Annotated in this window: 53 protein-coding genes (1 of these 53 cut by a window edge); 19 read left to right on the top strand and 34 right to left on the bottom strand. The window is 61.6% G+C overall.

The annotated features are described in order from the left end of the window. Positions 1 to 169, top strand: a 169-nt coding sequence (locus AWX27_RS25160; RefSeq protein WP_154640391.1) for an autotransporter outer membrane beta-barrel domain-containing protein, incomplete at its 5' end; no start/stop codon positions are given. A 456-nt stretch (positions 170 to 625) separates the two neighbouring features. Further along, the gene (locus AWX27_RS18945; RefSeq protein ID WP_038873866.1) at positions 626 to 1,477 is read left to right on the top strand and encodes a helix-turn-helix domain-containing protein; all 852 of its coding nucleotides are present in this window, start codon (positions 626 to 628) and stop codon (positions 1,475 to 1,477) included. On the opposite strand, the gene AWX27_RS18950 is transcribed toward AWX27_RS18945, so the two are convergent. The 4 genes from AWX27_RS18950 to AWX27_RS18965 form a co-directional block, all read right to left on the bottom strand. Beyond that, positions 1,467 to 3,251, bottom strand: coding sequence for an ATP-binding response regulator (locus AWX27_RS18950; RefSeq protein ID WP_060424410.1), 1,785 nt, complete (start codon positions 3,249 to 3,251; stop codon positions 1,467 to 1,469). The genes AWX27_RS18945 and AWX27_RS18950 overlap by 11 nt on opposite strands. Then, positions 3,248 to 3,742 (bottom strand): putative pterin-binding protein, encoded by a 495-nt coding sequence (locus AWX27_RS18955; RefSeq protein ID WP_033636391.1) that lies wholly within the window; start codon positions 3,740 to 3,742, stop codon positions 3,248 to 3,250. The genes AWX27_RS18950 and AWX27_RS18955 overlap by 4 nt, the downstream gene beginning before the upstream one ends. A 156-nt stretch (positions 3,743 to 3,898) precedes the next feature. Next, positions 3,899 to 5,251, bottom strand: a complete 1,353-nt coding sequence (gene gorA / locus AWX27_RS18960; protein WP_025304617.1) for a glutathione-disulfide reductase — start codon at positions 5,249 to 5,251, stop codon at positions 3,899 to 3,901. Positions 5,252 to 5,381: 130 nt separating this feature from the next. After that, a complete protein-coding gene (locus tag AWX27_RS18965; protein ID WP_004931012.1) occupies positions 5,382 to 6,224 on the bottom strand; it encodes a 23S rRNA (adenine(2030)-N(6))-methyltransferase RlmJ in 843 nt (280 codons plus the stop codon). A 135-nt stretch (positions 6,225 to 6,359) separates the two neighbouring features. On the opposite strand from AWX27_RS18965, the gene AWX27_RS18970 reads away from it, so the two are divergent. From AWX27_RS18970 to rsmJ, 4 genes are all read left to right on the top strand, one after another. Beyond that, the gene (locus AWX27_RS18970) at positions 6,360 to 6,764 is read left to right on the top strand and encodes an ASCH domain-containing protein (RefSeq protein WP_060424412.1); all 405 of its coding nucleotides are present in this window, start codon (positions 6,360 to 6,362) and stop codon (positions 6,762 to 6,764) included. A 16-nt stretch (positions 6,765 to 6,780) separates the two neighbouring features. Then, positions 6,781 to 7,242: an HIT family protein gene (locus AWX27_RS18975; protein WP_060424415.1), complete on the top strand. Its 462-nt coding sequence runs from the start codon at positions 6,781 to 6,783 to the stop codon at positions 7,240 to 7,242. A gap of 118 nt (positions 7,243 to 7,360) precedes the next feature. Then, the gene (gene prlC / locus AWX27_RS18980) at positions 7,361 to 9,403 is read left to right on the top strand and encodes an oligopeptidase A (protein ID WP_060424417.1); all 2,043 of its coding nucleotides are present in this window, start codon (positions 7,361 to 7,363) and stop codon (positions 9,401 to 9,403) included. An 8-nt stretch (positions 9,404 to 9,411) separates the two neighbouring features. Then, positions 9,412 to 10,158, top strand: coding sequence for a 16S rRNA (guanine(1516)-N(2))-methyltransferase RsmJ (gene rsmJ, locus AWX27_RS18985; RefSeq protein ID WP_060424419.1), 747 nt, complete (start codon positions 9,412 to 9,414; stop codon positions 10,156 to 10,158). Between the two features lie 28 nt (positions 10,159 to 10,186). Here the strand turns inward: rsmJ and AWX27_RS18990 are convergent, their stop codons facing one another. The 10 genes from AWX27_RS18990 to AWX27_RS19035 form a co-directional block, all read right to left on the bottom strand. Continuing rightward, entirely contained in the window at positions 10,187 to 10,786 is a 600-nt protein-coding gene (locus AWX27_RS18990) for a KpsF/GutQ family sugar-phosphate isomerase (protein ID WP_060424423.1), read from the bottom strand. After that, on the bottom strand, positions 10,786 to 12,423 hold the full coding sequence (locus tag AWX27_RS18995) for an FGGY-family carbohydrate kinase (RefSeq protein ID WP_038873847.1): 1,638 nt from the start codon (positions 12,421 to 12,423) through the stop codon (positions 10,786 to 10,788). Before AWX27_RS18995 ends, AWX27_RS18990 begins: the two co-directional genes overlap by 1 nt. A 10-nt stretch (positions 12,424 to 12,433) precedes the next feature. After that, complete coding sequence (locus tag AWX27_RS19000) at positions 12,434 to 13,387, bottom strand: ABC transporter permease (protein ID WP_060424425.1); 954 nt, start codon at positions 13,385 to 13,387, stop codon at positions 12,434 to 12,436. Between the two features lies 1 nt (position 13,388). After that, a complete protein-coding gene (locus AWX27_RS19005; RefSeq protein WP_047729644.1) occupies positions 13,389 to 14,378 on the bottom strand; it encodes an ABC transporter permease in 990 nt (329 codons plus the stop codon). Then, positions 14,371 to 15,870: a sugar ABC transporter ATP-binding protein gene (locus tag AWX27_RS19010; protein WP_060424428.1), complete on the bottom strand. Its 1,500-nt coding sequence runs from the start codon at positions 15,868 to 15,870 to the stop codon at positions 14,371 to 14,373. The genes AWX27_RS19005 and AWX27_RS19010 overlap by 8 nt, the downstream gene beginning before the upstream one ends. Positions 15,871 to 15,975: 105 nt before the next feature. Further along, positions 15,976 to 16,962 carry an autoinducer 2 ABC transporter substrate-binding protein gene (locus AWX27_RS19015; protein WP_060424430.1) on the bottom strand — a complete coding sequence of 329 codons (987 nt, stop codon included), beginning with the start codon at positions 16,960 to 16,962 and terminating at the stop codon, positions 15,976 to 15,978. Between the two features lie 329 nt (positions 16,963 to 17,291). Then, positions 17,292 to 18,635, bottom strand: a complete 1,344-nt coding sequence (gene gdhA, locus AWX27_RS19020; protein WP_033649380.1) for an NADP-specific glutamate dehydrogenase — start codon at positions 18,633 to 18,635, stop codon at positions 17,292 to 17,294. Positions 18,636 to 18,834: 199 nt separating this feature from the next. Further along, positions 18,835 to 19,272, bottom strand: coding sequence for a universal stress protein UspA (gene uspA / locus AWX27_RS19025; protein ID WP_004930988.1), 438 nt, complete (start codon positions 19,270 to 19,272; stop codon positions 18,835 to 18,837). A gap of 267 nt (positions 19,273 to 19,539) precedes the next feature. Beyond that, entirely contained in the window at positions 19,540 to 20,448 is a 909-nt protein-coding gene (locus tag AWX27_RS19030) for a LysR family transcriptional regulator (protein WP_060424432.1), read from the bottom strand. Between the two features lie 103 nt (positions 20,449 to 20,551). Beyond that, positions 20,552 to 21,325 (bottom strand): SDR family oxidoreductase, encoded by a 774-nt coding sequence (locus tag AWX27_RS19035; RefSeq protein ID WP_049202881.1) that lies wholly within the window; start codon positions 21,323 to 21,325, stop codon positions 20,552 to 20,554. A gap of 421 nt (positions 21,326 to 21,746) precedes the next feature. On the opposite strand from AWX27_RS19035, the gene uspB reads away from it, so the two are divergent. Then, the gene (gene uspB / locus AWX27_RS19040; RefSeq protein WP_016930435.1) at positions 21,747 to 22,082 is read left to right on the top strand and encodes a universal stress protein UspB; all 336 of its coding nucleotides are present in this window, start codon (positions 21,747 to 21,749) and stop codon (positions 22,080 to 22,082) included. 73 nt (positions 22,083 to 22,155) lie between these two features. Here the strand turns inward: uspB and pitA are convergent, their stop codons facing one another. Further along, positions 22,156 to 23,658 (bottom strand): inorganic phosphate transporter PitA, encoded by a 1,503-nt coding sequence (gene pitA, locus AWX27_RS19045; protein WP_033636373.1) that lies wholly within the window; start codon positions 23,656 to 23,658, stop codon positions 22,156 to 22,158. A 300-nt stretch (positions 23,659 to 23,958) separates the two neighbouring features. On the opposite strand from pitA, the gene AWX27_RS19050 reads away from it, so the two are divergent. Further along, positions 23,959 to 25,158 (top strand): BaiN/RdsA family NAD(P)/FAD-dependent oxidoreductase, encoded by a 1,200-nt coding sequence (locus AWX27_RS19050; protein WP_060424435.1) that lies wholly within the window; start codon positions 23,959 to 23,961, stop codon positions 25,156 to 25,158. Between the two features lie 28 nt (positions 25,159 to 25,186). Here the strand turns inward: AWX27_RS19050 and add are convergent, their stop codons facing one another. Together add and AWX27_RS19060 are read right to left on the bottom strand one after the other, a co-directional pair. Next, positions 25,187 to 26,149 (bottom strand): adenosine deaminase, encoded by a 963-nt coding sequence (gene add / locus AWX27_RS19055; protein ID WP_230200992.1) that lies wholly within the window; start codon positions 26,147 to 26,149, stop codon positions 25,187 to 25,189. Between the two features lie 39 nt (positions 26,150 to 26,188). Beyond that, complete coding sequence (locus AWX27_RS19060; RefSeq protein WP_060424438.1) at positions 26,189 to 27,130, bottom strand: nucleoside hydrolase; 942 nt, start codon at positions 27,128 to 27,130, stop codon at positions 26,189 to 26,191. 161 nt (positions 27,131 to 27,291) lie between these two features. Between AWX27_RS19060 and AWX27_RS19065 the strand changes: the two genes are divergently transcribed. Continuing rightward, complete coding sequence (locus tag AWX27_RS19065) at positions 27,292 to 27,975, top strand: Crp/Fnr family transcriptional regulator (RefSeq protein ID WP_060424439.1); 684 nt, start codon at positions 27,292 to 27,294, stop codon at positions 27,973 to 27,975. On the opposite strand, the gene AWX27_RS19070 is transcribed toward AWX27_RS19065, so the two are convergent. The 4 genes from AWX27_RS19070 to AWX27_RS19085 all read right to left on the bottom strand — a co-directional run bounded on the left by AWX27_RS19070 (position 27,972) and on the right by AWX27_RS19085 (position 34,852). Further along, the gene (locus AWX27_RS19070; RefSeq protein WP_060424441.1) at positions 27,972 to 28,385 is read right to left on the bottom strand and encodes a VOC family protein; all 414 of its coding nucleotides are present in this window, start codon (positions 28,383 to 28,385) and stop codon (positions 27,972 to 27,974) included. The two genes, AWX27_RS19065 and AWX27_RS19070, sit on opposite strands and share 4 nt — an antisense overlap. Positions 28,386 to 28,479: 94 nt before the next feature. After that, the gene (locus AWX27_RS19075; RefSeq protein WP_060424443.1) at positions 28,480 to 30,660 is read right to left on the bottom strand and encodes a virulence factor SrfC family protein; all 2,181 of its coding nucleotides are present in this window, start codon (positions 30,658 to 30,660) and stop codon (positions 28,480 to 28,482) included. Then, positions 30,657 to 33,602: a virulence factor SrfB gene (locus tag AWX27_RS19080; protein WP_060424595.1), complete on the bottom strand. Its 2,946-nt coding sequence runs from the start codon at positions 33,600 to 33,602 to the stop codon at positions 30,657 to 30,659. Before AWX27_RS19080 ends, AWX27_RS19075 begins: the two co-directional genes overlap by 4 nt. After that, positions 33,602 to 34,852 (bottom strand): SrfA family protein, encoded by a 1,251-nt coding sequence (locus AWX27_RS19085; RefSeq protein WP_060424446.1) that lies wholly within the window; start codon positions 34,850 to 34,852, stop codon positions 33,602 to 33,604. Before AWX27_RS19085 ends, AWX27_RS19080 begins: the two co-directional genes overlap by 1 nt. A 372-nt stretch (positions 34,853 to 35,224) precedes the next feature. On the opposite strand from AWX27_RS19085, the gene AWX27_RS19090 reads away from it, so the two are divergent. After that, on the top strand, positions 35,225 to 36,064 hold the full coding sequence (locus tag AWX27_RS19090; protein ID WP_087762451.1) for a DMT family transporter: 840 nt from the start codon (positions 35,225 to 35,227) through the stop codon (positions 36,062 to 36,064). Here AWX27_RS19090 and AWX27_RS19095 read toward each other — a convergent pair. The 9 genes from AWX27_RS19095 to AWX27_RS19135 form a co-directional block, all read right to left on the bottom strand. Beyond that, a complete protein-coding gene (locus AWX27_RS19095; RefSeq protein WP_060424451.1) occupies positions 36,061 to 37,554 on the bottom strand; it encodes a MocR-like pyridoxine biosynthesis transcription factor PdxR in 1,494 nt (497 codons plus the stop codon). The two genes, AWX27_RS19090 and AWX27_RS19095, sit on opposite strands and share 4 nt — an antisense overlap. Before the next feature lie 79 nt (positions 37,555 to 37,633). Beyond that, positions 37,634 to 38,257, bottom strand: coding sequence for a helix-turn-helix transcriptional regulator (locus AWX27_RS19100; RefSeq protein ID WP_060424452.1), 624 nt, complete (start codon positions 38,255 to 38,257; stop codon positions 37,634 to 37,636). A 108-nt stretch (positions 38,258 to 38,365) separates the two neighbouring features. Continuing rightward, a complete protein-coding gene (locus AWX27_RS19105; protein WP_038871490.1) occupies positions 38,366 to 38,905 on the bottom strand; it encodes a fimbrial protein in 540 nt (179 codons plus the stop codon). A gap of 17 nt (positions 38,906 to 38,922) precedes the next feature. Then, entirely contained in the window at positions 38,923 to 39,927 is a 1,005-nt protein-coding gene (locus AWX27_RS19110) for a fimbrial protein (RefSeq protein ID WP_060424454.1), read from the bottom strand. A gap of 14 nt (positions 39,928 to 39,941) precedes the next feature. Further along, positions 39,942 to 40,553 carry a fimbrial protein gene (locus AWX27_RS19115; RefSeq protein WP_047729654.1) on the bottom strand — a complete coding sequence of 204 codons (612 nt, stop codon included), beginning with the start codon at positions 40,551 to 40,553 and terminating at the stop codon, positions 39,942 to 39,944. An 11-nt stretch (positions 40,554 to 40,564) separates the two neighbouring features. Next, on the bottom strand, positions 40,565 to 41,311 hold the full coding sequence (locus AWX27_RS19120) for a fimbrial biogenesis chaperone (protein ID WP_047729655.1): 747 nt from the start codon (positions 41,309 to 41,311) through the stop codon (positions 40,565 to 40,567). Positions 41,312 to 41,335: 24 nt separating this feature from the next. Next, positions 41,336 to 43,837: a fimbria/pilus outer membrane usher protein gene (locus AWX27_RS19125; RefSeq protein ID WP_154618200.1), complete on the bottom strand. Its 2,502-nt coding sequence runs from the start codon at positions 43,835 to 43,837 to the stop codon at positions 41,336 to 41,338. A gap of 71 nt (positions 43,838 to 43,908) precedes the next feature. After that, a complete protein-coding gene (locus AWX27_RS19130) occupies positions 43,909 to 44,460 on the bottom strand; it encodes a fimbrial protein (RefSeq protein ID WP_060424458.1) in 552 nt (183 codons plus the stop codon). Between the two features lie 91 nt (positions 44,461 to 44,551). Next, entirely contained in the window at positions 44,552 to 45,082 is a 531-nt protein-coding gene (locus AWX27_RS19135; protein WP_060424460.1) for a fimbrial protein, read from the bottom strand. Between the two features lie 757 nt (positions 45,083 to 45,839). Here AWX27_RS19135 and AWX27_RS19140 point away from each other — a divergent pair. From AWX27_RS19140 to fetB, 5 genes are all read left to right on the top strand, one after another. Next, positions 45,840 to 46,253 (top strand): hypothetical protein, encoded by a 414-nt coding sequence (locus tag AWX27_RS19140; protein WP_038871468.1) that lies wholly within the window; start codon positions 45,840 to 45,842, stop codon positions 46,251 to 46,253. Between the two features lie 29 nt (positions 46,254 to 46,282). After that, a complete protein-coding gene (locus AWX27_RS19145) occupies positions 46,283 to 47,389 on the top strand; it encodes an FKBP-type peptidyl-prolyl cis-trans isomerase N-terminal domain-containing protein (RefSeq protein WP_195892970.1) in 1,107 nt (368 codons plus the stop codon). Positions 47,390 to 47,427: 38 nt separating this feature from the next. After that, positions 47,428 to 47,715, top strand: coding sequence for a FaeA/PapI family transcriptional regulator (locus AWX27_RS19150; protein WP_060424465.1), 288 nt, complete (start codon positions 47,428 to 47,430; stop codon positions 47,713 to 47,715). Positions 47,716 to 47,905: 190 nt separating this feature from the next. Further along, positions 47,906 to 48,583, top strand: coding sequence for an iron efflux ABC transporter ATP-binding subunit FetA (gene fetA, locus AWX27_RS19155; RefSeq protein WP_047729658.1), 678 nt, complete (start codon positions 47,906 to 47,908; stop codon positions 48,581 to 48,583). Further along, positions 48,570 to 49,343: an iron efflux ABC transporter permease subunit FetB gene (gene fetB / locus AWX27_RS19160; protein WP_049202855.1), complete on the top strand. Its 774-nt coding sequence runs from the start codon at positions 48,570 to 48,572 to the stop codon at positions 49,341 to 49,343. Before fetA ends, fetB begins: the two co-directional genes overlap by 14 nt. A gap of 36 nt (positions 49,344 to 49,379) precedes the next feature. Here the strand turns inward: fetB and AWX27_RS19165 are convergent, their stop codons facing one another. After that, positions 49,380 to 50,216, bottom strand: a complete 837-nt coding sequence (locus tag AWX27_RS19165) for a TIM barrel protein (RefSeq protein WP_060424467.1) — start codon at positions 50,214 to 50,216, stop codon at positions 49,380 to 49,382. 32 nt (positions 50,217 to 50,248) lie between these two features. Beyond that, the gene (locus AWX27_RS19170; RefSeq protein WP_049202853.1) at positions 50,249 to 51,691 is read right to left on the bottom strand and encodes a sugar porter family MFS transporter; all 1,443 of its coding nucleotides are present in this window, start codon (positions 51,689 to 51,691) and stop codon (positions 50,249 to 50,251) included. Between the two features lie 556 nt (positions 51,692 to 52,247). Here AWX27_RS19170 and AWX27_RS19175 point away from each other — a divergent pair. The 4 genes from AWX27_RS19175 to AWX27_RS19190 all read left to right on the top strand — a co-directional run bounded on the left by AWX27_RS19175 (position 52,248) and on the right by AWX27_RS19190 (position 55,449). After that, positions 52,248 to 53,753, top strand: a complete 1,506-nt coding sequence (locus AWX27_RS19175; protein ID WP_049202852.1) for a CoA-acylating methylmalonate-semialdehyde dehydrogenase — start codon at positions 52,248 to 52,250, stop codon at positions 53,751 to 53,753. Between the two features lie 77 nt (positions 53,754 to 53,830). Beyond that, positions 53,831 to 54,652 (top strand): 5-deoxy-glucuronate isomerase, encoded by an 822-nt coding sequence (gene iolB / locus AWX27_RS19180; protein ID WP_060424469.1) that lies wholly within the window; start codon positions 53,831 to 53,833, stop codon positions 54,650 to 54,652. Positions 54,653 to 54,826: 174 nt separating this feature from the next. Further along, positions 54,827 to 55,096 carry a hypothetical protein gene (locus AWX27_RS19185; RefSeq protein WP_004930864.1) on the top strand — a complete coding sequence of 90 codons (270 nt, stop codon included), beginning with the start codon at positions 54,827 to 54,829 and terminating at the stop codon, positions 55,094 to 55,096. 14 nt (positions 55,097 to 55,110) lie between these two features. After that, complete coding sequence (locus AWX27_RS19190) at positions 55,111 to 55,449, top strand: type II toxin-antitoxin system RelE/ParE family toxin (protein WP_049202849.1); 339 nt, start codon at positions 55,111 to 55,113, stop codon at positions 55,447 to 55,449. 41 nt (positions 55,450 to 55,490) lie between these two features. On the opposite strand, the gene AWX27_RS19195 is transcribed toward AWX27_RS19190, so the two are convergent. Together AWX27_RS19195 and iolC are read right to left on the bottom strand one after the other, a co-directional pair. Next, positions 55,491 to 56,327 carry a MurR/RpiR family transcriptional regulator gene (locus AWX27_RS19195; protein WP_004930856.1) on the bottom strand — a complete coding sequence of 279 codons (837 nt, stop codon included), beginning with the start codon at positions 56,325 to 56,327 and terminating at the stop codon, positions 55,491 to 55,493. Between the two features lie 203 nt (positions 56,328 to 56,530). Then, positions 56,531 to 56,809, bottom strand: the end of a protein-coding gene (iolC, locus tag AWX27_RS19200) for a bifunctional 5-dehydro-2-deoxygluconokinase/5-dehydro-2-deoxyphosphogluconate aldolase (protein ID WP_060424471.1). Its footprint extends 1,653 nt past the window's final position; 279 of the gene's 1,932 nt are visible here — the last part of the coding sequence; the start codon falls outside the window, past its right edge — the gene reads right to left on this strand; its stop codon occupies positions 56,531 to 56,533.

The raw sequence follows: 56,809 nt of genomic DNA on the forward strand, positions 1-56,809 counted from the left end.
GCCGTTCGTGGTGGACAGCGTGCCGGTCTCGCGCGATGGCATGGTGCTGAAGGCGGGGGCGGAAGTGGCGGTGAACGAAAACGCCACGCTGTCGCTGGGCTACGGCGGGCTGCTGTCGCAGCACCACCAGGACAACAGCGTCAATGCCGGCTTCACCTGGCGCTTCTGACCTTCAACGGCGATCTCAAGGACAACGGAGCCGGCATGCCGGCTCCGTTTTTATTTGCGGCTGCGGGGTGAGTCCGTATGATGGCGCGGCGCCAGGGGCAATAAAAAACCGGGACCCTGACGGATCCCGGCTCAAAAGTGGGTAAAACAGATTAGCGCTAAAGGCTCAAGCCCCGTTTTGCTTGTGCAGTCCGAGCGATGTGCTCATCGTCTCAGTAGCGGCAACGGAACAAATTTTCCCTGGTGTTACTATGGTTATTATTAAAAAACGTGCTGGTGTTATTTTTTATAGTGTATTGCTGTATGTCTCTTTTGATACCATGTTTGACGATGCAACATGGTATGTCAAGCAACGTTTTTAACGCATAATTGCATGGGATGCTAGTTTTAGATGTGGCTTTTTCAGCAGAAATAATCAAAACGACTGATAAATCAGTAAAAAAAATCGAAGGAACAAATGGATAACAATCACCAAAAATTCGATTCACAGTCGATTGCCAATCGGGTCAGGGAGCTGTTTTTACATTACGGGATTGGAAAACGTCAGCATGCCCGAGAGCTCAGCCGCATCTTGGATCTGAGTTTTTCACATGCGCACCGCAAACTGAAAGGGCAAAGCCCCTGGACGCTGGAGCAGATCAACAGCGTCGCGGCCGCGCTGGGAGAAACGCCGGCGGCGATCGCCGATTTGAGCGCCGAACACGAGACGCCCGAGCCAAACATGGCGCGCGATGCCATCTTTGTCGTGGCGGGGGTGGCGATACCTTGCGTCGGACACATCGGCGACGAGCTTGCTGCCGGGCGGCCGGCGGAGTTTGTGGCGCTGCGCGTGGAAGGGCAGTGGCATATCTATCGCGCCGATGAGGCGCCGGCAGGCCCGCGTTACGGCGTCGATCTGATCGAAATCCGGCCCGGCTTCGGTGACGACGAGCGGCTGAGCATCGCAGTATTGGACGATTCGCATCAGGCGGCCGATGAGCTGGCCAAGTATCTCGGCGGCTGCGGCTTTAACGCGGTGGCGTTTTACGACGTCGACAGCTTCTGTCAGGCATTGCAGCAAAGCCTGTTCGACGGCTACGTGGTGGACTGGCTGATCGGTGAGGAAACGGCGGATCGCTGTATCGCCACCATCCGCGCCTCCGACAACCCGGATGCGCCGGTACTGGTGCTGACCGGCGAGCTGGGGACCGACCGACGCGAGTCGGAAATCGCTCAGGCGATGCGCGAGTACGACGTGCTCGGCCCTTATGAAAAGCCGGTGCGGCTCCATGTGATCGAAGCCGCACTGCAACGCTGTTTTAATCTTTAGCGGGGAACACCTCGGCCAGCGCGCTCGACAGCGCATCCAGCCGGACCGGCTTCATCAGGTAGTTGTCGAACAGGGCGCGCTGGTCCGCCGTCAGCTGCTCCGGCGTGTAGGCGCTGATGCCGATGATCGGCACATGGCGGTTGGGGCCGCGACGGTTGCGCAGCTGCCTGGCCAGGGCGGCCCCGTCGATGCCCGGCATCTGCAGATCCAGCAACAGCGCGTCGTAAGGGCGTCTGAGCAGCTTCTGCAGCGCGCGCTCCGGCGAGTCGCACAGCTCGTGCTGATAGCCCAGCTTGTCCAATAGCGCCGCAAAGGCGTCACCCACCGACTTGTTGTCATCCACCACCAGGATCTGCTGCGGCTTCTGCTGCAGAGAAGCATTGGCGGCGGCGGGCTCGTCGGCACGTTCGTCTTCACTGATCTGCACCGGAATGCTGACGATAAAGGTGCTGCCCTTCTTGATTTCGCTGTACACCGTGATGGTGCCGTCGAGCAACGTCACCAGGCCGTGCACGATCGCCAGCCCCATCCCCACGCCGGCATACTGCTTGGTATGCGACTGATCCAACTGGGTAAAGGGTTTGAAGATCTGATCGAGCTGGTCTTTTTCGATACCGATGCCGGTGTCGGTCACTTCGATGATCAACGAACTGCCGCCCGGTTGGCGGCGCAGGCAGCTGTGCAGCGTGATGCTGCCGCTTTCGGTGTATTTGTAGGCGTTGGTCAGCAGGTTGACGATAATCTGCCGGATGCGCAGCGGATCGGAGTGCACCAGCAGGTGGCTGCACTCCACCTCGCAGCTGAGTTTGACCTGCTCTTTGCGGGTCAGGGTGGCGATTTCGTTGGCGGTTTCCGCGATCAGCTTCTGCGCGTCGAACGGCACGATGCGCAATTCCATCATGCCGCTGTCGAGGTGCGCATAGTCGGTCAGATCTTTCATCTGGCTTTCGATTTGCTGCGCGGCGGTCTCCAGCCGCTGGAAAGTGTCCGCATGCTCCACCGACACCCGGGTGTTCACCAGTACGTCGATGGCCGACATCACGCTCTGCAACGAGGTGCGCAGCTCGTGGCCGATGGCGCCGAGGAAGGCGTTCTTGGTGCGAGTCGCTTTCTCCGCCTCGATCGCCTTGGCCTGCTGGCGAATGGTCAGCCGCTGCTGGCGGAACACGATCAGGGTGATGGCGATCAGCGCAATCACCGAGAACATGACGATCACCAACCCATAGAAAATAATGTGCCGTTTCTCGATGTAGTCCTCATAGGCGGCGGTGCGCTGCTTCACCTCGGCGTGGTCGGTCAGGTTGGCCATTTCGATGGCGTAAGGCTTGATGGCCTTCATGGCCGCGAAAACCTGGTCGAAGTCGATTTTCGGGCTGTCCAGCAGCTTATCGATGCGATCCATCTGCAGGCGCATCTGTTTGACCACTTCCGGGTAGCCCGGCTCGGCGTACAGCGGCTGGGTCGATTCGGAGACGGTTTCCAGCACGTAAAAGCGCGAATAGAGGATTTCGAACCGCAGCCGCAGATTGTCGTTGTCGACCTGCGGAGCGTGGCTCTGCTGCTCGACGAAGGTGTCGAATTCCGCCAGCTTGATGGAGAACTTGGCGATCGACCACGAGTAGTTCTCCTGCGTGCCGGCGATGGCATACAGCCCTTTCTTCGACAGGGTGGCGCTGTAGTAATAGAGCGTGACGGTCGACGCCACCAGAAACAGCGCGGCGAAGATCGCCGGGATCGCCAGCCTGCTGCCGTTCTTAAAGGTCGTCAGCTTCATTTGATCACGATCCTGTCGACTTGCCAGATAAAGCGCGAGTTGTACAACGGCGAGTTCAGTTCAGGCCCGGCGGCGTCGCGCGGGTAAACCAGGAACAGCGGGCCGAAGTTTCTGAGCTTCAGCATTTCCCCGTCCATCTTGTAGGCCAGGATCATGTTGTACTTTTTGACGTCGGACAGCGGCACGTCGATGTAATAATCGTTCAGCGCGTAGAAGGTCAGCGTCTCGCCCTTGGCGCCGACGCGCTCCAGGATATCGGCTACCGAAATTCCTTCGAATTTTCTCTGCGGCGTCCAGGACGTGGAGGTGGTGATGCTGCGCACCGGCATCGCCAACAGCTGCTTATCGGTGAACAGATAGCTTTTGTTGACCGGGTCGGTCACGTTGTCGATCTTGCCCGCCACTTCCAGGGTAAAGCTGAGCGCGCTGCTCTGGGCGATAATCAGGGCCACGCAGGCCATCGCAAGGGTTTTGCATAGTTTGAACAGCATCGGTGTTCTCCAGAGGCGCGGGGAGGTTGTATCAGTCCCGCTAATTTATCAGGCAGAATAATGGCAGAAAAAGCAGGCGGGTGCGAAGGGAATAGTAAACCGCACAAAAAGAACAGGCCGGTGTTTACCGGCCTGAGAATGGGCTAACCGCAGCGGTTAGCGCATGGTAACGAACTCTTCCGCCGCGGTCGGGTGGATCGCCACGGTGTTGTCGAAGTCCTTCTTGGTGGCGCCCATCTTCACCGCTACCGCGAAGCCCTGCAGGATTTCATCCATGCCGAAGCCGATGCCGTGCAGGCCGACGATCTTCTCTTCTTTACCCGCGCACACCAGCTTCATGCGGCACGGCTGACGGTGCTGCGTCACGGCGCTGTACATGGCGGTGAAGGAGGATTTGTATACCTTCACGTTGTCCGCCCCGAACTTCTCGATGGCTTCCGGCTCGGTCAGGCCGACGGTGCCGATCGGCGGGTGGCTGAACACCACGGTGGCGATGTTGCTGTAATCCAGGTGCTCGTCCGGCTTGTTGTTGAACAGGCGCTCGGACAGGCGGCGGCCGGCGGCCACGGCGACCGGGGTCAGCTCTACCGCGCCGGTGTTGTCGCCCACCGCGTAGATGCCTTTGACGTTGGTATTCTGGAACTTATCGACGTCAATATAGCCTTGCTCGTTGGTCTTCACCCCGGTAACGCCGAGGTTCAGGTTGTCGGTCGCCGGTTCGCGGCCGATGGCCCAGATCAGGCAGTCGACGGTGAATGCCTTGCCGTTTTCCAGCTGCAGCGTCAGGCTGCCGTCGGCGTTCTTGACGATCGCTTTCGGCACCGATTCGGTGTGCAGGCTCGGCCCTTCGGTGTTCATCACTTCCACCAGGGTTTCGACGATCATCGGATCGAAGCTGCGCAGCGGCGCGTGCTTGCGCACGAACAGGTGCGTTTCCGCGCCCAGCGCGTTCAGCACGCCGGCGATCTCCACGGCGATATAGCCGGCGCCGACTACGGCGACGCGCTTCGGCATGGCGTCCAGCTCAAAGAAGCCGTCGGAGTCGATGCCGTATTCCGCACCCGGAATCGCCGGGTGGCTCGGGCGGCCGCCGGTGGCGATCAGGATGTGGTCGGCGGTGATGGTCTCGCCGTTCACTTCCACGGTGTGCGCATCCACGAAGCGCGCGAAGCCTTTGATCACGTCGACCTTGTTCTTGCCCAGCACGTTGTCGTAGGAGTTGTGGATGCGGTCGATATAGGCGGTGCGGTTGGCGACCAGCTTCTTCCAGTCGAAGGCGTTGACGGTGGTGTCGAAGCCGTAGTCCGGGCCGTACTGATGGATGGCCTCGGCGATCTGCGCCGCGTGCCACATGACTTTTTTCGGTACACAACCCACGTTTACACAGGTGCCGCCCAGCTCTTTGGCTTCAATCAGCGCACACTTTTGGCCGTACATGGCTGCCCGGTTGATCGATGCGATACCGCCGCTGCCGCCGCCAATTGCTAGATAATCGTAATGTTTCGTCATCTGGGATTTCCATGAGTTGTGAATTTGAAGAGGGTAAGAGTTTAACGCCTGACCGGGGTTTGTCGCAAAGATTGCGTCGATGGCTGCGATAGGTGGACGCAGGGCGCGGCGAACCGCGCCCTGCCGGGGATTATTCCGGTACCACCCAGTTCACCAGATGGTGGCCGATGCCCGACGGCACCAGCACCTTGTGCAGCCACGGCAGCACGTTTTTCATCTGCTGTTCCAGCTTCCACGGCGGGTTGATGACGATCATGCCGGAGGCGGTCATGCCGCGCTGATCGCTGTCGGGTTTCACCGCCAGTTCGATCTGCAGAATGCGGCGAATGCCGGTGGCTTCCAGATCGCGCAGCATGCGTTTGATCTGCTGGCGCATCACCACCGGGTACCACAGCGCGTAAGTGCCGGTGGCGAAACGCTTGTAGCCTTCCTGAATGCCTTTGACCACGTCCTGGTAATCGGTCTTCATTTCATACGGCGGGTCCATCAGGATCAGGCCGCGGCGCGACAGGGGCGGCAGCTGGGATTTCAGCTGCTGATAGCCGTCGGCGCGCTGCACTTTGGCGCGTTCGTCTTTCTGGAACTCGCTGCGCAGCAGCGGGTAGTCGCTCGGGTGCAGCTCGGTCAGGTGAATTTTGTCCTGCGGGCGCAGCAGCTGGCGGGCGATCAGCGGCGAGCCGGGATAGTAGCGCAGCGTGCCGGAACGGTTGAAGTTGTGCACCACGCTCATGTAGGCCGCCAGCTCTTCCGGCAGATCGTCGCGCTGCCACAGCAAGCCGATGCCTTCCAGGTATTCGCCGGTGCGCTCGGCGTGTTCGCCGCTGAGCTGATAACGGCCTGCGCCCGAGTGGGTATCCAGATACAGGAATGGCTTCTCTTTTTCCTTCAGCGACTCAATGATCAGGCTCTGAACGGTGTGTTTGAGCACGTCGGCGTGGTTGCCGGCGTGGAAACTGTGGCGATAACTTAACATGACGGGTGGCGATTCCTTGTGCTCCGCAGACGGAGCATTCAATGCAATAAGGCTTATAATCTGCACAGTATAAACTGTCTGGCCGGGAAAAACTGGACTCCGTTGCCGCAGACGTTCACAGAAAGGGACAGGACGATGAGCAAACAGGCGATTTTGGCGAACTACCCCGACGCGGCGCGCTGGGCGTTCGGCGACGGCCCCGAGTTGGCCGACGAACTGCTGCAGTTGGTGCTGAGCGGGGAAAAGACCGCCACCTGCAGCTCCTATGCGAGCTATCGCCGGGAGCAAACGCCGATGATCGGCGACGATAACATTATTCTCGACGGCCGCGGCGAACCGGCCTGCGTGATCAAAACCCTGGCGTTGCGCCTGGTGCGCTACGACCAGGTGACCGCCGAGATGGCGGCCAAAGAGGGTGAAGGCGACAAAAGTCTGGCGTTTTGGCGCGAGGGGCATCAGGCGTTCTTTACCCGCGAGGGCACTTTTGCGCCGGACATGTGGCTGGTGTTCGAAGAGTTCGAACGCGTTGAAACGCTGTGAATCATAAGGAGAAAGGATGAGCTGCATTTTTTGCGACATCGCGGCGGGCAAGGCGCCGTGCCATAAAATCTGGGAAGACGACGACCATCTGGCGTTCCTGTCCATCTTTCCCAACACCGACGGTTTCAGCGTGGTGATCCCCAAGGCGCACCACCCGAGCTACGCCTTTGACCTGCCAGACGAGGTGTTGAGCGCGTTGATGCTGGCGACCAAGCGGGTGGCGAAGCAGCTGGACCGCGCGTTCGACGACGTCGGCCGCTGCGGCATGGTGTTCGAGGGCTACGGCGTCGACCATGTGCACGCCAAACTGATCCCGCTGCACGGCACCGCGTCGCTGGATCAGTGGCGGCCGATCGAATCGACCTCGCCGAAGTTTTTCGAACGTTACGAGGGCTATATCTCCTCCCACGACGCCGCGCGCGCTGACGACGATCGGCTGGCGGCGCTGGCCGCCCGCATCCGCCAAAGCGCCGTTTAAGGCACGAACGATCAACGCCGGGCATTGATTTTCCTGTTGTCTGGCTCCATGTTAGAGATTCATACGCATTTTAAGGCTCGCCCCCGCGGCGGGCCCCAACGCTAATCAGGACTGCCCTATGACAAATCCGTTGCTGACCCCGTTTTCCCTGCCGCCGTTCTCGGCGATCCGCCCTGAAGATATCGTCCCTGCGGTGCAATCCGCGCTGGCGGACTGCCGCGCCGCGGTAGAGCGCGTGGTTGCGCAGCCGGGGCCGTTCACCTGGGACAATCTGTGTCAGCCGCTGGCGGAGTCGGACGATCGCCTGTCGCGTATCTGGTCGCCGATCGGGCACCTGAACTCGGTGAAAAACAGCCCGGAGCTGCGCGCCGCCTATGAGCAGGCGCTGCCGCTGCTGTCTGAATACGGCACCTGGGTTGGCCAGCACGAAGGGCTGTACCAGGCCTACCGCAGCCTGAAAGAAGGCGCGGCGTTCGAGGCGCTGAGCGTGCCGCAGCGCAAGGCGGTGGACAACGCGCTGCGCGATTTCGAACTGTCGGGCATCGGCCTGTCGGCGGATAAACAGCAGCGCTACGGCGAGATCGTCGCGCGCCTGTCCGAACTGGGTTCTACCTACAGCAACAACGTGCTCGACGCCACCATGGGCTGGAGCAAACTGATTACCGACGAAGCAGAGCTGAGCGGCCTGCCGGAGAGCGCCCTGGCGCAGGCACAGGCGATGGCGCAGGCCAAAGAGCAGGACGGCTGGCTGCTGACGCTGGACATGCCGAGCTACCTGCCGGTGTTGACCTACGCCGACAACCGCGCGCTGCGCGAAGAGATGTACCGCGCCTTCGCCACCCGCGCCTCCGATCAGGGGCCGAACGCCGGCAAATGGGACAACAGCGAAGTGATGGCGGAAACGCTGGCGTTGCGCCACGAGCTGGCTCAGCTGCTGGGCTTCGATACCTACGCCGACAAGTCGCTGGCGACCAAAATGGCGGAGAGCCCGGAGCAGGTGATCGGCTTCCTGAGCGATCTGGCCAAGCGCGCCCGCCCGCAGGCCGAGCAGGAGCTGGCGCAGCTGCGCGCCTTCGCCAAACAGCACTATGGCGTGGACGAGCTCGAAGCCTGGGACATCACCTATTACGGCGAAAAACAGAAGCAGCACCTGTTCTCCATCAGCGACGAGCAGCTGCGCCCGTACTTCCCGGAGCAGCGGGTGGTGGAAGGGCTGTTCGAAGTGGTGAAACGCATTTACGGCATCACCGCCAAAGAGCGTAAAGACGTGGAGACCTGGCATCCGGACGTGCGTTTCTTCGATCTGTTCGACGCCGACGGCGAGCTGCGCGGCAGCTTCTACCTCGATCTGTACGCCCGCGAAAACAAACGCGGCGGCGCCTGGATGGACGACTGCGTCGGCAGCCTGCGCAAGGCCGACGGCACGCTGCAAAAACCGGTCGCTTACCTGACCTGCAACTTCAACCGTCCGCTGGGCGACCAGCCGGCGCTGTTCACCCATAACGAAGTGACCACGCTGTTCCACGAGTTCGGCCACGGTCTGCACCACATGCTGACGCAGATCGATACCGCCGGCGTCTCCGGCATCAACGGGGTGCCGTGGGATGCGGTCGAACTGCCGAGCCAGTTTATGGAAAACTGGTGCTGGGAGCCGGAAGCGCTGGCGTTTATCTCGGGCCACTACCAGAGCGGCGAGCCGCTGCCGAAGGCCATGCTCGACAAGCTGCTGGCGGCCAAGAATTACCAGGCGGCGCTGTTCATCCTGCGCCAGCTGGAGTTCGGCCTGTTCGATTTCCGCATGCACTTCGAATACAACCCGGAAAAAGGGGCGCAGATCCTGCCGACGCTGGCGGAAGTGAAGAAAATGGTGGCGGTGGTGCCTTCGCCGAGCTGGGGCCGCTTCCCGCACGCCTTCAGCCACATCTTCGCCGGCGGCTATGCGGCCGGTTACTACAGCTACCTGTGGGCGGAAGTGTTGTCGGCCGACGCCTACTCGCGCTTCGAAGAAGAGGGGATTTTCAACGCCGAAACCGGCAAATCCTTCCTCGACAACATCCTGTCGCGCGGCGGTTCGGAAGAGCCGATGGCGCTGTTCAAACGCTTCCGTGGCCGCGAGCCGCAGCTGGATGCTATGCTGCGCCATTACGGCATTAAAGGATAACCCGACACGTGAGCGTGTGTTTATTGTGTGAAGCAGGCGCCGATCCCGGCGCCTTGTCTGTTTTGGCGCAGCGCTGGCAGCTGACGTCCGACGACGACGCGCCGATGGCGCTGGTACTGACCCCGCAGCGGCTGGAGCTGCGCAAGCGCGACGAGCCGAAGCTCGGCGGGATCTACGTCGATTTCGTCACCGGCACCATGGCGCACCGGCGCCGCTTCGGCGGCGGCCGCGGCGAGGCGGTGGCCAAAGCGGTCGGCATCAAGGGCAGCTATCTGCCGGACGTGGTGGACGCTACCGCCGGGCTGGGGCGCGACGCCTTCGTGCTGGCGGCGCTGGGCTGCCGGGTACGGATGCTGGAGCGCAATCCGGTGGTGGCGGCGTTGCTGGACAACGGCCTGCAGCGCGGCTATCAGGATGCGGAAATCGGCCCGTGGCTGCGCGAGCGCCTGACGCTGCTGCACGCCTCCAGCCTGACGGCGCTGGCGGATCTCAGCCCGCGCCCCGAGGTGGTGTATCTCGATCCGATGTTCCCGCACAAGCAAAAAAGCGCGCTGGTGAAGAAAGAGATGCGGGTGTTTCAATCGCTGGTGGGCAGCGACGATGACGCCGACGGCCTGCTGGAGCCGGCGCGCCGCCTGGCGACCAAGCGCGTGGTGGTGAAACGTCCGGACTACGCGCCGCCGCTGGCCGACGTGCCGGCGCACGCCGCCACGCTGACCAAAAGCCACCGTTTCGATATCTACATGCCGCTGTAATGTCTGCCGGGCCCGCGGTGTCGGGCCCTCAGTTTTCCTCCCGCAAACTTTTCCCCACGCCGCCGCCCGGATGCACCGCCAGCAAGGCCTCCTTGTCGTAACCGCTGCGCGCCATCAGGCAGGCGCAGGCGGCGTCGAAGATCGCCAGCACCAGCACAATTGAGGTGGTGGCCAGCATGTTCAGCGGATCTATCTCCTTTTGCACCCCGGTGGCGATCGTCAGCTGCGCCGCCTGCGCGATGGCGGAATGCGGGTTTTCCGTCACCGCGATCAGCGTCACACCCTTGGCCTGCAGCGTTGGCAGCAGGCGGGTCAGCTCGTCGGAATTGCCGCCGCGCGAGATCAGGATCAGCAGATCGTCGGCGCGCAGAAAACCCAGGTCGCCGTGCGCCGCGCCGGTGGCGTCGAGGTAGACCGCCGGCCGTTCCACGCAGGCCAGCATGTGGGCTATCTTGCGCGCCGCAATCCCCGAGGTGCCGACGCCGGTGACGGCGATTTTACCGCGGCAGTCGGCCAGCAGCGCCAGCAGCCGCTGCCAGGTGCGCGCGTCGAGGCGCTCGCCCAGCTGCGCCAGCTCCTGGCTGTAGGTTTGCCAACCCTGCACGGCCTGCCGCCATTCCTGCTGCATCACGCCTCCTCCTGCATCAACCGGCGGTATTTCATGTGGTCGTTGTACAGCTCGTGGAATACCCGGTATTTGCGGTCGTAGTAGCTTTTTATCTGGTTGGTCTGCGGCGTGACCGTCTTGCCGATGCGGCTCATGGCGCTCATCGCCTCCGGCAGGGTGTCGAACACGCCCGCTGCCACGGTGCCCATCATGGCGCCGCCCAGCAGCATCGCTTCGCTCTCCTCCGGCAGCAGCATGGCGCAGCCGGTGGCGTTGGCGTGCTCCTGCACGAAGATCGGGTTCTTGGTGCCGCCGCCGCTGGCCATGATGGTGTCGATGCTGTAGCCGCTGTGGTTCATGGTTTCGATGATGTGGCGGGTGCCGAGCGCGATGGCCTGAATGGTGGCCAGGTAGTGCAGCGCCATGTCCTCCGGCGTGCGCGACAGCTTCAGCCCGGTCAGGATGCCGGTCAGCGTCGGGTTGGCGCGCGGCGAGCGGTTGCCGTGGAAGTACGGCAGCATATGGATGTCCTGCGTCAGGAAGGCGATATTCTCCGGCTCGCCGGCCATGCGGCGCAGAATGGCGTTCAGCACTTCATAGATGGTCTGTCCCTGGGTTTTCGCCTGCGCCAGCAGCTCCGGGTAGCACGGGTGCGACTGGATGACGTGGTCTATCAGCGCGCCGGTGGCGGACTGGCCGCCCTCGTTCAGCCAGTATTCCGGCAGGATCGCCGAGTAATACGGCCCCCAGACGCCGCCGATAAAGCGCGCGGTGCGCGACATCGCCATGTGGCCGGTGGAGGTGCCGCCGATCAGCGCGACGCGGCGGTTGAAGTCGGCCACCTCACCGGAGACGCCGGTGGCGCCCAGCGTGCCGAGGGTGCCGGCGTGGGCGTCGATGATCGACACGCTCACCGCCGTGCCGGCGATCAGCCCCATCTCGCTGGCGGCGCGCTGGGTCAGGCCGTGGCCCAGCGGCTCGCCCATCATTTTGACGTCGCTGCCGATCTTGGCCGCGTCATGTTCCAGCACGTCTTCCAGCCCGATCTGCTGGAAGTAGCTCTTGTCCCAGCGCTGCTCGTGGCCGAGATAGGTCCACTTGCACACCGTCGAGCACAGCGAACGGGTGGCGTCCTGGGTGGCGCGCCAGGTGAGGAAGTCCGGCAGATCGAACAGGTAACCGGCGTTGGCCCAGGTGGTGGGCATGTGCTGTTTCAGCCACAGCAGTTTCGGCGTCTGCATCTCCGGCGAAATGATGCCGCCGACGAAGTCCAGCACCCGGTGTTTGGTGGCGTTGATGCGCTCGGCCTGGGCGATCGCCCGGTGATCCATCCACACGATGATGTTCTGTTCGGTGCGGCCGGAGGGGCTGACGGTCAGCGGCTTGCCCTCTTTATCCAGCACCACCAGCGAACAGGTGGCGTCGAAGCCCAGCCCCTTGACCTGAATCGGGTTGATGTCGGCCTGGTTGACCGCGTCGCGCACCGCATTGCACACCGCCTGCCAGATGTTATCCGACGACTGCTCAACGAAATCCGCCTTCGGCCGGTACAGATCGATGGCCCGGCTGGCCTGGCCGACCATGCGGCCATTGAGATCGAATACGCCCGCGCGCGCGCTTCCGGTGCCCACATCTACGCCAATAAAATAGCTCGCCATTATTTTCTCCTCAGGCTTTTCGATTCTGTAACGCGATAAACAGGATCAGCACGCCGCCCCACAGGGCCATGGTCAGGTAGCTGCTGACCCCCAGCAGATTGAGGCCGCTTTCCAACATTTGCAGCACGATCAGCGCCAGCACCAGCCCCAGAATACGGCCGAAACCGCCGTCTGGGTTAATGCCGCCCAGCACCGAGGCCAGAATGGTCACCAGCAGATAAGATTCGCCGTAGCCGGCCTTGGCCGAGTTGAACTTGGCCATCATCAGCAGGGCGGCGCCCCAGCCGAGCAGCGCCGACAGGATATACACCGCGATCTGCACCCGTGCGGTGTTCACGCCGCTGAAGCGGGTGGCCTGTTCGTTAGAGCCGATCAGGTACAGGCTGCGGCCCAGCGTGGTGTGCTCCAGCAGCAGCCACAGCCCGGCCGCCACCAGCAGGAACAGGATCAGCGCCACCGGCACGCCGAGCACGGCGCCGTTGCCGAGAAATTGAATCGCTGCCGGGAAGCCGGAGATCACCGCGCCGTTGGACAGCAGGATATTCAGGCCGGTGATCAGCGTCATGGTGCCGAGCGAGGCGAGGATTGGCGAGACGCCGATCCAGGCCACCAGCGCGCCGTTCAGCGCGCCGATCGCCACCGCCACCAGCAGGCCGGCCAACAGCGCCAGCGCCAGGAACAGCGGCTGGTCGGGATGGCTGACGATGATCGCCGCCATCACCAGCGAACAGGCGTTGGCGCCGGCGATGATCGACAGGTTGATGCCGCCGGTCAGCATGGTGATGCCCATGCCGAGCGCCAGCAGGCCGAGGATCGGCAGCTGCGAGGCGATCGACTGGAAGTTGCCGAGGCTGAAGAAGCGCGATCCGAGCAGCCCGGCGAAGAGCAGCGCCACCGCGATGATGATCGCGCCCTGCAGGCGAATGATCCGATCGCTTGGGATCAACCGAGTTAACTGCGTCATGTCAGATCTCCTTGAGCAGCTTGCGTTTTTCGTTCCAGGCGGTGGTGCTGATGCTGATCAAAATGATCGCGCCGCTGAACACCTGGTGCCAATAGGCCGAGACGCTGAGCAGCGTCAGCCCGTTTTGCAGGAAGGCCAGCAGCACCACGCCGAGCAGGGTGCCGGTCAACGAGCCGCGGCCGCCGCTCATGCTGGTGCCGCCCAGCACCACCGCCGCCAATACCGTCAGCTCGAAGCCGAGCAGCGAGTTGGGGGCCACCGACTGGGTGATCTGCGCCTGCACTACCGCCGCGACGCCGGCCAGAATGCCCATGTAGCCGTAGACGCAAAAATGCAGCCGCAGCAGGTTCAACCCCAGGCGCGACGCCGCGTCGCGGTTGCCGCCCATCGCGTAGATCTGGCGCCCCAGCCGGGTGCGGTTCATCAGCACGCCGGTGACGACGATGGTCCCCAGCAGGCACAGCAGCGGCAGCGTCAGGCCGTAGTCGTAGCCGTCGGCGCCCTGGAACGAGAACCAGTTGATGCCGTTCATGAACCAGTCCGGGAAGCCGTACAGCCAGGTGCCGTTGGTGGCGTACACCAGCAGGCCGTAGAACAGGTTAAGGGTGGCGATGGTGATGATGATCGCCGGCACTTTCAGCCAGTACACCAGGAAACCGTTCACCAGCCCGAGCAGCAGGCCGACGCCAATCGCCAGGGCGAACGCCAGCGGGAAGCTGCCGCCGTGCTGGATCACCCAGCTGGCCATCACATACTGGGCGATGGCGGTGACCGCCGGGAACGAAATGTCGATGCCGCCGGCGATCAGCACCACGAACAGCCCGCAGGCCAGGATGCCGAGAATGGCGTAGCTGGTGGCGACGTCGGTCAGGTTGCCGAGCGTCAGGAATTCGTCGGTGCCGGCGCTCAGGCCGATCGCCAGCAGCAGCACCAACAGGCCGAGATAAAACTCGTGCCGCCCGGCCAGGCGGGCCAATAATGACTTATCCATTCACCACCTCGGCGATCTGTTGCTCGGTACTCTGGTGCGGCGCGAATTCGGCGATCAGTTCGCCCTTGCGCATCACCATCACCCGATGGCTGTTGTAATAGGCTTCCGGGATCTCGTCGCAGATCATCAGCACCGCCATGCCCAGCTGCGCCAGATCGCGGGCGATCTGGTAGATCCCCTCTTTGTTGGCGATGTCCACGCCGACGGTGGGCGAGTCGAGGATCAGGATCTTCGGCTGGGTCGCCACCCATTTGGCGATGGCGATACGCTGGGCGTTGCCGCCGGACAGGGTTTTCACCGGCAACGCGCTGTCGGACACCTTGATGTTCAGATCGCGGATCAGCCGGTTGACCAGCTCGGTCGCCTTGGCGTGATCCAACAGCCCGAGCGAGGTATGCAGCCGATTGAAGACGGTGACGATGGTGTTGTCGTAGATGGATTGTTCCATGATCAACCCCTGCGTCAGGCGATCCTCCGACACATAGCCGATGCCGTGGCGCACCGCTTCGCGGTTGTTGTGCAGCTGCACCGTCTGGCCCTCGATGCGGATCTCGCCGCTGTCCGGCCGCGTCATGCCGAACAGGCTGAGGCACAGTTCGGTGCGGCCGGCGCCGAGCAGGCCGACGATCGAGACGATCTCGCCGCCGCGCAGCGCCAGATTGACGTTGCGGTATTTCTCGCCGCGGCTGAGGTTGCGCACCTCGAGCAGCGGCGCCTGTTCGGCCGGCGGCAGCGGCGGCAGCGGGCTGTAGTGGAAGCGTTGGCCGGTCATCAGGAACGCCAGTTCATGGCTGTCCAGTTCGCTGGCCGGCCAGGTGCCCACCAGCTTGCCGTCGCGCATCACGCTGATGCGATCGGCGACTTCCATTACTTCATCCAATCTGTGGCTGACGAATACCACGCAGATGCCGGCCGCCTTCAGCTCGTTGACCACCCGCAGCAGGCCGTCGACCTCCTGGCGGGTCAGCGAGGCGGTCGGTTCGTCCATGATAACCAACCGCGCCTCGGCGGCGATGGCGCGGCAAATCGCCACCAGTTGCCGATCGGCGATCGACAGTTTTTCCACCTTTTTATCGGGGTCGATGCGTATGCCGACCCGCGCCATGGCGTCGAGCGCCGTCTGGCGCATCACCCGCTTGCGCACCCAGAAGCGGCCGCCGGGCAGGTAACGGTGGATGGCGATGTTCTCCGCCACCGTCAGGTTGGGGAACAGCGACAGGTCCTGGTAGATCACCTGTATGCCGTAATAACCGGACAGCTGCGGCGTCAGGGCGTGGAAGAGTTTACCTTCCAGCGAAATGTTGGCGCCTTTTTCCGGCTGATAAACGCCGGAGATGATTTTAATGATGGTGCTTTTGCCGCAGCCGTTTTGCCCGGCCAGGCAGTGCACTTCGCCTTTATTCAGCGTCAGGTTGATCTGGTCTAATGCCAGCACGCCTGGGAATCGCTTGCTGATATTCTCCAGGGTGATAAATGCGGGGGAGGCTGTCATAACGTTAACCTGTGCTTGCGTAGCGGCCGAAGCCCTGGGCGCAGCAATGCTGCGCCCCTACGAGGGTTTAACTACTTTCCCGGTGTGGCGAAATTACGCGAAAAATCAGAATCCAAGCGATTGGGCGTTGTCTTTGGTCACTTCCAAAATCTTATTAAACCGAATCACTTTGTGTTCCATATCGACGTCAGCCTTGCCAAGGCCCTCGATCGACAGGTCTTTGTTCACTTCCTTGCCCTGCAGCAGCTGGTCGGCCACCGTCACCAGCGCATAACCGGCGTCTTTCGGATCCCACAGCAGCGCTTTCTTGATGTCGCCGCGCGTCAGGTAAGGGGCGGCCTGCGCCGGCATGGCGATGCCCACCACCGCGATTTTGTCCTTGGCGCGTTTCTTGGCCACCGCCTGGCCGGCGCCGATCGGGCCGAGCGAGCCGAAGCCGATGATGCCCTTCATCTGCGGATAGGTTTTCATCAGATCCAGCGTGGTGGCGTAGGATTTGTCGATGCTTTCCGCCACCGGCAGGCGCAAGGTGACTTCAAACATGTCCGGGTATTTTTCTTTCTGGTATTTGATGGCGGAGTCGGCCCAGGCGTTGTGCAGCGGCACGGTCAGCGAGCCGACGTAGATCGCATAGCCGCCTTTGCCGCCCATGTCTTTCGCCAGCTCATCGACGTTGGCCTGCGCGTATTTCTCGCTGTCGATGGTCTCGATGTCCCACTGGCCGATCTGCTGGTCCGGGGATTCATGGGTCAGCACCACGATGCCTTTGTCGCGCGCTTTTTTCAGCACCGGCTCCAGCACCTTGGCGTCGTTCGGCACCACGATGATGGCGTTGACGTTCTTGGCGATCAGATCCTCAATCACCTTGACCTGCGCGGCCGGATCCGGCGTAGAAGGGCCGGTCTGGTAGGCGTTGACGTCGAGTTTTTTCGCCGCTTCGTTGACGCCCACTTCCATGCGGTTGAACCACGGAATGCCGGTCACTTTAGCGACCACGGCAATCTCATACTTATCAGCGGCGAACACAGGTGTTGTCGATAACATGCACGCAGAAACCACACATGCATTTAATAATGCGAGGTTAAATTTCATTAGCTGTACCTTTTTTTATCTGTAGGGGTGGCGGTTTTTCCACCGCTGCAGATTACAAAGGAATGGAAGAGGGGGCGTAGCTGAAGTTAATGAAATGTGATCTGTGCACATTTAAGTAAAATAATGGCGTATTTAGTGTTAAATAAATGTTTAATTATTTGGTGGTGGTAAATTTACTACCGATTAATAAGCAATAAAAAACCTTTTATTAACTTTTATTTAACGTATTGGCATCATTTGGATGGAGGGAAAGCATAAAAAAATGCCGGCGCAGAGGCCGGCATTGAAGCATTTAATCGATGTGTGAACAAGATCACCTTTAAGGCGGATTACAGCACGCCCTGCGCCAGCATGGCGTCCGCGACCTTGACGAAACCGGCGATATTCGCGCCGTGCACGTAGTGGGTTTGCTTGCCTTCGCCGCCGTATTCCACGCAGGCGTGGTGAATATCGGCCATGATATGTTGTAAACGTACATCCACTTTCTCTGCCCGCCAGCCGATGCGCGCGGCGTTTTGCGCCATCTCCAGCCCCGAGGTGGCGACGCCGCCGGCGTTGGCCGCCTTGCCCGGCGCGAACAGCACGCCGGCGTCGAGGAAGGCGTCGGTGGCCTGGATGGTGGTCGGCATGTTGGCGCCTTCCGCCACCGCCTTCACCCCGTTGCGGATCAGCGTCTGCGCCGCCTCGAGATCCAGTTCGTTCTGGGTGGCGCACGGCAGGGCGATATCCACCGGCACGTTCCACGGCTGCTGGCCCGCCAGATACGTCAGGCCGCGTTCGCGGGCGTAGTCCGCCACCCGGCCGTAGCGTTGGTTTTTGATCTCCGCCAGGTGCGCCAGCTTCTCAGTGGTGAAGCCGTCTTCGTCCACCAGGGTGCCGCCGGAATCCGACACGGTGATCACGCGCGCGTCCAGCTCCAGCGCTTTCTCGATGGTGTACTGCGCCACGTTGCCGGAGCCGGACACCGCCACCCGCATGCCCTCAAAGCCCAGGCCGTGGCGCTGCAGCATGGCGTCGGTGAAGTAAACCAGGCCATAGCCGGTCGCCTCGGGGCGGATCAGGCTGCCGCCGAAGGAGAGGCCCTTGCCGGTAAATACGCAGGCGGTATTGTTGGACAGTTTTTTCATCATGCCGGCCATAAAGCCGACTTCGCGGCCGCCGACGCCGATATCGCCGGCCGGCACGTCGGTGTCCGGGCCCAGATGGCGATACAGCTCGGTCATCAGTGCCTGGCAGAAGCGCATGATCTCGCCCTGGCTTTTGCCCTTCGGATCGAAATCGGAGCCGCCTTTGCCGCCGCCCATCGGCAGGGTGGTCAACGCGTTCTTGAAGGTCTGCTCAAAACCGAGGAACTTCAGGATCGACAGGTTTACCGACGGGTGGAAGCGCATGCCGCCCTTGTAGGGGCCGATGGCCGAGTTGAACTGCACGCGGAAGGCGCGGTTGACCTGCACCTGGCCGCGATCGTCCACCCAGCTGACGCGGAACTGAATGACGCGCTCGGGCTCTACCAGGCGCTCCAGCAGCGCCTGTTCGCGATAGCGCGGATTACGTTCGATAAACGGCCACAGCGAGGTGAACACTTCGCGTACCGCCTGCAGATATTCCGGCTGGTGGGGGTTATGGCGTTGTAACGAGGACAGGAAAGACTCTACCGATACGGCATATTCCATGGATAACTCCTTTTCGCATTAAATTTCCCCCGCTATTTCTTATAGATATGGGTATAGGCGATGCCCGGGGGAGGATGTTGTGTCTTTAGCGACTATATCATCGGAGGGCGGTTGATTATCAAGCGATTAATCGGCGTGGCGGCATGAAAAACGCCCGCAGGGCGCGGGCGTTGGGCAGTTAAGTTAGCAAGTGCTTACTTTATTCGTCTTCTTCATCGCGCAGCGGCACGATCAGCATATCGATGTGCACGGTATTGATCAGCTGGCGAGCGGAAGACATCAGCTTGCTCCAGAAGTCCTGGTGGTGGCCGCACAACACCAGGTCCATGTCGTATTTCTTGATGGCATCGACCAATACCTGCGCCAGATCGCCGCTGCCGCTCAGGGTCTCGGTGATCGGGTAGCCGGCGTTCTGCGACAGCTCGGTCAGCGCCTGATGGGTTTCCTCGGAGATGCGTTTTTGCATGTCGCCGAGATTGACGTCGATAAGGCCGGTATAAAGGTCGGAATAGTTGACATCGACGTGGATCAGAGAAACTTTAGCGTTGTACGGCCGCGCCATCGAGACGGCTTTTTCTACCAGGATCTTGCTTTCCGGGGATAGGTCCACCGCGATCAGTATGTGTTTGTAAGCCATAAGAATACTCCTTCCATAAACATGCCGATTAAAAAGGGTTAGCAGGCGTTCCGTTTACCCGCCTGGCGCTTTTGGTTCCATAGTATCATTCGGATAACGCAATGATATGTTGGGGCGATCACACTGCGCCGCATCGAAAATCTCTCCGCCCGATACCTTTCGTTGTACACCCGCGCGGCGCAAAAGCCTATGGATTATGCGGATGCTGACGGTCTGACCGCTTGAATTATAAGCGTTATTAAACAAAGTATAGCGCTAAATGTGCAATCAGCGCTCCAGATGCGGCTGCAGCAGGCTTTCAAACCACTCATGAAACACCGCCAGGCGGCGCGATCGCTGGCGGCGGTGGGGGTAGATCAGGGCGATCGGCATGGAGGCGGCGCGGTAACCGGGCAGGACTTCCAGCAGTTCACCGGCGTCGAGCAGGTGTTGCACGTCGTAGCGCGGGATCTGCATCAGCCCCAGCCCGGCGCGGCAGCAGGCGATATAGCTTTCGGCGTTGTTGACCACCACCCGGCTGGGCAGTTCGAGCCGTTGCGTATGGCCGTCGTCGGCCAGGTATTCCCAGGGGGATTCGCGGCCGGTTTTGGGCGAGGCGTAGCCGATGCTCCAGTGTCCCTCGACGAGATCGCCGGGCTGGCGCGGATGGCCGAATTCGCCCAGGTAAGCGGGGCTGGCGCAGTTGATCAGCGCGATATGGCCGAGCGGGCGCATTACCAGGCTGCTGTCGTGCAGATCGCCGACGCGCACTGCGCAGTCGACCCCTTCCTGCACCAGATCGATGGCGCGATCGGCGGAGCCGAGCACCAGCTGCAGGTGGGGATGGCGCCGCAGCAGGCCGGGCAGCGCAGGCGCGATCAGCCGGCGGGCGATGCGGCTCGGCACGTCGACGCTGAGCCGGCCGGAGGCCTGGCGCTGGCTGGCCTGAAACGACTGATCGATGTCTTCCACCTCGGCCAGCAGCGGGCGCAGCCGCTCGAGCAGCTGTTCGCCGTCGGCGGTCAGCCGCACCTGCCGCGTGGTGCGGTGCAGCAGGCGCACGCCCAGCTGCGTTTCCAGCTGTTGCACGGCGGCGGACACCGAGGCGCGCGGCACCTCCAGCGCATGGGCCGCCCGGATAAAGCTGCCCATTTCCGCCACCTGTACGAATACGCGGTATTGATTGAATCTGTCCATCTCGTTGACCTGCTGTTCCTTGGCGCCGTTTCTGACAGAGAGTGTAGCCGCATGGCGCGGTTGCGCGCGAGCAGGTGCGGGGGCATTTCCGCCCCCGTCGAACTTATTTGGTGGTGTAGCCGCCGTTGATCAGGATGGTTTGGCCGGTTACCCACCAGCCGTCGCTGACCAGGTGGCGGATGAACGGCACCACGTCTTCGATATCGGTCAGGCCGGTTTTGCTGAACGGCGACAGCGCCGCTGCCGTCTTGTGGTAGGCCACGGCGTCCGCGCCCTCCGCCGGGTAGAAGAACGGGGTGTCCATCGGGCCGGGGCCGACCGCCGTCACGGAGATACCGCGTTCGCCAAACTCCTTGGCGGCGGCGCGGGTGAAGTGTTCCACCGGCGCTTTGGTGCCGGCGTAAGCGGCGTAAAACGGCGTGAAGGCGCCGAGCAGCGAGGTGACCAGCGTGCAGATTTTACCGTTGTCGTTGAGGTGCTTGCCCGCCTCTTTCAGGAAGAAGAACGCGGTTTTGGCGTTGACCGCCGTCATCTCGTCGTACTCGGCTTCGCTGATGTCGACCATCGGTTTTTTCAGCACTTTGCCAACGGTATTGATGGCGATATCCGGCTTGCCGACGGCGGCGACCGCATCGGCGAACAGCTTTTCGACCGCGCCCGCGGTGGTGAGATCGGCCTGCAGCGCGACGCCTTGCGCCCCGGCGGCCTGAATGGCGGCGACGGTTTTTTCCGCTTCGGCTTGGGAAGCGGCGCTGTTGTAGTGGATCACCACCGCTTTGGCGCCTTGTTCAGCCAAATCGCGTGCGATCAGCCCGCCGAGGTTTTTGGCGCCGCCGGCGATGAGGACGGTTTTTCCCTTGATTGAATGGTTTGCCATAACAGTTTCCTTGGATGAACGTAACGGAAACCTGAGTCTAGCCAGCGTGGGGGGAAAGATCAGCGGCGTGGAGCGGGATAGACTATCCAGAAAAACCGACCAATCACAGCCGTTAGCCCGCCCCGGCGGAGGGCGTTTCGGCGCGGGGCGGTAAATTTTATCCACTGATCAGGCCAGTTTGCGTTTCATTAACCTACAATGATGGATATGGGCCTCATCATTTCCCCTCTGAGTGGAACCACGCTGTGCAAATCTCTCTGTGCGGTGCGGTAACGTCTCCGGAGGCGGTGGGTTATGGGCGTGGCCCGTGCAGGCAAAAAAGGGGATGAGAGCGGTAAGCTCCAGCAGAGTATCGGGTAATGAGGTAGGGCGGTTGGACCCGGCGGATGGCCGCGGATAACAACGCCTTGAGGGGGCAATCATGATCAGTACCGTCGCGCTGTTTTGGGCCTTATGTGTGGTGTGTGTGGTAAACATGGTGCGGTATTACTCTTCTCTGCGCGCGCTGCTGGTGGTATTGCGCGGCTGTGACCCGCTGCTGTACCAATACGTCGACGGCGGCGGTTTCTTCACCGCCCACGGGCAACCCAGCAAGCAGCTGAGGCTGGTGCGCTATATCTTTGCGCAACGCTATGTCGAGCACCACGATCCGGAGTTTATTCGCCGCTGCGAGCGGGTGCGCGGGCAGTTTATGCTGACCTCGGCCCTGTGCGGTCTGGTGGTCATCAGCCTGATAGCGCTGATGATTTGGTATTAATGCCTTCCTGTTTCCCTTGATGCAGGCAAAAAAAAGGCGGCCTTTCGGCCGCCTTTCTCATGATGCTTATCGCTTAGATCAGCTTCAACGCGACCCAATACAGCGCACCGGAAAGCAGAATCGAGATTGGCAGGGTCAGTACCCAGGCCAACAGGATGTTCTTCACGGTTTTGCTCTGCACGCCGCCGCCGTCCACGATCATCGTCCCGGCAACCGCCGAAGAGAGGACGTGGGTGGTGGAGACCGGCATGCCGGTATAACTCGCCACGCCGATCGACAGCGCTGCGGTCATCTGGGCCGACACGCCCTGGGCGTAGGTCATGCCTTTCTTGCCGATCTTCTCGCCGATGGTGGTGGCCACGCGTTTCCAGCCCACCATGGTGCCGAGCGACAGTGCCAGCGCGACGGCGACGATGATCCACATCGGCGCGTACTCGACGGTCTGCAGCAGATCCTGACGCAGGTTCTTCAGGAAGCGCTGGTCGGCGGATGAGGTTTCCGGCAGCTTGGCGACTTTATCCGCCGTGTCGGTCACGCACATCAGCAGGCGGCGCAGGTGGCTGCGCTGCTCAACCGTCAGCTGATCGTAGCTTTGCAGGTTGGTCAGCATGCCCTGAGCCAGCTCGATCGCCGGCATGGCGCGCGAACTGTCGCAGTGGAACTCAGCCGGCTTGTTCGGCGCAGCTTCATCATCCGGGCTTGGCACCAGCGGCGTCAGCGACACCGCATGCGACAGCGCGTCGCCGTGCTGCTGGTAATATTGCTGCAGGTGGGTCACGGCATCACGCGTACGGGTGATGTCATAACCGGTTGCATTCATATTGACCACGAAGCCGGCCGGCGCAACGCCGATCAGCACCAGCATGATAAGGCCGATGCCTTTCTGGCCGTCGTTGGCGCCGTGCGAGAAGCTGACGCCAATCGCCGACAGGATCAGCGCGATACGGGTCCAGAACGGCGGCTTGCGTTTGCCGTCGACCTTTTCACGTTCCGCAGGGGTCATGTGGATACGCTGGCGTTTCTTGGTGCCACTCCAATAGCGGCGCAAGGCGAACACCATCACTCCCGCCACCATCATGCCGACCAGCGGCGAGAACAGCAGAGAAAGGAAAATACCAATCATTTTCGGGACGTTAAGCGCATCCACCACCGAAGTGTGGGTCATCAGGGCGTTGGTTAAACCGACACCGATGATTGCGCCTATCAGCGTATGGGAACTGGAGGCCGGCAGACCGAAATACCAGGTGCCGAGGTTCCAGATGATTGCCGCCAACAGCATGGAGAAGACCATGGCTAATCCGTGTGCTGAACTGACGTTCAACAACAGATCGGTAGGCAGCAAGTGGACGATGGCGTAAGCAACACTCAAACCGCCGAGCATTACGCCAAGAAAGTTGAACAAACCTGCCATCACGACCGCAAGTTGCGAGCGCATGGCGCGGGTATAAATAACTGTAGCGACCGCATTGGCCGTATCATGAAAACCGTTGATGGCTTCATAAAACAACACGAACAACAATGCGAGAATTAACATCAGGCCGGTATGGAAATCCAGGCCAGCGAACAAATGCAGCATAAGCGTTACGCCAGTTTGTGGACATGAACGCCGCGCATTATCAGTGACAACCGGGGCCGGGGAAAAGGAAAATATGACGTTTTTTTGATTTGGACATGACGAAACGATGACGCGCCTATAACAAAAATATGGAATATCAACGCGTTAATCTCCTCTGACCTCTGTAATATTTTCTTACTATGGCGTTGGCGGCGCCGGGGCTTTACAATCTGCCGCCGTGAATTTGGCGGTGACCGGCGGCGAAACGGCGTAATATGGCGCTCTTTTGTCGCGATTGTGGTTTTGATAAGTGAGGCTCAGGTGGAACAGTTTGATGTCGTAGTGATTGGGGCGGGCGCCGCCGGCATGTTTTGCGCCGCGCAGGCGGGGCAACTCGGTTGCCGCGTGTTGCTGCTCGACAACGGCAAAAAACCGGGCCGCAAGATCCTGATGTCCGGCGGCGGGCGCTGCAACTTCACCAATATGTACGCCGAGCCGACGGCCTATCTGTCGAACAACCCGCACTTCTGCAAGTCGGCGTTGGCGCGCTACACCCAGTGGGACTTCATCGATCTGATCAACCGCTACGGCATCGCCTACCATGAAAAAACGCTGGGGCAGCTGTTCTGCGACGACTCGGCGCAGCAGGTGGTGGATCTGTTGGTCAAAGAGTGCGAGCTGGGCCAGGTGACGATGCGCCTGCGCAGCGAAGTGCTGGGCGTGGAGAAAACCGAACATGGCTACACGCTGGCGCTGAATGGTGAAAAAGTAAGTGCTCGCTCACTTGTGGTGGCCAGCGGCGGTTTGTCCATGCCGGGGCTGGGCGCTTCGCCGTTCGGTTACAAGCTGGCGGAGCAGTTCGGCCTCAGGGTGCTGCCGACGCGCGCCGGGCTGGTGCCTTTTACCCTGCATAAGCCGCTGCTGGAGCATGTGCAGACGCTGTCCGGCGTCTCGGTGCCGGCAGTGATCACCGCCGAGAACGGCGTCAGCTTCCGTGAAAGCATCCTGTTCACCCATCGCGGCCTGTCCGGCCCGGCGGTGTTGCAGCTGTCCAGCTACTGGCAGCCGGGTGAGTATGTGAGCGTTAACTTACTTCCTGAGCTGGATCTGGCGGCCTTCCTGGATGACCAGCGCCGCCGGCATCCGAATCAAAGCCTGAAAAACACCCTGGCGTTGCACTTGCCGAAGCGGCTGGTGGAATGCTTGCAAACGTTGGGACAACTGCCGGAGGCCACGCTGAAGCAGCTGAATGCGCCGCAGCAGGCGGCGCTGGTGGACCTGTTGCAGAACTGGCGCGTGCAGCCGAACGGTACCGAAGGCTATCGCACGGCGGAAGTGACGCTCGGCGGCGTCGACACCAACGAACTTTCCTCCAAGACGATGGAAGCCCACAAGGCGCCGGGGCTCTACTTTATCGGTGAAGTGGTGGACGTGACCGGGTGGTTGGGCGGCTACAACTTCCAGTGGGCCTGGAGCTCTGCCTGGGCCTGCGCCCAGGCATTGGCGGCGCAGGGGCGTTAAAACCCGCTCAGTCTTGAAACGTACCGGGTCACATTGGCCCGGCCTTGAGCTGATTCATTAATTTCATTTTAGTGTCGCCGTCGAGAAAACTCGCTTCCAGCGCCTGTCGGTTGCTGCGGTTAAAATCGTCATCCTGCCAGCCGAAGGCGTCATGCAACAGCTGGTACTCTTTGTTCAGCGTGGTATCGGCGACGGTGCGCGCATCGGTATTCACGTTCAGCCGCACTCCCATCCTTTTCAGCCGGTCTATCGGGTGACTGTCGATGCTGTCGAACAGATTGCAGACGAGATTGCAGCTGGGGCAGATCTCGAGCAGGACGCCGGTGGCTACCAGGCGCTCGATAAGCGCAGCATCCTCGATGCTCCTGACGCCGTGGCCGATGCGCGACACCTGCAGCCTATCCAGCGTTTCCCGTACGCTGTCGGCGCCCTTCGCCTCACCGGCGTGGGCGATGACGTTGCCGCCGGCTTCGCGCACCGCCCGAAAGGCCGCTATGTGATTGGCCAGCGGGTAACGCGCTTCGTCGGCGGCCAAATCCAGCGCGACCACGCCGCGGCCCAGAAAGTTAACCACGAGCCCGGCGGTTTGCAGGCTGGCGGCCGCATCGAAATGCCGCAGCGTGCACAGGATCAGCCCGGCGGCGACGCCGTAAGTTTGCGCGGCGTCACGCATCGCGGCGAGCACCGTCTCGACCACCGCTTCACCACTTAATCCCATCCGGGTATGCAGCAGCGGGGCAAAGCGCACTTCCGCATAGATGACGTTATCTGCCGCCAGCTGCGCGAACAAGTCATCGACGGCCAGCGCTATCGCCTGGCGCGTCTGCAGGAGGTCTATTTGCGGTGCGATCTTGTTTAAAAAGTCTCCGAGATCGGCGCATCGTTTCGGCGCGATAAATTGCCGATTAAAGGCCGTTCTGGTTATTTGCGGGTCGATCTTTTTGACATAGTGGTAGCTTAAACAGGTATCCAAATGGACGTGTAATTCCACTTTCTTCAATTTTCTTGGATCGAATTTCATACGGGCCACTTATTTCATTAACGGCTGAGATAACAACGAAAACAGTTTTTCTTTAAACCGGCCGGGTTTAATGCGGGTGATCACGCGGGCATTGGCCGGTTCGCCGGTCAGATGGGTGGAATCAATGATGTAATGGCCGTAAGACCTTTCACTTTTATATTCAACCCAGGAATACGCCTCCAGACTGGTCTCGACGATGTCCGGGTAGAGCGCCACCGCCATGGTGGTCGGATCGGGCAAATCAAAGCCTTTACGCTCTGTGCGCCCGGCGTTGAATGCCATCAGCGTGCGATTACAGCGCACGGCAAAGCGCCCCAGTTCGCCGAGATGATGCAATCGTTCAATATCGTCCTCGCCAATAAACGCTTCCCCCATCCCGATCTCCCAACCGACGAGGGTGAGGGGCAGCCCGGCATTCAGCACCAGATGGGCGGCCTCGGCGTCGGCGTAGAAGTTAAATTCGGCCAGCGGGGTAATATTGCCCGGCGTCAGCCCGGAACCGCCCATGACATAAACCCTTTTCACTTGTTCGGCCAGCGCGGGCGCTTTTAGCACCGCCATCGCGAGATTGGTCAGCGGCCCGAGAGTGACGATCTCCAACTCGCCAGGGCGTCGTGCGGCGCAGTCGATGATGGCGTCTATGGCATGAATGGGTGCGGCGGTCAGCTGCGGATCGGGCAAGGCCATGTCGCCCATGCCGTCTTCGCCGTGAATGTGGTGCGAGTGATAGCGCGTGCGGAACAGCGGTTTCGCCATGCCGGCGTATACCGGAGGGGCATAGGTTCCCGCTTTTTCCACGCAGATAAGCGCATTTTTGACGCATTGTTCAAGCGGGCAGTTGCCTGCGACCGTGGTGATCGCTTCCACCCTCACGTCAGGCTCGCGCAACGCCATCAGCAGGGCGACGGCATCGTCGGAGGCGGTATCGGTATCTATCAAAATATGTCGCATGGCACTCTCCTTGGGTGGGGTCTGCGGAGAAAATACCCAGACGGCCCGAGGCAAAAAAGGTCAGATGTCCTGTTTCGTTCTGAAGTGCGCCGGCTATTCTGGGCGCAGCCGAAAAGATAGGATGCAAGACGTTAACGGATAAACCCTGGGAGTGAATCGCCGTGAAAACTGTCGGTGACAGCAAGCTGAAAGAAGCGTTTATCGAAGCTCACGATCTGCGAACGGCGCTTTCGCCCCCGCTGCTGGCCGCCCTGCGCCTGGTCAGGGTCGAGGCCGGTGAATACCTGGTGACGCAAAGCGATCGGTTGACCCACCTGTTTTTTCTCGTGCAGGGAAAATTGCAGGTTGAGAATTACGATGTGAACGGCATGCACATCGTCTTTTCCTTCGAAACGGATTTCTCCGTGATAGGCGATCTGGAGCTGTTCTCCCAGGCGCAGCGGGCGGTGTTCAGCACCGTACAGGCGGTTACGGACGCGCTGATCTTCACGCTGCCTATCGAGGCCATCAAAGAGCGGGCCATGCACGATCCTGTTTTCCTCGCCTTTATGTGCCGGCAGTTAAGCGACAAGCTGCTTAACGCTTCATTGCTGCATGCGAGCGGCGGCTTAACGGCAGAATATAAGTTGCGTAAATTTCTGTTATTTAAAATAAAGCAGGAAGGCGTGCAGATTCAGCTCGAAAACAGGGAGTTGCTGGCGGGCAGATTAGGGATCTCCGTCAGGCAGCTGAGCCGCGCGCTGGCGCAGCTCGCGGCGGACGGTATTATTCAGTTTAAAAACAAATCGCTGCGGGTGGTGGATAGCCAACGGCTGGCCGACATCAACGGGAGCGCCAGGATCTAGCCGATCGCCGGCCCCTTAAGCTCGATGCGATTGCCGTCCGGATCGCTGAAATAAATCGACGGCCCGTCGCCTTCCGCGCCGTAGCGCGTTTCAGCGGGATCGACGGCGATCCCTTGCGATCGCAGATAGGCCAGCAGTTCGTCTTCGTTGAAAGGATCGATGCGCAGGCAGAGGTGATCGACATTTTGCCGGTGAGGATCGGGCGCATCGCCGCCTTTTTTTCCAAGCTGGCCGTTAACGTCGACCAGATCAATCATGGCCGCCCCGGCGCGCAGATGCATCAGCCCCAAATCCGGCCGCCGTTTGGCGATATCACAGCCGACGATCTGGGTATAAAAATGCAGGCTTTTCTGCATATCGCGCACGCGCAGAACCACATGGTCGATAGTCTTCAGGCTGAAAGGGGGCATGATTTTCTCCCAGAATCGCGGCGTTACTCATCAGCATAATCGGCAACGCCCGATTTATCCTGTTTTCTCCCCCTATTGCAGCCAGAGCCGCCGCTTAGCGCAGAGTCGCCACGATCTCTTCCAACGCCGCGCGCTGCGCCTCGCCGAGTGCGCTCTCCGTCGCCGCATTCTCCGCCAGCAGGGTTTGCAGGCCGATCAGCCAGTCATAGATATAAAACGCGGTGTTTTTGGTCGGCGTCGGCGCCAGCCGGGTTAACCGCTGCTGGCGGCTCCAGTCCACCGCCGGCTGCGGCGGTGGGGTAAAGATCGGCTGGCCGGGATTGACGCGGCTCTCGGGGCGCGTTGCCGCATCGCGCCGCTGGAAACCGAGCCAGGCGACAAAGTCGCCCAGTATCGCCAGCGCCTGGCTGATTTGCCGATCTTCGCTCTGTTCCGGCAGGCCCCCGGCGCACAGCGCGTTCTCCAGCTCATCATCGAGCCGCAGGCGGCAGGCGGCGCCGATCAGCGCATCAACCAGCAGTTCCAGGTGCGGCTTTTCGACGCCGAGCAGCTCCAGCAACCGACGGCTGTCCGGCAGGCTGCGCAGATGGTTGATCCAATCCGCGAATACCCGCGCGGCAAAGGATGACGCGGGGGGCTCGCCGGGCGCCGGGGTTTCCGGTGCGCCGAACAGATCGATATCGAGCCCGAACGGCGCTGGCGTCGCCGTCGGGGCCGGCGCGGCGTGCTGCTGTTGCTGATAAAGCTGGCGCAACGTATCGCGCTGCGGTAACAGCCGTTCCAGCAGTTCGCCGTGGCGGCCGGCCTGCGCCTGCAGCGCTCGCAGCAGCTGCTGGCCGCGTTGCTGCGCCGCGTGTGGATCGGCGGCGGTGAGCCAGTTGCCGAGCAGGCTTTCCGTCAGCTCGCGCTGCAATTCTTCGCGCTGTTCGAGCAGGCGCGCTTGCTTCTGGGCCGGGCGCGCCTGAGCGGTCAGGTAGCTCACCATACGGCGGCAATCCTGTTCATCCAGCGCCAGCAGCGTGGCCCAGCTGTCGCCGGGCTCGCCGACCTGGCGCTGTACGGCGTCGTCGGGGCGCGTTTTGCCTTCCCCGCGTTGATCAAACGGCGTGATCGCCCAGATCAGGCCGGGTTTGCGGCGTTGGCGCAGCGCCGGGGTTTCCCCTTGAGTCTGGTTGACCCAGTTGGCGAGCGCCTGGCCGATGCGGGCGGCGTCCTGTGGCGTGGCGGCCGCATCGGCTACCAGCAACAGGTTGGCGTGCAGGCCGTCTGCACAGCGGGTCAGCAAATGGGCGCGTTTCGCCTGTTGCAGCCGCTGCGTCGGTTCCGCCTGCGGGCAAGCGCGGCTGCCGGGCAGGTCGATCAGCGCCACGTCGGCGGGCAGGCCCGTCTGCGCCGTTTGCGGCAGAACGGTGGTGACTTCGGCGGTCAGCCAGGTCAGATCGCTCAGCGCGATCTCCCGTTCACCGCCGTGTTCGGCCATCACGACGATCGTCGCGTTTTCCGCTGCGGCGCTCGCGGCCAGCAGCGGCAAGGCGCGGTGCGGAGCATGAACCTGTCGGCTGCCGCCGAGGGCATGCAGCGTATGTGCCAGCTGGCGATAACGTGCCGTCAGCGTTGTTTCCTCTCCCCACAGCGGCGCAAACAGGCGCGCGCGATCGTCGATGCTCAGCTGCGGCGCCAGCGCCACGGCCTGCGGCCAGAAATGCCTGTCCAGCGTCTGTTGCCCCTTGTCGCCGTGGCGGCGTTGGCTATCCCACAGCGTCAGTACATCGCTGTCGCTGAGGCCGTCGAGGGCGACGGTTTGGCGGTGGCGCGCCAACGCTTGCAGATGGCCGGCGATCGCGCGGGCGTCCCAGTCCAGCCGGAAGCCGCCCATCGTGGCGGCATCGAGCGTGATGGCCAGCCACTGCGCTTCATCGAGCAGCGCGAGGGCGAGAGGATACTCGGCGCACGGCGACGGCGCGGCGGCGCCGTAACGCACCGCCAGCGCGGCGTCTGCGTGCAGCCTTTCTGCGCCGGGGGCCAGCGCCGCCAGCAGGTGGGCCTTGGCGGCGGCGTTGTGGCCGTACAGGCCGATAGCGACCTGCTCAGGCTGCGCATTCGCCAATTGCAGCGCGCGGTTATGGCAACGGCGCAGGCGCAGCGTCAGGCGATCCGCCTCCTGTTCCAGACGGGTGGACTGCCGGCGCGCGGCGTCCACCCAGGCGATCGCCTGCAGAATGCCGGTGCTGAGTGCGTGGTTCGGGGCCGATTGGGCGGTAGTGGTAGCTTTCATCGTGGGTAAATGCTCCCGCTGTCTATCCAGTAGTGGGTCGCGCCGGAGGCGCTGGCAGCCAGGGTATTGAGTTTCAGTTGCAGGTGGTGCGCCGGGACGGGGCTGCCGTCGGCCAGCAACGCCTGCGCGATCTTGACGCTTTCTGCGCCCTGTTCGGCGCTGGCGGTAATGGCCAGCCGCAGGGTGATCACCGCATCGCCGGCCAGTTTGCGCGCCAGCTGGGCGTCATTAATGGTCAGCGTATAGAGCGGCGAGGCCGGCCAGCGTTCGTTGTCCAGTTGGCGGAAGCCCAGGCGCAGCGGGCCGCGCAGCTGGAAGCTGCCGGCGGGGTCGAGCACGAAGTCGGCGCGATCCAGATCGATGTCGCGGTAATAGACGTTATCGTCCGCCAGCATGTTGTTGCCGTCCAGCATGCCCAGATGGCGAATGGTGGAGTAGGGCTGGAAATCGCCGACGTTGAAGTAAAAGCTCTCCAGGCGCAGGTCGATCGCCAACAGGCACAGCATGGCACCTACCGCGGCGGTGGATTTCGGGTTGTCGATGCGGCCGCGCTTGTTGAACGGGTACCAGCTGCGGGTGTGGTAGCCCTCGAGCGGCAGAATGCGGCTGGCGGGCAACGGCTGCAGATGGCGCAGCAGCGCCTGCACGCCGGGGAAACGCGCCGGGCGGCCGGTCAACAGCAGCACGTCGCAGGTATACAGCGCCACCACCTCGGCCAACAGGCGCAGGCAGCGGCCGATGCCGATGCGATCGGACAAGAAGGCGGCGTGCAGATCGGCCAGGCGGATCACCAGCGGGGTGTGCAGAATATCGAAGGCGTCGCTGTCGGCTTCGCGCTGCACCTCGCCGTTGATAAACGCCAGCACCTGCGGCGTCGGCGGCTGCGGCAGCAGATCGCCCAGGCTGGCGGCGATTTCCGCCCGGCTGTCCAGCGGATCGTATTCTTCATAGGCGCCGAGCAGCGCGCGTCCGGCGGGCATGAAAATCTGCAGCGCCGCCTGCTGACGCAGGGTAGAAAGCCCGTCCATGCGCCCTTCGTTGCCGAACAGCCTGTCCATCAACGCCGGGGCGGCGCTCACGCCGGCGGCTTCGAACGCCTGCTGCACGGCGGGCAGGATAAACTGCTGGATGGCGTCCAGCAGGATATCGTCGCCGGCGACTTTAAAGCCCTCGCGGAACAGCAGGCGCGGGTTGATTTTGATGTTGTTGCCCACGCCGTCATCGAGCGAATAGTGCGTGATCGCCAGATCCGTGGTGCCGCCGCCGATGTCGATGGAGGCGATGCGCAGCGTTTTTCCCGCCTGCTCACCCGGCGCCAGCGGCCGGTCGGGCCGGGCCATGGCGGCGAAAAAGGCGTCGGTGCGGCCGGCGAAGTTCACCTGGGTTTCATTGTACAGATAGACCATCTGGCCGCAGGTGGCCTCGTCCCACTCCATCTGCACCTGAGGCACCGGGAAGCGGACGTGCGCGCCGTCGAACGGCGCATCCTGCGGGTGCCAGCCGAGGGACTTCCACACCAGCCCGATCGCTTCCTGCATGCGGCGGCGGAAGATCTCGCGCTCCGGCTTCGGCATGGCCGAAGGCAGCGTCAGAATGATGGCGCGCAAACGGCGCGGCGCGGCGGCGTTCGGCATGCGGCTGCGCTGGGCGATGCTGTTGATCTGCATCAGCGCCTGCGCCAGCAGCTCGCTCAGCATCAGCGTCATCACCGCGCTGCGGCTGTAATGGGCGGCGAACACTGGCAGCCGTTGCGCCGTCGGCAGGGCGGACAGCGGCACGCCTTCGTCGTTGATGAGGGTGGTCAACGGCGCGGCGGCGGCCATCGGCTCGTGCCGCTCGTTGAAGCGCCAGCCGGGCGCATAGCGCTCCTCGTCCCACAGGTAGCGGCGCGGGCTGGAAATGCCGGTAGTGCCTTCATGGCCCGTTCGCCGCTGCGCCAGCTGCGCGGCTTCGCGGCCGACGCGGGTGATGGAGGGCCACTGGAAGGCGTCGTCGCGCCCGCTCTGGAACGACAGATGCGGCTTGCCGAAGCTGGCCTGAGAAAACTCCACCCGGCTCTCGAACAGTTCGTTGTAGACGCGGTGCGGTTCGGACAGCGAACGCAGCTGCAGCTCGTAGGTTTGCTTCAGGCCGTTGCTCTCTTCCGGGTGGTCTTCGACCAGCACGCCGCAGGTGTGCGAGTTGCCGACGTCCAGCACCAGATCGACGTCGATCGCCGGTTGCTGCAACGTCGCCGCCACCATCTTTATCTGCGGTACCGCCAGCTGATGGCCGAGCATGTGCAGCAGATTGAGGTAGTGCGCCTGATACTCGAAGGTTTTCAGCCCGGCGTTGATCTCCACTTCGGCACGCTGCTCCCGCTCGGCGGCGCGCTGGCTGAACGCTTCGCGCAGCCAGCCGTCTACCCAGGTCAGATCGAGAAACTCGCCCAGTTCGTGGTTGCGGTGCGCCAGCGCGAAGTTGAGCCCGGTGCCGAGATCGCTTTCGCCCGGCGCCAGCGTCTCCTGGCCGGGTGCGGCGGCGCGGGTGTCGAAGGCCAGCACCACGCGCAGCAGGTTGCCGTCCTGATCCGGTTCATCCAGCTGCACCACCTGCAGGCGCGCCCAGTTGTCCGGGCCCGACAAAAACAGGCCTGCCGGGGTGTGGCGCAAGAAGGGCAGCGGCAGCCAGAGCTTATCCAGCAGGCGCAGCGACTGCTGCAGCGGATAGCTGAACTCCGGCCGCACCACTTCGGCGGCCTGGTCGCCCACGGCCGGCAGCTGGTATTTGCCGCTCTCGGCCTCCCATTGCAGGCGCAGCAGCGGGCCGCTGGCGGTCTTGCGCACGAATTTGCCGGGAAACTCGGCGTCCAGCAGCGGCGTCAGGGCAAAGTCCAGAAACTGAATGCCGCTGTCCTGAATCAGCGTAATGCCGTGTTTGTAGTCCGTAAGGGGTGCCAGCATCATTTACTCTCGCGCTTGAACGTCATGGGATAGGTGGTGTCCGCATCGTAGCGGCCGGTGCACTCCGCCGCGCCGGTTTCGCCCTGGCGGCAAACGATCTCCGGGATCTGGTAGCGGCTACCGTCGCTGCAGCGCGCCTTGGTGCGGCTGTTGATCACCAGATTGCCGGACTGCATCAGCCCGGCTTCGACCGCCACCCGGCAGCTGACGCCGTCGCCGTAGGCGATGATGGCGTTGCCTTTGCCGCCGTTCAGACGGTATTGCAGGCCGGGGCGTTTGCCGGTGATCGGGTCTTTCAGCGCCACCGTGGCGCGCCATTTGCCGTTAAGGAAACGGGTGGAGCCGGCCTTCACCGCCTCGGGCGGCAGCACCAGCGCATTTTTGTCCGCCGGCTGCGGGATGACCGGCGCCGGTGGCGGCGGCAACAGCGTCGCGTGCGCCAGCGGCAAGCGCAGCTTGGGCAACGGCGCGGCGGCTTTTTCCGGCGGGGCCGGATGCTGGACCTCCACCGGCATCGCCGGTTGCGGCGGCGGCGAGCGGTGCAGCCAGGCGGCCAGCGCCGCACTGCCTAGCAGCAGAACGGGCAACAGCCACAGCGCGTGGCGCCGGCGCGGGCGAACGGCGGCAGGGGGGGCGATAGGCGCTGCCGGGGCAGGCACCGGTTCGGGCTCGGCGGCCGGGGCCGGTTTTACCGGTTCGACAACGGCCGGTTTGCGTGGGGCGGCGACGATCGGCGCCGGTTTTTCCACTTCGACTTTCACCTCTGCTTCGATCGGGCGCAGGCAGGCCAACGGATCGTCCGGGCTCTGCGCCTGCGGCTTGATAAAGCCCCAGAAGGTCAGCACCGGCCGGTCGTCCACCAGATAAACGTGGTTGGGATCAGGCATGTGCATCGCTTTGACCAGCAGCGCGCCGAACAGGCGATGGCTGGGGTGATCGGTCGCCTGGGCCTGTTCCGTCAGGCTGCGGAAGGTCGTCAGGCAGTGTTCCAGGTGGCGCACCGCCTGTGCGCGCTGGGCGTCGCTCGCCGCCAGCCAGGAGGTGACCTTGCCGGGGAAGGGTGCATACCAGTCGATGCGGGTGCCGCTTTCGTTCGGCTGGGGGATCGCCAGACAGTCGGCGGCCTGCTGCTGCCGGCGAAGACGCAGGGTTTCCCGCAGCTGCTGCGCGCAGGCGTAGACCGGTTGCCCGTTTTCGCCTAAAGCCAGCACATCATCCAAACTGCCACTGCGTAAGAAGGGTTTCACCACGGCACCGCACCTTGTCCTGTTCTGCAAAAACGCATAAAAGTCCATGATACCCCGCAGGCAGAGTCGCCAAACGGCCAAGGACAGCCCGAAAAACGCCCTTCTTTGGCGTTAGCGGCGCGCTTTGCTAACCGGCACAGTGAAAATCTCGCTATCTGGACCTGTCTGTGAACCGCTTTATCTGAAAAATAGAACCTGGCCCCGGCAAGCGACGCCGGGGAACGATGTTCTCTTTCACTATGACATCGCCTCGCGGGTTGCCGATTTCGGTATGCCTCAGGCGTGCGGAGCGTTCACATGACGGACAGTCAGTCTGAAAAAACTCTCGTTGTTCCCCCTGCTCATCCCGCCGCCGGGCATTCGGCTCAGGGCTGGATGAACGGCTTCCTCGGCATGATGATCTTCAGCGGCTCGCTGCCCGCCACGCGGGTGGCGGTGCTGGAGCTCGATCCACTGTTTCTGACGGCGGTCAGGGCGGCGATCGCCGCCTTGCTGGCCCTGTGTGCGTTGCTGATCACCCGGCAGGCGCGGCCGACGCGGGCCGATTTGCCGCCGCTGTTGTTTGTGGCGCTCGGCGTGGTCATCGGTTTTCCGCTGCTGACGGCGCTGGCGCTGCAGCACACCACCTCGGCGCATTCGCTGGTGTACATCGGCCTGCTGCCGCTGGCGACCGCCGGTTTTGGCGTTTTGCGCGGCGGAGAACGGCCCAAGCCCGCTTTTTGGGCTTTTTCAGGCGTCGGCGCCGTGCTGGTGGGTGCTTTCGCGTTGAGCCAGGGGAGCGGCGGTGCCTGGCAAGGGGATGCGCTGATGGTCGGGGCGGTGTTGCTGTGCGGCCTGGGCTATGCCGAAGGGGCGGTGCTGTCGCGCCGGATCGGCGGCTGGCAGGTGATCTCCTGGGCGCTGGTGGTGGCGTTGCCGTTGACGCTGGCGGCCACCTGGCTGGCGGCGCCGGCCGGTTGGCCTGCGATCAGCGGCGCCGCCTGGCTGTCGCTGGTTTACGTCTCGGTGTTCAGCATGTGGATTGGGTTTATTTTCTGGTATCGCGGCCTGGCGCAGGGCGGCATCGCCGCCGTCGGACAGTTGCAGCTGCTGCAGCCGTTCTTCGGCCTGGCGCTGGCGGGCTGGCTGCTGCATGAGACCGTCCAGCCGATGATGATCGCCGTGATGGCCGGCGTGGTGGTTTGCGTGTTCGGCGCCAAACGTTTTTCCCGCTAGGCGCCGCTACCGGCGCAGGCCAGGATCACCTGTCCGAGCCGTTCCACCGCCTGTTGCACCTGGCGGTCGGCGTAACCGCCCAATCCCAGCACCAGACCCGGCTCACCGTGGCCGGGCGCATACATCGGCGACACCGCCCGCAGCGCCAATCCGGCTTCGTTGGCGCATTGGGCGACCCGCACGTCATCGAGATCTTTCCTCAGCCACAGCACCATGTGCATGCCCTGATCGCAGGGCTGCACTACCGCCAGCTCCGCGGGGATATGCGTGTTGATCGCCTCGATCAGCACCCGGCGTTTCTCGGCGTAGACGCCGCGCATTTTGCGGATATGGCGGTCGAGATACCCTTCGGCGATAAAGGCGGCCAGCACGTGTTGATCCGCACTGGGTGGATGGCGATCCATCAGGATCCTGGCGCCGCAAAAGGCGTCGACCAGCGGCGGTGGCACGATGGCGTAACCTAGCCGCAGCGAAGGGAACAGCACCTTGCTGAAGGTGCCGAGATAGAGCGTCCGTTCGGGCGCCAACCCCTGCAGCGAAGGGAACGGGTGACCGGCGTAGCGCATCTCGCTGTCGTAGTCGTCTTCCACGATCCAGGCCTGCCGCTCTTTGGCCCAGGCCAGCAGGGCGCTTCTTTTCGCCATGCTCATCGGCATGCCCAGCGGATATTGATGCGACGGCGTGACAAAGGCGGCGCGGGCGTCGGCGGCCAGACGCACGCCGGCGGCAACGTCGATGCCGTCGTCGGCGACGGGCACCCTAATCATGTGCCGATCGCGAAACAGGCTGTCGAAAATGGCGGTAATGCCGGCGTAGGCGGGATCTTCGACCCAGGCGCTGTCGCCGGCGTCCAGCAGGATCTGGGCGGCCAAATAGAGCCCTTGTTGCGTGCCGGAGGTGATGAGGATTTGCTGCGGCGTGCAGTTTACCGAGCGGGAACGGCGCACATAGTCGCAGATGGCTTCGCGCAGCGGCAACGCGCCCAGCGGATCGCCGTAGCCCGACGGGGCGCCCGGGCCACGTGCCCGGATGCGGTTGCCGAGCCGCCGCCAGACATCGTCGGGCGCGGTATCACCGATCGGCACCGAGACGGTGAACGGCACCGGCGGCAGCGCCCGTGCCTGGGCGGCGAAGCGCGCCAGATGCTGCGCCTGTGAAGAAAGCGGCACCGCTACCGCCGAACTCGCCTGCACGTTGGCGTGCGGCGTGCGCCGCGGCGCCTGATAGTGAGCGACCCGGGTGCCGGAGCCGGGCTGCGGTTCGAGAAAGCCTTCCGCCGTTAGCTGAGCGAATGCTTCCAATACCGTGCCGCGTGCCAGATTCAGCGCCGCTGATAGCCGGCGCGTCGAGGGCAGCAGATCGCCCGCTTTCAGATCGCCCCGGTGGATGGCCTGGCGCAGGGCCTGCGCCAGCTGGTGGCTAAGCTGGCCCGCCAGGCGATCGAGCTCGCCGATGGCGGGGACGTCAACGACTTTGGCTGTTCTGGGCATGCATTCCGGCTCGTTTTGCAGTACGAAAATGAGTATTCAGAGTAAACCACTCTGGCGTCACTCGCGAGCCTGTTGTTGCTCAGCCAAGCCCCCGCTGATTCAGCAGCACCTTATTCAACTCGCTGTTTTTGCGCACGTTCAGCTTGCGCATCGCCGAACGTTTGTGGGCGCTGATGGTTTTCTGGCTGCGCTGCAGCAGGCCGGCGATGCTGCAGGCGGACATGCCGCTGCTCATCAATCCCAGCACCTTTTTCTCGCAGTGGCTGAGCGCGGCGATGCGGCAGGCCTGGCATTTCCACATGCCGGCGGCATGCACCGCCATCCACGGATGCTGGATGAATTTTTCCAACGCCATTTGCAGCTTGAGGCGGATGGCGTAGGCCGAATCGCGCCGATGGATGCTGAACAGCGGCGGCAGGTTTTTCACCTGTTGCTGGGTCGTGTCGTCGAGGATCAGCAGGGTCAGCTGCCGCTGGCGCGGGATGCCGTAGGGGCTCTGATAACAGCAGGCGCAGCCCCAGCGCTCTTCCGGCGTACGGAACACGATTTCGATGTTATCCAACGCCTGCAGCGCCAGCGGTGAGAACTGCGGATACCGGCGCTGGCATTCGTTCAGGGAGTGCAGATAGTCCTGCAGCAGCAGACGCAGCCCCTGCTGGTAGAAGTTATCGCTGTCGAACAGCGTGAAGCGAATATCTGGCATGGGTGGCTCCTTAAAAGGCCGCGTCACCGCGCCGGAGCGAACGGTGACGGCCAATCGCCGGCGTTCGCGCGCCGGTCGTTTTCCTGATTTCCCTGGGGCGGTGCGGGCTTATTGGTACGCCAGCACAAAATTGGCGACGGACGTGAATTCGCCTTCGGTAATGCTTTGGTTCTGAATCGCACTCGGCCGCCCCTGTACATAGGCGGTGAAGTTCAGGCTGTTGGGGCCGTTTTGCAGCGCGACGGCGCTGGTGGCCTTATTCAGATCGATATCTGCACCCTGATGATCGAACAGGGCGATGGCGGCGCCGTTCGCGCCGTTGTTGATCGCCAGCTTGCCCGGCAGCTCTCCGTCTTCGGTGCCGCTGAAGGTCACGCTGACGGATTTGAACACCGTAGTCTTACAGTCGGTCAGCTTGATGCTGAACGGCACCGGCGTGGTGTGGCCGTAGCGGTACAGGGTTTTGACGATCACCGTGCCCATCTCCACCAGTTGATCGGCGGACTGCGGTTCGATATTGCACGGGCGGCTCACCACGGTGCCGTGGAACTGCACCGGCGCGCCGATAAGCTCGGTGTTCGCCGTCGCCGGCATGGCGGTAAACCACCAGGGCACGCAGCTCAGCAGCGCTAAAGCGCGTAGACGCATTTTCGTTCCTCCCTCGGTTACTGGAATGCCGCCACGATGGTGGCCGATGCGTTGAATTCCCCTTCGCCGATCTCTGCGCCGCCGTTGGCGAACGGTGCCGCCACCAGGTTCCAGGAGCCGCCGTTGCCGATATTCGGCACCGGGTAAAACTCATTCGGGATAACCAGCTGGCCGTTGTGCGTCAGCCGGATGCCGAGATCGTTCTTGTCGGTTTTGAACACCTCGTTGCTGAAGGCGGCCGCCGTGCCCGACACCGCCAGCTTGATGTTCAGCGTACCGTCCTCGAAGCTGCCGCCCTCGCACTGGAAGCGCACCGGAATGCTTTGCGGGTAGTTCGAGCCGTTGAGATCGCTGCCGCCGATCTCGCCGAACTCCACGTTGATCAACTGGCCTTCGTTCACCACGCATTTATCCGGCACGTAGAGGATCGCGGACTGGATGAACACCTGCGCCATCGGGTTGGGGCCGAAGCCGCCGTCGGTCGAGCCGAGGCGGCCGTACATCTCGATGATCTGCCGATCGTTAATCTCAACGCCGTTGATGATCTTTTTGCGCACCCGGAAGGTGATCTTGCCTTTGGAGCCGCTGCCGTAGTTGTTGACCTGCAAGTACGGTGGCCGGCAGCTGTGTTGGTTAAGCAAATTCGATTCGTTGTAAAAAGGCACGGTGACGTAGGCGTTCTTGTTGCCGGCGATCCACACCTCGGCCTTTAAATCCAAAAAGTCATTCAGTTTTAAATAGCCATTGCCATAGTCGGAGGGGGGCAACGCCGAATCCGACTTGTAAAAGTGCGGGCTGGTGGGGATGGGGGTATCGCAATACACCTTGCCGGTATAGGTTCCGCCCAGGTCATAGGGAAACAGTTTGGTGAACCCCACCTGGTTGGTGATGTTGGTTTCATTCAGATCGATATAGAACTGTTTCGGCCCGCCGTCCGGCGTGACGTAGCCGTTGGCCCAGGCGGCGGGGGCCGCCAGGGCGATCGCCAGCGGTAGGCAGAGTTTGGTCAGTTGAGTTTTCATCGCGTTCTCGAGCCTCACAGGTAAATCACCTGAATGTGCGCCACGGCGGCGAACCCGGCCGCCATCACCGCCCGCTGGGTGGACTCCACGCTGGCGCTGAACCACAGGGTGTTGCTGCCGGGTTGCAGAATGTAGGGGCGGCTGCGCTGATTCAGCTCCAGCGCCTGGCCCTGCTGGTCTTGCAGCCGCAGGCCGATGCCCTGCACGCCGCCGTTCAACTTCAGCAGCGACGGGTTGTCGACGTCGCTTTCGCCGAGAAACACCAGCGTCGCGGCCTGCTCTCCCTGCAGATAGAGGCGGCCGGCGTCGCCGTTGCGCGGGCCGGCCGGGTTATCCGCCAACGCGCGCGCGCCCAGCAGGCAGTTGCGGAACGAGAGGCGAAAACGCACCGGCGCGCTGCGATCGCCGGCGTTGCGGAAGTCGCGTGCGCTGACGTCGCCCAGATCGACGGACTGATCCCGGCTGTCCGGCGTCAGGCTGCAGGGGGAGCTGAGCAGGCCGCCGTGAAAGCTGACGGTGCCGGTGGTGCCTTCGATCACGCCCAGCGGCGTTGCCGCCAGCGCGCTGCCGCCGCACAGCAGTGCGCCGAGCAGCAGCGGGCGCAGTCGATCGGTGAATTCAGCCATGCTGGACCTCCTTATTTTTTCTCGGGCACGGCGGTGCAAACGTTGCCGTTGCAGGCGAAGCGCAGTTCGGGGTGGCCGCCGTAGTCGTTGATGTAGGTAATGACGAAGCTGTTCATGCCGGTGTCGTGCAGCTTGAGGCTTTCGCTGGATTTCGGCTTCAGCATCAGCGGCTGAAAACCGCCGATCGCGCCACCGCCCTGTTTTTGCGTCTGCCGCGTCATGCCGGTCAGGGTGATATAAAACGGCGTCGGGTTGTCGACGGTGACGGCGCCGCCGCTTTTACGGAACACCAGCTTTTCCTGCCACACCTGGCCTTTGGGCGCGACGATGGCCTTCGGCCGGTAGAACAGCTTGATCTGCGTTTGCAGCGCCAGCTGCATCACGTTGGTTTTGGTGCTTTTCGGCGGAATTTCGCGCAGGTTGAAGTAGAACACCGACTCGCGATCCTGCGGCAGGCGATCTGCCTCCGGCGTCTTGGTGATGCGCACTACGCTGCGTTCGCTCGGCTCCACGCGCTGCAACGGCGGCAGCACCACCAGCGGCGAGGTGATTTTCTGGTGCTGCTCGTTCTCCAACCAGGACTGCGCCAGGAAAGGCAGCTCTTTGTTTTCGTTGACGATATTCAGGCTGATCGATTTGGCGTCGCTCACATAGACGGCGCGCGTGCGATCCAGCGATATCGCCGCGTCGGCGGTGGGCAGTACGGCGCTCAGGGCCAGGCCGGCGGCGGTCAGTAGCGTTATCGGGTGTTTGTTCATGTCATTATTTCTCAGCGTTACGGATTACAGGGTGGCGCACGGCAGCAGCAGCTGGTCCAGCGGCTTGGCGGCGCCCGGGATCACGATGCGGCAGCGGCGTTGGCCTTCCCAGGCGACGTCCAGTTTTTCCTCCGGCTGCACGCCGGTCAGGTAGACCGAACCGCCGTCGTTGACCACCGCGACCTCGCGGCCTTTCTCGCTCAGCACTGCGGCGCCGAACGGCGGTTCGCTGCCGTCCGCGAGGCGAATGGTGGCCAGCAGCTTGCTGCCTTTCACCACCTCGAAGTGGCGGTAGCCGATCGCGCCTTCGGTCAGCGTGCCTTGCACCACGGCGCGAGTGGCCTCAACGTCGTCCGCCAGCTTGTTGACGTCGATGCGAGTGTCGGTGTTGTAGTAGCTGGTGATGTCGGAAATCACCGCCAGCCCGAAACGGTTGCTGTAGGCGCGGCCGTTGTTGATCGGCACGCCGGCGATGCCATCGGTGTCGAGCATCATGCGGCTGCCGCCGTTGCTCGAGTTCTGGTGCGCCGCGATACCGTGCCGGGTGGCGGTGAGGCCGCCGCGGAACGAGCCGCCGATCGACGAGTAGCTGTCCTGCTGGTAAGAGGCGCTGGCGTTCAGCGAGCCGAACGAAGCGTTATGGGTGTAGTACCCGCGCGCCAGCGATTTGCCGGACTGATTAAAGCCGCCGCTGACCTGCCAGGTATTGTCCGGATCGCTGTAGTCGTTGTACGACGCGGTCTGCGTGACATCGCCATTGTTGGTTTGCAGCGCATAACCGACGCGCCGGCGATCGCCGATCGGCACGGTGAAGTTGAGCATCACGCTGTCGTCGGTGCGGCCCTGGTAATAGGTGCGATAAGCCGACAGCGAGGCGGTGATGTTGCTGATATCGCCGACGCTGAACAGCTTGCTGGCCGACAGCCCGTAACGATCCTGAGTTCGCGCATCCCAATAGGTCTGGTGCGAGTAGGTCAGGTAGGCGGTGATCGCCTTGGCGCTGTCTTCCGCCATAAAGGTTTTGCTGGCGGTGATGGTGTACAGCTCTTTCTGACGGCCGTTGTAATTCTTGTCGTAATCGCCGTAACGCTCCTGCAGGTACTGCGACATGTTCATGAACTTGCGCTGTGAGAAGCGGTAGCCGGCGAAGGTGATCTGGCTGTTCAGCTCGTCGAAGCGTTTGGCGTAGTTGAGCTTGAACGACATGCCGCTGGCGGTCGGTTCGCCGGGCAGGCGGGCGATCGACTGGGTGACGTCCAGCGACATGGCGCCGAACACGTTCAGATCGCGGCCGAGGCCGAGCGCCCAGGCGTTATAGTCGCCGCCGAGCAGCGCGCCGCCGTACAGCGACCAGGCGTTGCTCAGGCCCCAGGAGAAGTCGCTGGCGGAAAACAGCGGCCCCTGGGTGCGGTGGTCGTAGGCCGAGGTTTTGCCCAGCGCCACGTTGTAGCGCACGTAGCCCGGTCGGGTCAGGTACGGAATGGTGGCGGTATCCACCTGGAAGGTCGAGACGGTGCCGTCTTGCTCTTCCACCTTGACGTCCAGCTTGCCGCGCACCGAGCTGTTGAGATCCTGAATGGCGAACGGCCCGGCGGGCACGGTGGTTTCGTACAGCGTGCGGCCTTCCTGCGAGACGGTGATCTTGGCGTTGCTCTTGGCGATGCCGCGCACTTCCGGCGCGTAGCCCTGCAGGTTGGGCGGCAGCATGCGCTCGTCGCTGGCCAGGTTGAGGCCGGTGAAGCGATAGGCGTCGAACACCCCGGAGTCGAGATAGATCTCGCCCACCGTCAGCTTGGCGGCCTGCATCGGCAGCGCGCGATAGGCGTAGATCTGGTTCCAGTCGAAACCGGTACTGCGATCGCCGGCCTGCTGATTGTAATTGGACTGGAAGTCCGCGCGCAGGCGCCAGGCGCCCAGGTTGGCGCCCAAGGTGCCGTAGCTGCTCAGGTTCTGGGCAGTGTTGTTGTTGTGGCTCTGCTTGCCTAGCTGGCCGCTGATGTTGTAATCCAGCAGCAGGCCGGGAATGCCGTCGTCCCACTGCTCGGGCGGCGTCCAGTCGGGATCGGAGTATTTCATCCACGCCTGTGGGATGGTGATCGCCAGCACGCCGCCGCCGATGCGATCGGAGACGGTCGCGCCTTTGATACCGCGAATGTCGGCGCACTGGTTGTCGTGCCACAGGGTGACTTTTTTGGCCGCTTCTTCTTTCAGCGCCATTTTTTCCACCAGGTCAGGCGGCAGGCACACCTGGCTGCCGCTTTTGTTATCCGGCGACGGGAAATACTGAATGCTGCGCTGGGGCAGCGTTTTCTGGTTGATCTTGATGTCCAGCAAATAAGCGCCGGGCATGACGTAGTCGGCATCGGAGAAACGCGAAAGATCCACTTTGCTGCGCTCGCCGATGTCCAGAACGTCGGTATTGAACTCCGTGGCGGAAAATGCCGGACGCACCCAGAGGAAAGATAGAATGACGAGGAGAGGTAGGTGTTTCCGTGTCAGTAATGACGTCATAGCATAATCACTCATGGCAAGTCCGCGCCCAATAGCAGGTCATCCGTACGACCTGAATACGTAATGCTGTGCAGCGCCCGCCGGCGCTAGAGATAAGACAGGGTGAATTTGGCCAGAGAGCTGAAGCCGCCCGCCCGCGCCTTGTCGGGATGCAGGCGCAACTGCGCGCCGAAGCGCAGCGTGTTGTCGCCGGCGACAATCTGGTAATCCGCCGTCGTGCTGCCGAGCGGGATCGGGGTGCCGGCATCGGTCAACAGCTCGATAGCCACCCCCTTCGCCTCGCCGTAAACGCCCAGCAGAGAAGGATCCCGGCTGTCGGCGGTGCCGTCGAACGTGACGTTGGCCGCGCGATAGATGAAGTCAGGCTTCACCAGGCTGGCCAGCTCGCAGTTCACCAGTTTGATCGTGAAATGGCGGCGGCTGCCGATCAGCACCGACTGCCCGTCCTGCGAAGCGTCGCTCATGGAGATCAGCCCGAAATCGACGGTTTGATCCAGGCTGTCGCTGGCGATGCCGCACGGCGTTTCGACGATGGTGCCGCCCAGGCTGACTTTGCCGTGGCCCTGATTTTTCGCTGCCGCCGCCGCGTTGCCAGCGCTGAGCGCGATGAGCAACAGGCCGCAAAGGCGGATAGTCATACTGGCGTCTCCCTGTCTTTCCCTGTTCCCTTGCCGGTATCCTCGGCATGCAATAAAGCGGGGGATGCCCTGAGACATCCCCTGTGGGGTATTACAGGTAAGCCAGGGTGAAGTTCGCCACGCTGGTGAAGTCGCCCGGTACCACGGTGCTTGAGGCGCTGCTGCCCTGCAGGTAAGCGGCGAATTTCAGCGAGTTGTCGCCGTCGTTCAGGCCCTGGCCGTCGGTCGCGGTGCCCAGTTCCACTTCTTTGGAGTGCAGGTTGTCGTAGATCACGATGCCGGCGCCGGTTGCGGTGCCGCTCAGGGCCAGCAGTTTGCTGTTGATCGGATCAGGCGTGCCGGTAAAGGTCACTTTGACGTTTTTCATGGTGGAGATGGAGCAATCTTTCAGTTCGATGTTGAAAGGCTGCATGCTGGATTTACCCTGGTTGGCCAGGATGCGGCTGCTGATCTGGCCCATCGGCACGGTCTGATCAACGGATTCCGGCGCGACGCTGCATGGCGCATCGATAATTTCGCCGGTAAAGGTGACTTTACCGCTGCCCTGATTAGATGCGGCATGAGCAACAGATGCGGAAGTGAAAGCAATCACGGTTGCCAGCATTAATTTATTCAGTTTCATTTCTCAGGTTCCTGTAGAGAGTTTTTAAATAAAAAGAACAGCACATCTAAATCCCCCGCGGCGGCAGCAACGCCATGTCGCCGGCCGTGCGGTTGGAGCCAGATCCTTTTGCTCTGGGCAATACGCCAACATCCGTTATTTATGAGAAATAACGAGATTTGGAAAATCGACAATGGATTTTCTGGTAAATAAAATACGAGTTTTATGTGTGGCGTGTTGCTGGGAATATTCTTGCAAATAATAGTATTGCTTGGAAATAGATTTTATTAAATTAAGTCAAATTCAGAATATAAAACCAAAAGGAAAAAGAAATATATTTGCTTTAAAATCAATAGATCGTATACAAATATTATCCAGTATAAATCACTATATAAATAACGATATGCGAGATATTAGATCGGAGGAAATAGGGGTGCACCTACAATTCACAATATTGTTTTGCTAATATCGCCCTTAGGCAGCAGATGATGCATTTCTCTTTAGAAACAAAATATAAAACATAATTCATTGTTTTTATTGTTGTTTCATGGTTTTCTGTTCGCGAGTGATTGGGTTTCTTATTCGCGTTTAACCCGCGTTTAGATCTGGTTAATTAACAATTGAATAACAATTACACCGGTAGTGAATTATTCTATCGCATTGCGGCATAGGGATTTTTCGCTGTCTAACCCCTTTTGATTAATCAAATTAAGGCATGTGCCGCTGCCGTTCGCCACATAATGATGACCTAAGTGACAATTAAAGGATTATAAACGGAATGATAACGATGATTAATGCTTGCGGCGGACGCCGCAAGGTGGGATTGGCTATATTTTTGCTGTCTTTTATGGTGCTATCGGGCTGTGCGGACGGTAGCAAGACAAAACTGAATTCTGTGAAAAAACTTTCACAGAACAATCCTAATGATAAATCCGATGAACAACGCATCGCGCTTTGCCAACAACGGGTTAATTCGTTAAAAAATATTAATCCACAAAGTTACCAAAAGCGCATTGCCTATTTTAACGGCCTGCTTTCCAACGCCTCGGGATATGCCGGGGTGCGCGGCAACGTGGATGAGAGTACCCGTAAAGCGATTGATGCTCTTTATCAATATAAAACCGAGAAATTCTGCGCCGACGTCGAGCATGAGCTGATGTCCGATCTGTCCAGCCGGGTTGAGAATCTGTAGCCATGAAGCGATGCGCGCAAGGATGGGCGATGGGCTTTTTGCTGTTGGCGGCGAACGGGGCTGCTTGCGCCGCCGACGACGGCATTCCCGCCCTGTTGAAGTTCGCTGAACAACGGCAGGCGCCGCCGGCCGCGCTCGGGGAAGACGCCGCGCGTAAACCGGCGCCCGCACCGGCCGCCAAATCGGCTGCCATCGCCGGGGCAGACGGTGTTCGTTTAACTTCGCTGAAGCAGTCTTTGCAACAGCAGGCGGAGAAAATTCGTCAGTTGGAGCGGCAGTTAGAGGCGGCTCAGGCCGCGGCGGTGCCGAAACGGGAGCGGGCCGTCGTCGACATTCGGCCTCTGGCCGATGCCCTGAAGGGATTGCGGCAAGCCGTTGCGCCGGTGCCTGAGGTGGGCGCACTGGCCGCTTCGCTCACGCAGGCCGAACAGCGTAGCGCAAGGTTGATGGCGCAGTTGGCGCAGCAGCAGCAGCGGATCGACACCTTGCTGGCCGAGCGGCAGCAGGCCACCGAACCGCCCTTGCTGGCCAGCGAGGTGGACCAACAGGCGTATGCCGCCGGCGTGTCTCTGGGGCGCGACATTGTGCATTTGCAGCAGGAGAACCGGCGCGCGGGGCTGGAGGCGGACAGCCGGCTGCTGCTGGCCGGCATCGCCGATACCCTGGCCGGGCGGTTGCGGCTGGATGAGGCCGCCATCGACAGCGCGTTGCGCACGGCGCAGCAGCGGTTGCAGCAGACGCAGGCGCCACCGCCACCGCGGGACGACAAAGCCTATCTGGCCGATTTCGCCCGTCAGGAGGGCGTCAAGCAGGATGCGCTCGGTTTCTACTACCGGGTGGACTATGCCGGCAATGGGGCGATTGGTGCCGACGATCGGGTGGATATCGTGGTGCGCGAAAGCCTGGTCGACGGCCGGGTGGTCAAAGATATGGAGTTGGCAGGGACGGTGATCTCTCAGCCGTTGACGCGCTATCCGCCGCTGTTTCGCGCCGCTATCGAGAAGCTGCAGCGCCACGGCTCGATCACGCTGGTGGTGCCGCCGGCGCTGGCGTACGGCAAGCAGGGCAGCCCGCCGGCAATCCCCCCGGATGCCACCATGATTTATACCCTGCGCATCGCTGACGTGCAGCCGTGAGCGGGGGAGCTCAGCAGTAACCACTCAGGAGGAATGCTATGGCCAAGGCGCCGAAAACGTTTGAAAGCAGAAAATCGCTGATGCTGAATGTGTTGCAAGGATTGTGCAGAGAGCGTATCGAAGGGTCAGGGGGCCACCATCCCCCGCCGGAGCAGTGGCCGAAGACGCGCGAGCTGGCGGATAAATGCGGCGAAAACATTTATACCACCCGAACCCTGCTGCTGGCGCTGGAAAAGGAGGGCAAGGTCCACTGCACCCACCGCAGCATCAACAATTCTCTACGCTGGTACAGCGGCGACGAACAGGCAGCGATAAAAAAAGAGTGATTCGACCCTGGCGGTCGCTTTTGACTATCTCTACAGCTAATCATTAATTAATCTTATCATTTGGCGGGGCGTTTTGCTCCGCCAATCCTCCTCTCCGCTCTCTGCCATCCGCGCAGGCATTGCTAAGATGTTTTTTGCGGCCATATACTTATCGCTCAGACGGGAACAGGTGTAGGGAGCCGGCATCGTAATGAAGGAAAAGAAAGACATACTGAGATTGGATGATATTCATTATCAAATAGACAACCAGGTGATCCTGGACTCCGTCTCTTTCACGCTGGGTGAGGGCGAGTTCAAACTGATCACCGGGCCTTCCGGCTGCGGGAAAAGCACGCTGCTGAAAATCATCTCTTCCTTAATGGATCCGACCCGCGGGAGCCTCTATTTCGACGGCCAGGCGATCGCCGAGATGTCGCCGGAGGCGTATCGCAAGCAGGTTTCTTACTGCTTCCAGACGCCGGCGCTGTTCGGCAATACGGTTTACGACAATCTGGCGCTGCCCTACCAGATCCGTCAGCAGTCGCCGGATGAACGAAAAATGAAGGCCGATCTAACGCGTTTCGGGCTGCCGGAGGCGATGCTGACCAAAAGCATCAATGAGCTGTCCGGCGGGGAGAAGCAGCGCGTCTCCCTGATCCGCAACCTGCAGTTTATGCCCCGGGTGCTGCTGCTCGATGAGATCACCAGCGCGCTGGACGAGGAAAACAAACGCAACGTCAATGAGATAGTGCATCAGCTGGTGGCGGAGCACCGGCTGGCGGTGCTGTGGGTGACGCACGATACCGAAGAGATAGCGCATGCGGATGAGGTGATCACCCTGCGCGCGCACGGCGCCGAGCAACAGGAGCAACAGCATGAATCAGCATAACATCACCAACGAATCCTTAGGCTTGTCGATGATCCTGGTGGTGGTCGCCATCCTGATCAGCCACCGGGAAAAGCTGGCGCTGGAAAAGGACATTATCTGGAGCATCTGCCGCGCGGTGGTGCAGCTGATCATTGTCGGCTATGTGCTGAAGTACATTTTCGACCTGGATAACGCGGTGCTTACCGTGTTGATGGTGCTGTTCATCTGCTTTAACGCGGCCTACAACGCCAAGAAACGCAGCAAGTACGTCGAACACGCGTTCGTGACGTCGTTTATCGCCATCACCACCGGCGCGGTGCTGACGCTGGCGGTGCTGGTCTTGACCGGTTCCATCGAATTTACGCCGATGCAGGTGATCCCCATCTCCGGGATGATCGCCGGTAACGCCATGGTGGCGGTGGGGCTGTGCTACACCAACCTCGGCCAGCGTTTCAAAAGCGAACAGCAGAAGATTCAGGAGATGCTCAGCCTGGGGGCGACGCCCAAGTTCGCTTCGGCGGCGCTGATCCGCGACAGCATCCGCGCTTCGCTGATCCCGACCGTGGACTCGGCGAAAACCGTTGGGCTGGTTAGCCTGCCGGGCATGATGTCCGGGCTGATCTTCGCCGGCATCGACCCGGTGAAAGCGATCAAATACCAGATTATGGTGACCTTCATGCTGCTTTCTACCGCCAGCCTGTCGACCATCATCGCCTGCTATCTGGCCTACCGTAAGTTTTACAACGAGCGCCACCAGCTGGTGGTCGGCAACCTGAAGTAACGCCATGAAAAACGGCCTCCGCGGAGGCCGTTTTTTTTACCCTTGCAGCAGGGCAATGCTGTGGCGGATTTCCCGTTCGATATCCGCCTCGCTCCAGCTGTCCAGCTGCGAAGAGAAGGGCTCGAAGGCATAGACGCCGGTGTAGCCCAGGCGTTCCAGGTTCTGCACCTGGCGGCGGCTCTCCAGCCGATCGCCCTCGCTCAGCATGATGCGCTCTTCGTCGCTCAGCGCACCTTTATCCCGCCCGTCTTCCACGCCGGACAGATGCACCAGGCCGATCTGCGCCACCTGGATTTGCGCATCGAAGTCGGCCTGCGTCACATCGCTCAGGTAGTGGTGGAAAGTATCGAGCACGATGCGGTACGGCGCGCCCGAATCGCGAATGAGCGCCTGAGTCAGCAGCGACGATCGCAGCGAACTGATGCCGAAGCCCAGCGGCTCGACGTACCCCTGTACGCCATAGCGCGCAAACAGCGGCGCCAGCAACCGCAATGCCGCGAGGGTGTCGTCGCGTTTTTGCTGCTCGCTGCGCTTGTCATCGGCGCTGCAGTGCGGGCACAGCACCAGCGCCCGGCTGTGGATGGCCTGCGCCTGCGCCAGCAACGCTTCGGCGCGCTGCAGCAGCGCCGCCGGGTCGTCTACCCGATTGAACATGCCAAGGGCGTTGATCGTGACGATCTCGATGCCGTATTGCGCGGCGAGCGCGTTGAGCTGCGCGTCGCTCAGATCGTCAGTTACCTTGCCGCTGGGCATGTCGTTGCGTAGCTCAACCTTGCTGAGCCCGCAGCGTTTCACCAGGCGGAAAAAACTGTCCAGATCGAGATTCGGCGCGATCTTGCGGTTAATGCAGAAGCGGTCCAGCGCAAGTGTCATGAGGCATTACTCCAGCGGTCAGGGTTGAGAGATCAGGATTTGCCGTTTTCCAGCGGCAGCGGCTTGCCGTCGGGCAGGGGGTGACGGTGGCGTTTGGCCAGCACCACCTGCTCCATTTTTTCCAGCGAGACGCCTTTGGTTTCCGGAATGTAGCGGCCGATGAACCAGTAGCTGAACAGGCAGCAGGCGGCGAAGATCCACATCGGGAAGGCGCCGTGGAAATGCGAGAACAGATACGGGTGGTCGTTGATCATCGGGAACGACTGCGACACCGCGAAGTTGGCGACCCACATGCAGCCGACGGCGATGCTCATCCCCTGCGCGCGCATGCGGTTCGGGAAGATTTCCGACACCAGCACCCAGGCGCCGACGCCCCAGGACAGCGCATAAAACACCATGAAGAACAGCATGCCGAACAGCGCGAAATAGCCGGTTGCCTGGGTGTAGAGCGCGTACGAGGTGAGCAGCAGGCCGGCGATGGCGCCCAGCGTGCCATAACGCATCAAGGGAATGCGGCCCATGCGATCCATCAGCATGGCGCCGATGACCGAACCGACCAGCTGCAGCACGCCGATCCAGATGGTCTGAAACAGCGCTTCCTGCGCGTTTTCGGTCACGGTTTTCAGCACCACCGGCGCGTAATACATCATTACGTTGACGCCAGTCACCTGCTGCAACATGGCGATCATGCAGCCGACGAACAGGATGAAACGTACCCGCACATCGCCGTAGTTCAGCTTCCGGTGCTGCTGCTGTTGATCCTGCTGCAGCGAGTCTTTGATTTCTTTCAGCAGATTCTGCGCGTGGGCGGCGTTGGAGACCTTGGTCAACATCGCCAGCGCCTGATCGTCGCGCCCCATCATTACGTTCCAGCGCGGCGATTCAGGAATGACGAACACCAGGATGCAGAACAGAATGCAGGGGATTACGCCCGAGGCGAACATCCAGCGCCAGCCCATTTCCACCAGCCAGGCTTCGCTGGCGAGGCTGGCGATTTTGAAGTTGACGTAGAAAATCACGATCTGACCGAAGACGATGGCGAACTGCTGCATGCTGAGCGCGCGCCCGCGCATGTCCTTTGGCGACACTTCCGACATGTACATCGGCGACACGGTGGCGGCAATGCCGACCGCCAGCCCGCCGATGATGCGGTAGATGACGAACCAGGTGAAGGTCGGGGCCAAGGCCGCGCCCACGGCGGACACGGTGAACAGCAGCGCCGCCAGCATCAGCGCCTTTTTACGGCCCCAGCGCGCCGCCAGCGGCCCGGCGGCGAAGGCGCCGACCACGCAGCCGATCACCACGTTGGAGACCGCCCAACCGGTTTCGGCCGGGCTGAGACTGAAATAGGTTTTCAACGCTTCGATCGCGCCGGAGATCACGGCGGTATCGTAGCCGAACAGAATGCCGCCCAGGGCGGCGATGCCGCAAATTCGCAATATGTAGCCGGTATTGTGCTTACGCTGATATGACATGTGTTGCTCCGATTTTTATCCTGGCTTCCGTCCGCACGGTTGGGGTGTCGGGAAGAGGGCGAGCGGAAGGGTGTGAACCGTGCCTGTCATCAAGGCGATGTCGTCGATAAATGCTGGAACAAACAAGAACATTTATTTCATAATTAGTGAATAATGGAATATTGATTTTTAGATCCAGTTCAAAAAAAACCGTCGCGAGCGATTCGGGCACCTTGGGTGAACGGGGGCTGGCGGTAACGACGACAGGGCAGACACAGTGTGGGTTTTCTGTAGCAAAGTCAGTGTGCATTACCCCGGATTTCTTCTCCGCCGTTGCGCTTTCCCTGGCACGCCAATGAAAGCGCCAACCGGATCGACACCGCAAAATTGCGACCTCACGCACTAAAAATAAATTTTCCAAAACAATTTATTTGAAACTTTTTTTTCAATGAAATAGAGTTTGCTGCATCCGGTCAGGATTTAGCCGGCTTGCCGACGGGGTTTGGCGAGCGGGATGATTAACGCCGCGCCGCCGGCGAGTGGCCAGGCGACAGCGGACTTGAAAAGAGGGCGTGACATGAAAACCGTGGGTAACTTTATTGGCGGGCAGGTGTGCCTGAGCAGCAGTAATCAAACCGTTGACGTGCACAACCCGGCCAGCGGGCAGGTTGAGCGGCGCGTCACGCAGAGCACCGCCGCCGAAGTCAAACAGGCCATCGACGTGGCCCATCGGGCGTTTGCCGACTGGTCGCGCACCACGCCGCTGCGCCGCGCGCGCATCATGTTCAATTTCAAGGCGCTGCTGGAACAGCACCGCGACGAGCTGGCCGAGCTTATCGTCAGCGAGCACGGCAAAGTGTACTCGGATGCGCTGGGCGAACTGACGCGCGGCATGGAAGTGGTCGAATTCGCCTGCGGCATCCCGCATCTGATCAAGGGCGAGTATTCGCCGGACGTCGGCAGCGGCGTCGACAGCTTCTCGCTGATGCAGCCGCTGGGCGTGGTGGCGGGCATTACCCCGTTCAACTTCCCGGCGATGGTGCCGATGTGGATGTTCCCTATCGCGCTGGCCTGCGGCAACACCTTCATCCTCAAGCCGCCGGCGCTGGTGCCTTCCGCCTCGGTGCGCCTGGCGGAGCTGCTGAAAGAAGCCGGCCTGCCGGACGGCGTGTTCAACGTGGTGCACTGCGCCAATGAAGACGCGGCGCAGCTGTGCACCGATCCGCGCATTCAGGCGGTGAGCTTCGTCGGCTCCTCCACCGTGGCGGAACATATCTACACCACCGCCAGTGCGCACGGCAAGCGGGTGCAGGCCTTCGGGGCGGCGAAGAACCAGGCGATCGTCATGCCGGACGCCGATCTGGACGCCACGGTTAACGCGCTGATGGGCGGCGCGTTCGGCTCCGCCGGCGAGCGCTGCATGGCGTTGCCGATCGCCGTGGTGGTCGGTGACGATACCGCCGACAAACTGATCGCCAAATTGAAGCCGCTGATCGCGCAGCTGCGCGTCGGGCCGGGCTTGCAGCAGGGCGGCGAAGAGAATGAAATGGGGCCGCTGGTGTCGTCCGCCCACCAGAAGAAGGTGCTGGGCTATATCGATCTGGGCGTGGAAGAAGGCGCCACCCTGGTGGCCGACGGCCGCAATTATCAGGTGCCGGGCTATCCTGAAGGCTACTACGTCGGCGGCACGCTGTTCGACCATGTGAAACCGAATATGCGCATCTACCGCGAAGAGATCTTCGGGCCGGTGCTGGGCATCGTGCGGGTGCCGGATTACCGTACCGCCATCGACACGGTGAACGGCCACGAGTTCGGCAACGGCAGCGCCATCTTTACCGGCAGCGGCCACTACGCGCGCCAGTTCGTGCAAGAAGTGCAGGCCGGGATGGTCGGCGTCAACGTGCCGGTACCGGTGCCGATGGCGTTCCACAGCTTCGGCGGCTGGAAGCGCTCGGTGTTCGGCGCGCTGAACGTGCACGGCACCGACGGCGTGCGCTTCTACACGCGCATGAAGACCGCCACCGCGCGCTGGCCGGCCGGGCAGCAGACGGTGTCCGAATTCAGCATGCCGACGCTGGGTTAAGCGCTGTCATATTCAGGCCAGGCCGTTGCTCCTTCGGGGCAGCGGCCTTTGCACGAATCATTAACAGGAGAATCGAGATGTCTTCACTGCTTGCCAAATGTCAGACGCCGAACGCCGAAGGGCGCATCCAGCACGTGACGCCGGAAAATGCCGGTTGGCGCTATGTCGGCTTTGACGTTTATCGCCTGGCCGCCGGGCAGTCGCTTCAGCTTGAGTGCGGCGATAAGGAGCTGTGCCTGGTGCTGGTGGCCGGTATCGCCTCCGTCGCCACGCTGCGCGCCGAGTACCCGCATATCGGCAAGCGCATGAGCCCGTTCGAGCGCACGCCGCCTTACGCGGTGTATGTGCCGCATCACGATCGCATCGACGTGCGGGCAGAAACCGATCTGGAACTGGCGGTGTGCAGCGCGCCCGGCAGCGGCCACCTGCCCTCACGGCTGATCACGCCGGCAGATATCGGCGTGGAGCGGCGCGGCAAGGGGCGTAACCAGCGGTTGGTGCACAACATTCTGCCGGACAGCGAGCCGGCCGACAGCCTGCTGGTGGTGGAGGTTTACACCGACGAGGGCAACACCAGTTCCTACCCGAGCCACAAGCACGATCGGGAAGACTCGCCGCACGAAACCTATCTCGAAGAGACGTATTATCACCGCATTCAGCCGGAGCAGGGGTTCTGCATGCAGCGTGTCTATACCGACGATCGCACGCTCGACGAGTGCATGCCGGTCTACAATCGCGACGTGGTGAAAGTGCCGCGCGGTTATCACCCGGTGGCGACCCTGGCAGGCTACGACAACTATTATCTCAACGTGATGGCCGGGCCGGTGCGGCAGTGGAAATTCACCTGGGAAAAAGACCACGCCTGGATTAACGGCGACGCCTATCCCACCGCGCAATAAGCGCTTGAGGCCCGGCTTGCCGGGCTTTCTTTTTATCAGGGTATAAATTTGACCTAAATTTGCCCTCCATCTTGTTCAAATGATAACCTGTCCGCACGCGATCGCTCCCCGGCTGAGTGAATCCAAAGAACCGCTGTGATACAGCGTGATTGCCTATGCGCAGGAGGAAAAACCATGACGACTACCATGTCCCAAAAAGCGGCGCGAGAAGGATTAGGTTCGCCCGATCTGTTTGAAGGCGGGGTTTACGTCACAAAAAATGGTGTTGCCGAGCTGTTTGTGCAAACGGCGGCTGAGAGAGAGGCCGAAATTCGGGAACGCAATCTGGAGCGCCAGTCCAACGCGTTGCTGAAACTGACTATGATGGCGAAGCAAGAGATTAAAAATCAGCGCGGTCTGTCGCCCGAAGAAACGTTGCAGCGGCTGCGCGACGCGCGGAAATAGGCCCGAGGTGCAGGATGCCCAAGGAAATACGTTTTACCGTCGCGCCGGCGGCGGAATGGAGCCTGAAAGACATCGAGTCTTACAAGAGCGGAACGATAGGGGCCGCCGCAGCCGGGGTGTTCGTGGACAATCTGTTGTTATCGTCTCTTGCGGCAATTGCCGACGATCCTGCCCGCTACCGCTTCAACGCCGTGCTGGCGGGCATGGGGGTACGGTTGCACGAGCGATTGGATCCCGATAGCGAATACCGCGTCATCTATGACTACGACGGCCAGACGGTGGAGATTCTGCTTTTCATCAGCATGAAGCAGGATCTGGAAAGCGCGCTCTACCGCTATTTGTTGCTGCAATAATCCTGCCGCGCCCGAGCCTGTCGGGCGCGTTCACCCCAGCCTTACTCGTCCCGGGCGTTATTCAGCGCCAGCGAGACCGCCAGCGTCTGCGCCAGGCACATCGAAGCCACCTGCGAGCGGAAGCCGTCCACCTGCGCTTCGCGCACCACGAAACAGACGTCGCTGAAGGCGGCCAGCGGGCTGACCTGGCTGTCGGTGATGGCGATCTGCTGCGCACCGCGCTTGGCACCCAGTTCCACCAGTTCCACCGCTTCGCGGGCGTACGGCGAATAGCTGATAGCGATCACCACGTCCTTCGGTTTCACCATGCTCAGCTGTTCGGTGAACATGCCGCCCAGGCCGTCGATCAGAAACGCGCGGCGCTCCAGATGGCGCAGCGCATAGGTGAGATAGGAGGCGACGCTGAACGAACGGCGCAGGCCGATCACGTAGATATTTTCGGCGTTGTTGAGCAGCTCGACGGCGCGATCCAGCTGCTCGGGGGCGATCTGCATCGCCAGCTGCTGCAGCGCCTGCGCGTTGACCATGGTGAATACGTTGAGAATTTCCGCCGGTTTCTCCGGCGCGACGTTGTCGTCGGTGGAGGTTTGGCGGAACAGGCGCGCGCGTTCGGTATAGTTCACCGTTTCTTCCATTAGATGCTGACGGAACACCTGCTTCATTTCGTTGAAGCCGCTGAAGCCGAAGGCGTTGGCGAAACGGATCAGGGTGGAAGGCGGTACGCTGGCCTGTGCGGCGATGGAGGCAACGGTATCGAAAGCGATGCTGTTACTGTTATCCAAAATATAGCGCGCCACCTGCTTCAAACGCTTGCTCAGCGTTTCATAACGGTGGCGAATCTCGTCCTGTAACAGCGAAAGTTGAGTTGGGTTGTTCATCCATTCGGCTCGCAGTGGGGTGAAGGCGCATTGGCCTGACGCCTGAAATATTGACAGGGTATTTTAACAGACGGAGCGGAAATTTCATTTCCTCAAAAAGCGATTTATTCGATCGCACATTGCGCGACTTCACAGAAAAGGGGCAAAAAAATCCCCTTAAAGCGGCGAAATGGCCTTAAGGGGACGTGAACTCGCGCTTGCTGTCAGTGCGCGCCGCTCGCCTGCGGACGGTACTGGCGCCAGAAACCGATCAGCGTCAGGTATTTTTGTTTCACCTGCTCGATCAGGGCCGCATCGTCGATTTCATCCTGCAGCCAGCGGCGCGAAGGCTGGCCGAAGATGGTGCGGCCGACGGCGAAACCTTTCACCCAGCGCGCATCCGCAGCGGCGGCAAAGCCCGCCTTCAGCACCGCTTCCGGGGAGTCGAGCCCCAGGATCAGCACGCCGCGGCAGAAGGGATCGTAGGTGTCGATCAGCGCACC

The organism is Serratia sp. 2880STDY5682894 (assembly GCF_001537385.1).
In the GTDB taxonomy this organism is placed as follows: Bacteria; Pseudomonadota; Gammaproteobacteria; order Enterobacterales; family Enterobacteriaceae; genus Serratia; species Serratia nevei.

Coding starts and splice junctions, on each gene's coding strand:
- AWX27_RS19135 (WP_060424460.1), bottom strand. CDS start 45,082: ATGAAACTGAATAAATTAATGCTGGCAACCGTGATTGCTTTCACTTCC.
- AWX27_RS19175 (WP_049202852.1), top strand. CDS start 52,248: ATGAAAACCGTGGGTAACTTTATTGGCGGGCAGGTGTGCCTGAGCAGC.
- AWX27_RS19150 (WP_060424465.1), top strand. CDS start 47,428: ATGGCCAAGGCGCCGAAAACGTTTGAAAGCAGAAAATCGCTGATGCTG.
- AWX27_RS19100 (WP_060424452.1), bottom strand. CDS start 38,257: ATGCCAGATATTCGCTTCACGCTGTTCGACAGCGATAACTTCTACCAG.
- AWX27_RS19115 (WP_047729654.1), bottom strand. CDS start 40,553: ATGGCTGAATTCACCGATCGACTGCGCCCGCTGCTGCTCGGCGCACTG.
- AWX27_RS19145 (WP_195892970.1), top strand. CDS start 46,283: ATGGGCTTTTTGCTGTTGGCGGCGAACGGGGCTGCTTGCGCCGCCGAC.
- AWX27_RS19105 (WP_038871490.1), bottom strand. CDS start 38,905: ATGCGTCTACGCGCTTTAGCGCTGCTGAGCTGCGTGCCCTGGTGGTTT.
- AWX27_RS18990 (WP_060424423.1), bottom strand. CDS start 10,786: ATGCAGCAGGAATGGCGGCAGGCCGTGCAGGGTTGGCAAACCTACAGC.
- AWX27_RS19190 (WP_049202849.1), top strand. CDS start 55,111: ATGCCCAAGGAAATACGTTTTACCGTCGCGCCGGCGGCGGAATGGAGC.
- AWX27_RS19195 (WP_004930856.1), bottom strand. CDS start 56,327: ATGAACAACCCAACTCAACTTTCGCTGTTACAGGACGAGATTCGCCAC.
- gorA (WP_025304617.1), bottom strand. CDS start 5,251: ATGACGAAACATTACGATTATCTAGCAATTGGCGGCGGCAGCGGCGGT.
- AWX27_RS18945 (WP_038873866.1), top strand. CDS start 626: ATGGATAACAATCACCAAAAATTCGATTCACAGTCGATTGCCAATCGG.
- AWX27_RS19005 (WP_047729644.1), bottom strand. CDS start 14,378: ATGGATAAGTCATTATTGGCCCGCCTGGCCGGGCGGCACGAGTTTTAT.
- AWX27_RS19010 (WP_060424428.1), bottom strand. CDS start 15,870: ATGACAGCCTCCCCCGCATTTATCACCCTGGAGAATATCAGCAAGCGA.
- AWX27_RS19185 (WP_004930864.1), top strand. CDS start 54,827: ATGACGACTACCATGTCCCAAAAAGCGGCGCGAGAAGGATTAGGTTCG.
- AWX27_RS18965 (WP_004931012.1), bottom strand. CDS start 6,224: ATGTTAAGTTATCGCCACAGTTTCCACGCCGGCAACCACGCCGACGTG.
- AWX27_RS19000 (WP_060424425.1), bottom strand. CDS start 13,387: ATGACGCAGTTAACTCGGTTGATCCCAAGCGATCGGATCATTCGCCTG.
- fetB (WP_049202855.1), top strand. CDS start 48,570: ATGAATCAGCATAACATCACCAACGAATCCTTAGGCTTGTCGATGATC.
- AWX27_RS18970 (WP_060424412.1), top strand. CDS start 6,360: ATGAGCAAACAGGCGATTTTGGCGAACTACCCCGACGCGGCGCGCTGG.
- AWX27_RS19075 (WP_060424443.1), bottom strand. CDS start 30,660: ATGAAAGCTACCACTACCGCCCAATCGGCCCCGAACCACGCACTCAGC.
- AWX27_RS19140 (WP_038871468.1), top strand. CDS start 45,840: ATGATAACGATGATTAATGCTTGCGGCGGACGCCGCAAGGTGGGATTG.
- AWX27_RS19095 (WP_060424451.1), bottom strand. CDS start 37,554: ATGCCCAGAACAGCCAAAGTCGTTGACGTCCCCGCCATCGGCGAGCTC.
- AWX27_RS19030 (WP_060424432.1), bottom strand. CDS start 20,448: ATGGACAGATTCAATCAATACCGCGTATTCGTACAGGTGGCGGAAATG.
- iolB (WP_060424469.1), top strand. CDS start 53,831: ATGTCTTCACTGCTTGCCAAATGTCAGACGCCGAACGCCGAAGGGCGC.
- AWX27_RS19015 (WP_060424430.1), bottom strand. CDS start 16,962: ATGAAATTTAACCTCGCATTATTAAATGCATGTGTGGTTTCTGCGTGC.
- uspB (WP_016930435.1), top strand. CDS start 21,747: ATGATCAGTACCGTCGCGCTGTTTTGGGCCTTATGTGTGGTGTGTGTG.
- gdhA (WP_033649380.1), bottom strand. CDS start 18,635: ATGGAATATGCCGTATCGGTAGAGTCTTTCCTGTCCTCGTTACAACGC.
- AWX27_RS19090 (WP_087762451.1), top strand. CDS start 35,225: ATGAACGGCTTCCTCGGCATGATGATCTTCAGCGGCTCGCTGCCCGCC.
- pitA (WP_033636373.1), bottom strand. CDS start 23,658: ATGCTGCATTTGTTCGCTGGCCTGGATTTCCATACCGGCCTGATGTTA.
- fetA (WP_047729658.1), top strand. CDS start 47,906: ATGAAGGAAAAGAAAGACATACTGAGATTGGATGATATTCATTATCAA.
- AWX27_RS19130 (WP_060424458.1), bottom strand. CDS start 44,460: ATGACTATCCGCCTTTGCGGCCTGTTGCTCATCGCGCTCAGCGCTGGC.
- AWX27_RS19170 (WP_049202853.1), bottom strand. CDS start 51,691: ATGTCATATCAGCGTAAGCACAATACCGGCTACATATTGCGAATTTGC.
- AWX27_RS18995 (WP_038873847.1), bottom strand. CDS start 12,423: ATGGCGAGCTATTTTATTGGCGTAGATGTGGGCACCGGAAGCGCGCGC.
- AWX27_RS19060 (WP_060424438.1), bottom strand. CDS start 27,130: ATGCGACATATTTTGATAGATACCGATACCGCCTCCGACGATGCCGTC.
- AWX27_RS19035 (WP_049202881.1), bottom strand. CDS start 21,325: ATGGCAAACCATTCAATCAAGGGAAAAACCGTCCTCATCGCCGGCGGC.
- AWX27_RS18950 (WP_060424410.1), bottom strand. CDS start 3,251: ATGAAGCTGACGACCTTTAAGAACGGCAGCAGGCTGGCGATCCCGGCG.
- prlC (WP_060424417.1), top strand. CDS start 7,361: ATGACAAATCCGTTGCTGACCCCGTTTTCCCTGCCGCCGTTCTCGGCG.
- AWX27_RS19120 (WP_047729655.1), bottom strand. CDS start 41,311: ATGAACAAACACCCGATAACGCTACTGACCGCCGCCGGCCTGGCCCTG.
- AWX27_RS19165 (WP_060424467.1), bottom strand. CDS start 50,216: ATGACACTTGCGCTGGACCGCTTCTGCATTAACCGCAAGATCGCGCCG.
- AWX27_RS19110 (WP_060424454.1), bottom strand. CDS start 39,927: ATGAAAACTCAACTGACCAAACTCTGCCTACCGCTGGCGATCGCCCTG.
- AWX27_RS19070 (WP_060424441.1), bottom strand. CDS start 28,385: ATGCCCCCTTTCAGCCTGAAGACTATCGACCATGTGGTTCTGCGCGTG.
- AWX27_RS19080 (WP_060424595.1), bottom strand. CDS start 33,602: ATGCTGGCACCCCTTACGGACTACAAACACGGCATTACGCTGATTCAG.
- AWX27_RS18975 (WP_060424415.1), top strand. CDS start 6,781: ATGAGCTGCATTTTTTGCGACATCGCGGCGGGCAAGGCGCCGTGCCAT.
- AWX27_RS19125 (WP_154618200.1), bottom strand. CDS start 43,837: ATGAGTGATTATGCTATGACGTCATTACTGACACGGAAACACCTACCT.
- AWX27_RS18955 (WP_033636391.1), bottom strand. CDS start 3,742: ATGCTGTTCAAACTATGCAAAACCCTTGCGATGGCCTGCGTGGCCCTG.
- uspA (WP_004930988.1), bottom strand. CDS start 19,272: ATGGCTTACAAACACATACTGATCGCGGTGGACCTATCCCCGGAAAGC.